This is a genomic window from Tateyamaria sp. (assembly GCF_039945315.1).
Taxonomy (GTDB): Bacteria; Pseudomonadota; Alphaproteobacteria; order Rhodobacterales; family Rhodobacteraceae; genus Tateyamaria.
Genome location: NZ_JBDUXB010000003.1, coordinates 1 through 55,891 on the forward strand (window position 1 = coordinate 1; position 55,891 = coordinate 55,891).

At 59.8% G+C, this 55,891-nt stretch carries 54 protein-coding genes, 2 pseudogenes and 1 riboswitch (1 of these 57 cut by a window edge); of the genes and pseudogenes, 23 read left to right on the forward strand and 33 right to left on the reverse strand.

The window, feature by feature from the left end; genetic code table 11:
* The 3 genes and pseudogenes from ABJD00_RS00535 to ABJD00_RS00545 form a co-directional block, all read right to left on the reverse strand.
* Window positions 1–155, reverse strand: a pseudogene (locus ABJD00_RS00535) (IS6 family transposase); the annotation flags it as partial.
* Entirely contained in the window at window positions 151–525 is a 375-nt protein-coding gene (locus ABJD00_RS00540; RefSeq protein WP_413830050.1) for a luciferase family protein, read from the reverse strand. The pseudogene ABJD00_RS00535 and the gene ABJD00_RS00540, both read right to left, overlap by 5 nt.
* Window positions 526–904: 379 nt before the next feature.
* A complete protein-coding gene (locus ABJD00_RS00545) occupies window positions 905–1,372 on the reverse strand; it encodes a c-type cytochrome (protein ID WP_413830052.1) in 468 nt (155 codons plus the stop codon).
* Between the two features lie 86 nt (window positions 1,373–1,458).
* On the opposite strand from ABJD00_RS00545, the gene ABJD00_RS00550 reads away from it, so the two are divergent.
* Window positions 1,459–2,307 carry a LysR family transcriptional regulator gene (locus tag ABJD00_RS00550; protein WP_413830054.1) on the forward strand — a complete coding sequence of 283 codons (849 nt, stop codon included), beginning with the start codon at window positions 1,459–1,461 and terminating at the stop codon, window positions 2,305–2,307.
* Between the two features lie 174 nt (window positions 2,308–2,481).
* On the opposite strand, the gene ABJD00_RS00555 is transcribed toward ABJD00_RS00550, so the two are convergent.
* The 9 genes from ABJD00_RS00555 to ruvC form a co-directional block, all read right to left on the reverse strand.
* Complete coding sequence (locus ABJD00_RS00555; RefSeq protein WP_413830056.1) at window positions 2,482–2,790, reverse strand: hypothetical protein; 309 nt, start codon at window positions 2,788–2,790, stop codon at window positions 2,482–2,484.
* Window positions 2,791–2,830: 40 nt separating this feature from the next.
* Entirely contained in the window at window positions 2,831–3,268 is a 438-nt protein-coding gene (locus ABJD00_RS00560) for a tyrosine-type recombinase/integrase (RefSeq protein ID WP_413830058.1), read from the reverse strand.
* A 60-nt stretch (window positions 3,269–3,328) separates the two neighbouring features.
* On the reverse strand, window positions 3,329–3,976 hold the full coding sequence (locus tag ABJD00_RS00565; protein ID WP_413830060.1) for an integrase arm-type DNA-binding domain-containing protein: 648 nt from the start codon (window positions 3,974–3,976) through the stop codon (window positions 3,329–3,331).
* A 391-nt stretch (window positions 3,977–4,367) separates the two neighbouring features.
* Window positions 4,368–4,805 carry a c-type cytochrome gene (locus tag ABJD00_RS00570; RefSeq protein WP_413830062.1) on the reverse strand — a complete coding sequence of 146 codons (438 nt, stop codon included), beginning with the start codon at window positions 4,803–4,805 and terminating at the stop codon, window positions 4,368–4,370.
* 33 nt (window positions 4,806–4,838) lie between these two features.
* Window positions 4,839–5,258, reverse strand: coding sequence for a c-type cytochrome (locus tag ABJD00_RS00575; protein WP_413830064.1), 420 nt, complete (start codon window positions 5,256–5,258; stop codon window positions 4,839–4,841).
* Between the two features lie 92 nt (window positions 5,259–5,350).
* A complete protein-coding gene (locus ABJD00_RS00580) occupies window positions 5,351–5,974 on the reverse strand; it encodes a hypothetical protein (protein WP_413830066.1) in 624 nt (207 codons plus the stop codon).
* A gap of 12 nt (window positions 5,975–5,986) precedes the next feature.
* Window positions 5,987–7,021: a Holliday junction branch migration DNA helicase RuvB gene (gene ruvB / locus ABJD00_RS00585; protein ID WP_413830068.1), complete on the reverse strand. Its 1,035-nt coding sequence runs from the start codon at window positions 7,019–7,021 to the stop codon at window positions 5,987–5,989.
* Window positions 7,022–7,024: 3 nt separating this feature from the next.
* On the reverse strand, window positions 7,025–7,687 hold the full coding sequence (ruvA, locus tag ABJD00_RS00590; protein WP_413830070.1) for a Holliday junction branch migration protein RuvA: 663 nt from the start codon (window positions 7,685–7,687) through the stop codon (window positions 7,025–7,027).
* Entirely contained in the window at window positions 7,684–8,196 is a 513-nt protein-coding gene (ruvC, locus tag ABJD00_RS00595) for a crossover junction endodeoxyribonuclease RuvC (protein ID WP_413830072.1), read from the reverse strand. The genes ruvA and ruvC overlap by 4 nt, the downstream gene beginning before the upstream one ends.
* Before the next feature lie 344 nt (window positions 8,197–8,540).
* Between ruvC and ABJD00_RS00600 the strand changes: the two genes are divergently transcribed.
* The gene (locus ABJD00_RS00600; RefSeq protein WP_413830074.1) at window positions 8,541–8,750 is read left to right on the forward strand and encodes a DUF1127 domain-containing protein; all 210 of its coding nucleotides are present in this window, start codon (window positions 8,541–8,543) and stop codon (window positions 8,748–8,750) included.
* Between the two features lie 110 nt (window positions 8,751–8,860).
* Here the strand turns inward: ABJD00_RS00600 and ABJD00_RS00605 are convergent, their stop codons facing one another.
* From ABJD00_RS00605 to ABJD00_RS00620, 4 genes are all read right to left on the reverse strand, one after another.
* Entirely contained in the window at window positions 8,861–9,208 is a 348-nt protein-coding gene (locus tag ABJD00_RS00605; RefSeq protein WP_413830076.1) for a hypothetical protein, read from the reverse strand.
* Between the two features lie 112 nt (window positions 9,209–9,320).
* Window positions 9,321–10,187, reverse strand: coding sequence for a 50S ribosomal protein L11 methyltransferase (locus tag ABJD00_RS00610; RefSeq protein WP_413830078.1), 867 nt, complete (start codon window positions 10,185–10,187; stop codon window positions 9,321–9,323).
* The gene (locus tag ABJD00_RS00615; protein WP_413830080.1) at window positions 10,187–11,572 is read right to left on the reverse strand and encodes an MATE family efflux transporter; all 1,386 of its coding nucleotides are present in this window, start codon (window positions 11,570–11,572) and stop codon (window positions 10,187–10,189) included. The genes ABJD00_RS00610 and ABJD00_RS00615 overlap by 1 nt, the downstream gene beginning before the upstream one ends.
* A 1-nt stretch (window position 11,573) precedes the next feature.
* Window positions 11,574–12,806 (reverse strand): MFS transporter, encoded by a 1,233-nt coding sequence (locus tag ABJD00_RS00620; RefSeq protein ID WP_413830082.1) that lies wholly within the window; start codon window positions 12,804–12,806, stop codon window positions 11,574–11,576.
* Between the two features lie 132 nt (window positions 12,807–12,938).
* Between ABJD00_RS00620 and ABJD00_RS00625 the strand changes: the two genes are divergently transcribed.
* Window positions 12,939–13,394, forward strand: a complete 456-nt coding sequence (locus ABJD00_RS00625; RefSeq protein WP_413830084.1) for a methylated-DNA--[protein]-cysteine S-methyltransferase — start codon at window positions 12,939–12,941, stop codon at window positions 13,392–13,394.
* A gap of 8 nt (window positions 13,395–13,402) precedes the next feature.
* Here the strand turns inward: ABJD00_RS00625 and ABJD00_RS00630 are convergent, their stop codons facing one another.
* From ABJD00_RS00630 to fsa, 4 genes are all read right to left on the reverse strand, one after another.
* Window positions 13,403–14,092, reverse strand: a complete 690-nt coding sequence (locus ABJD00_RS00630) for a CDP-alcohol phosphatidyltransferase family protein (RefSeq protein ID WP_413830086.1) — start codon at window positions 14,090–14,092, stop codon at window positions 13,403–13,405.
* Window positions 14,093–14,188: 96 nt separating this feature from the next.
* Window positions 14,189–15,109 (reverse strand): tyrosine recombinase XerC, encoded by a 921-nt coding sequence (locus ABJD00_RS00635; RefSeq protein WP_413830088.1) that lies wholly within the window; start codon window positions 15,107–15,109, stop codon window positions 14,189–14,191.
* Window positions 15,106–15,813: a DUF484 family protein gene (locus ABJD00_RS00640; RefSeq protein ID WP_413830090.1), complete on the reverse strand. Its 708-nt coding sequence runs from the start codon at window positions 15,811–15,813 to the stop codon at window positions 15,106–15,108. Before ABJD00_RS00640 ends, ABJD00_RS00635 begins: the two co-directional genes overlap by 4 nt.
* 277 nt (window positions 15,814–16,090) lie before the next feature.
* The gene (gene fsa / locus ABJD00_RS00645) at window positions 16,091–16,744 is read right to left on the reverse strand and encodes a fructose-6-phosphate aldolase (RefSeq protein WP_413830092.1); all 654 of its coding nucleotides are present in this window, start codon (window positions 16,742–16,744) and stop codon (window positions 16,091–16,093) included.
* Between the two features lie 90 nt (window positions 16,745–16,834).
* Here fsa and ABJD00_RS00650 point away from each other — a divergent pair, with 90 nt between their 5' ends.
* Window positions 16,835–19,030: a primosomal protein N' gene (locus ABJD00_RS00650; protein WP_413830094.1), complete on the forward strand. Its 2,196-nt coding sequence runs from the start codon at window positions 16,835–16,837 to the stop codon at window positions 19,028–19,030.
* A 481-nt stretch (window positions 19,031–19,511) separates the two neighbouring features.
* Here the strand turns inward: ABJD00_RS00650 and ileS are convergent, their stop codons facing one another.
* The 6 genes and pseudogenes from ileS to ABJD00_RS00680 all read right to left on the reverse strand — a co-directional run bounded on the left by ileS (window position 19,512) and on the right by ABJD00_RS00680 (window position 29,933).
* A complete protein-coding gene (ileS, locus tag ABJD00_RS00655; protein WP_413830096.1) occupies window positions 19,512–22,418 on the reverse strand; it encodes an isoleucine--tRNA ligase in 2,907 nt (968 codons plus the stop codon).
* Window positions 22,419–22,630: 212 nt separating this feature from the next.
* Complete coding sequence (locus ABJD00_RS00660) at window positions 22,631–25,327, reverse strand: DUF2339 domain-containing protein (protein ID WP_413830098.1); 2,697 nt, start codon at window positions 25,325–25,327, stop codon at window positions 22,631–22,633.
* 111 nt (window positions 25,328–25,438) lie between these two features.
* Window positions 25,439–27,055: pseudogene (locus ABJD00_RS00665) on the reverse strand (FAD-dependent oxidoreductase).
* 6 nt (window positions 27,056–27,061) lie between these two features.
* Window positions 27,062–28,075 (reverse strand): YcjF family protein, encoded by a 1,014-nt coding sequence (locus tag ABJD00_RS00670; protein WP_413830100.1) that lies wholly within the window; start codon window positions 28,073–28,075, stop codon window positions 27,062–27,064.
* Window positions 28,075–28,515 carry an N-acetyltransferase family protein gene (locus tag ABJD00_RS00675; protein ID WP_413830371.1) on the reverse strand — a complete coding sequence of 147 codons (441 nt, stop codon included), beginning with the start codon at window positions 28,513–28,515 and terminating at the stop codon, window positions 28,075–28,077. The genes ABJD00_RS00670 and ABJD00_RS00675 overlap by 1 nt, the downstream gene beginning before the upstream one ends.
* Window positions 28,516–28,520: 5 nt before the next feature.
* Window positions 28,521–29,933 (reverse strand): YcjX family protein, encoded by a 1,413-nt coding sequence (locus ABJD00_RS00680; RefSeq protein WP_413830102.1) that lies wholly within the window; start codon window positions 29,931–29,933, stop codon window positions 28,521–28,523.
* 198 nt (window positions 29,934–30,131) lie between these two features.
* Between ABJD00_RS00680 and truA the strand changes: the two genes are divergently transcribed.
* Window positions 30,132–30,911: a tRNA pseudouridine(38-40) synthase TruA gene (gene truA / locus ABJD00_RS00685; protein WP_413830104.1), complete on the forward strand. Its 780-nt coding sequence runs from the start codon at window positions 30,132–30,134 to the stop codon at window positions 30,909–30,911.
* Here the strand turns inward: truA and ABJD00_RS00690 are convergent.
* The 3 genes from ABJD00_RS00690 to ABJD00_RS00700 all read right to left on the reverse strand — a co-directional run bounded on the left by ABJD00_RS00690 (window position 30,908) and on the right by ABJD00_RS00700 (window position 34,450).
* Window positions 30,908–31,411, reverse strand: a complete 504-nt coding sequence (locus tag ABJD00_RS00690) for a hypothetical protein (protein WP_413830106.1) — start codon at window positions 31,409–31,411, stop codon at window positions 30,908–30,910. The genes truA and ABJD00_RS00690 overlap by 4 nt on opposite strands.
* Window positions 31,408–33,048, reverse strand: coding sequence for a hypothetical protein (locus ABJD00_RS00695; RefSeq protein ID WP_413830108.1), 1,641 nt, complete (start codon window positions 33,046–33,048; stop codon window positions 31,408–31,410). Before ABJD00_RS00695 ends, ABJD00_RS00690 begins: the two co-directional genes overlap by 4 nt.
* 166 nt (window positions 33,049–33,214) lie before the next feature.
* Entirely contained in the window at window positions 33,215–34,450 is a 1,236-nt protein-coding gene (locus ABJD00_RS00700) for an acyl-CoA dehydrogenase family protein (protein ID WP_413830110.1), read from the reverse strand.
* Between the two features lie 251 nt (window positions 34,451–34,701).
* Here ABJD00_RS00700 and ABJD00_RS00705 point away from each other — a divergent pair, with 251 nt between their 5' ends.
* The 4 genes from ABJD00_RS00705 (at window position 34,702) to ABJD00_RS00720 (ending at window position 38,683) form a co-directional block, all read left to right on the forward strand.
* Window positions 34,702–36,129, forward strand: coding sequence for a circularly permuted type 2 ATP-grasp protein (locus tag ABJD00_RS00705; protein ID WP_413830112.1), 1,428 nt, complete (start codon window positions 34,702–34,704; stop codon window positions 36,127–36,129).
* A 3-nt stretch (window positions 36,130–36,132) separates the two neighbouring features.
* Complete coding sequence (locus ABJD00_RS00710; RefSeq protein WP_413830114.1) at window positions 36,133–37,074, forward strand: alpha-E domain-containing protein; 942 nt, start codon at window positions 36,133–36,135, stop codon at window positions 37,072–37,074.
* Between the two features lie 4 nt (window positions 37,075–37,078).
* Window positions 37,079–37,879 carry a transglutaminase family protein gene (locus ABJD00_RS00715; protein ID WP_413830116.1) on the forward strand — a complete coding sequence of 267 codons (801 nt, stop codon included), beginning with the start codon at window positions 37,079–37,081 and terminating at the stop codon, window positions 37,877–37,879.
* A gap of 66 nt (window positions 37,880–37,945) precedes the next feature.
* The gene (locus tag ABJD00_RS00720) at window positions 37,946–38,683 is read left to right on the forward strand and encodes a peptidase (RefSeq protein ID WP_413830118.1); all 738 of its coding nucleotides are present in this window, start codon (window positions 37,946–37,948) and stop codon (window positions 38,681–38,683) included.
* Between the two features lie 25 nt (window positions 38,684–38,708).
* Here the strand turns inward: ABJD00_RS00720 and ABJD00_RS00725 are convergent, their stop codons facing one another.
* Together ABJD00_RS00725 and ABJD00_RS00730 are read right to left on the reverse strand one after the other, a co-directional pair.
* Window positions 38,709–39,101 carry a 5-carboxymethyl-2-hydroxymuconate isomerase gene (locus ABJD00_RS00725; RefSeq protein ID WP_413830120.1) on the reverse strand — a complete coding sequence of 131 codons (393 nt, stop codon included), beginning with the start codon at window positions 39,099–39,101 and terminating at the stop codon, window positions 38,709–38,711.
* Between the two features lie 23 nt (window positions 39,102–39,124).
* Window positions 39,125–40,570 carry a cobyric acid synthase gene (locus ABJD00_RS00730; protein ID WP_413830122.1) on the reverse strand — a complete coding sequence of 482 codons (1,446 nt, stop codon included), beginning with the start codon at window positions 40,568–40,570 and terminating at the stop codon, window positions 39,125–39,127.
* A gap of 86 nt (window positions 40,571–40,656) precedes the next feature.
* Here ABJD00_RS00730 and ABJD00_RS00735 point away from each other — a divergent pair, with 86 nt between their 5' ends.
* Together ABJD00_RS00735 and ABJD00_RS00740 are read left to right on the forward strand one after the other, a co-directional pair.
* Window positions 40,657–40,809 carry a hypothetical protein gene (locus tag ABJD00_RS00735; RefSeq protein WP_159089078.1) on the forward strand — a complete coding sequence of 51 codons (153 nt, stop codon included), beginning with the start codon at window positions 40,657–40,659 and terminating at the stop codon, window positions 40,807–40,809.
* A 275-nt stretch (window positions 40,810–41,084) separates the two neighbouring features.
* On the forward strand, window positions 41,085–41,813 hold the full coding sequence (locus tag ABJD00_RS00740; protein WP_413830124.1) for a VPLPA-CTERM sorting domain-containing protein: 729 nt from the start codon (window positions 41,085–41,087) through the stop codon (window positions 41,811–41,813).
* 116 nt (window positions 41,814–41,929) lie between these two features.
* On the opposite strand, the gene cobO is transcribed toward ABJD00_RS00740, so the two are convergent.
* Window positions 41,930–42,541, reverse strand: a complete 612-nt coding sequence (cobO, locus tag ABJD00_RS00745) for a cob(I)yrinic acid a,c-diamide adenosyltransferase (RefSeq protein WP_413830126.1) — start codon at window positions 42,539–42,541, stop codon at window positions 41,930–41,932.
* A 127-nt stretch (window positions 42,542–42,668) separates the two neighbouring features.
* A riboswitch (cobalamin riboswitch) is annotated at window positions 42,669–42,874 on the forward strand.
* Between the two features lie 85 nt (window positions 42,875–42,959).
* On the opposite strand from cobO, the gene ABJD00_RS00750 reads away from it, so the two are divergent.
* From ABJD00_RS00750 to cobJ, 7 genes are read left to right on the forward strand one after another with little or no spacing between them, the layout of a single operon-like run.
* Window positions 42,960–43,334, forward strand: a complete 375-nt coding sequence (locus ABJD00_RS00750; RefSeq protein WP_413830128.1) for a DUF1636 family protein — start codon at window positions 42,960–42,962, stop codon at window positions 43,332–43,334.
* A 2-nt stretch (window positions 43,335–43,336) separates the two neighbouring features.
* A complete protein-coding gene (cobW, locus tag ABJD00_RS00755; RefSeq protein WP_413830130.1) occupies window positions 43,337–44,392 on the forward strand; it encodes a cobalamin biosynthesis protein CobW in 1,056 nt (351 codons plus the stop codon).
* Window positions 44,393–44,404: 12 nt separating this feature from the next.
* Window positions 44,405–47,686, forward strand: a complete 3,282-nt coding sequence (cobN, locus tag ABJD00_RS00760; RefSeq protein ID WP_413830132.1) for a cobaltochelatase subunit CobN — start codon at window positions 44,405–44,407, stop codon at window positions 47,684–47,686.
* Window positions 47,683–48,828, forward strand: a complete 1,146-nt coding sequence (locus tag ABJD00_RS00765) for a cobalamin biosynthesis protein CobG (protein WP_413830134.1) — start codon at window positions 47,683–47,685, stop codon at window positions 48,826–48,828. The genes cobN and ABJD00_RS00765 overlap by 4 nt, the downstream gene beginning before the upstream one ends.
* A gap of 4 nt (window positions 48,829–48,832) precedes the next feature.
* Window positions 48,833–49,462 carry a precorrin-8X methylmutase gene (locus ABJD00_RS00770; protein WP_413830136.1) on the forward strand — a complete coding sequence of 210 codons (630 nt, stop codon included), beginning with the start codon at window positions 48,833–48,835 and terminating at the stop codon, window positions 49,460–49,462.
* Entirely contained in the window at window positions 49,459–50,187 is a 729-nt protein-coding gene (locus ABJD00_RS00775) for a precorrin-2 C(20)-methyltransferase (RefSeq protein WP_413830138.1), read from the forward strand. The genes ABJD00_RS00770 and ABJD00_RS00775 overlap by 4 nt, the downstream gene beginning before the upstream one ends.
* Window positions 50,184–50,933: a precorrin-3B C(17)-methyltransferase gene (gene cobJ / locus ABJD00_RS00780; RefSeq protein WP_413830140.1), complete on the forward strand. Its 750-nt coding sequence runs from the start codon at window positions 50,184–50,186 to the stop codon at window positions 50,931–50,933. Before ABJD00_RS00775 ends, cobJ begins: the two co-directional genes overlap by 4 nt.
* Here the strand turns inward: cobJ and ABJD00_RS00785 are convergent.
* A complete protein-coding gene (locus ABJD00_RS00785) occupies window positions 50,909–51,661 on the reverse strand; it encodes a cobalt-precorrin-6A reductase (RefSeq protein WP_413830142.1) in 753 nt (250 codons plus the stop codon). The two genes, cobJ and ABJD00_RS00785, sit on opposite strands and share 25 nt — an antisense overlap.
* Between ABJD00_RS00785 and cbiE the strand changes: the two genes are divergently transcribed.
* The 5 genes in view from cbiE to cobA are tightly spaced (each overlapping or abutting the next) and all read left to right on the forward strand, a layout consistent with a single transcriptional unit that may run on beyond the window.
* On the forward strand, window positions 51,660–52,850 hold the full coding sequence (gene cbiE / locus ABJD00_RS00790) for a precorrin-6y C5,15-methyltransferase (decarboxylating) subunit CbiE (RefSeq protein WP_413830144.1): 1,191 nt from the start codon (window positions 51,660–51,662) through the stop codon (window positions 52,848–52,850). The two genes, ABJD00_RS00785 and cbiE, sit on opposite strands and share 2 nt — an antisense overlap.
* Window positions 52,805–53,215 carry a cobalamin biosynthesis protein gene (locus ABJD00_RS00795; protein WP_413830146.1) on the forward strand — a complete coding sequence of 137 codons (411 nt, stop codon included), beginning with the start codon at window positions 52,805–52,807 and terminating at the stop codon, window positions 53,213–53,215. Before cbiE ends, ABJD00_RS00795 begins: the two co-directional genes overlap by 46 nt.
* Window positions 53,212–54,006, forward strand: a complete 795-nt coding sequence (cobM, locus tag ABJD00_RS00800; RefSeq protein WP_413830148.1) for a precorrin-4 C(11)-methyltransferase — start codon at window positions 53,212–53,214, stop codon at window positions 54,004–54,006. The genes ABJD00_RS00795 and cobM overlap by 4 nt, the downstream gene beginning before the upstream one ends.
* The gene (locus ABJD00_RS00805) at window positions 53,999–55,312 is read left to right on the forward strand and encodes a cobyrinate a,c-diamide synthase (protein ID WP_413830150.1); all 1,314 of its coding nucleotides are present in this window, start codon (window positions 53,999–54,001) and stop codon (window positions 55,310–55,312) included. Before cobM ends, ABJD00_RS00805 begins: the two co-directional genes overlap by 8 nt.
* Window positions 55,309–55,891: the 5' portion of a uroporphyrinogen-III C-methyltransferase gene (gene cobA, locus ABJD00_RS00810; RefSeq protein ID WP_413830152.1), read on the forward strand. It continues 137 nt past the right edge of the window; only the first 583 of its 720 coding nucleotides appear in the window; its start codon is at window positions 55,309–55,311; its stop codon lies beyond the right edge, outside the window. Before ABJD00_RS00805 ends, cobA begins: the two co-directional genes overlap by 4 nt.

Genomic DNA, 55,891 nt, shown 5'->3' on the forward strand with positions numbered 1-55,891 from the left:
TTGATCTTCACGAATACCTCGTCCAGATGCCAGCGCCACTTGCTGGATTTCATGCCCGCAATCCGCCGTTTTCTGATCTCGGACGCGAACATCGGACCGAACCGATGCCACCAAAATCTCACAGCTTCATGGCTCACATCGATGCCGCGCTCATGGGATCTGATTGCCGGTCACAAACGTGTATGAGGCTTTGACGAGGTCATAGACGACTTCGAGTTCCTGTTCGGAGTGCGGCGTGTAGATCATCACAAATCCCTCCCAACCTACGCGCTGGGTTGCCCAAGGGTGAGAGACTGCCCAGCCGGCCGTTATCGCCGCCTCTGCGGTCTCTGGGGCAAGGGAAGCATGCAGGCTGCCGTCTGGATGAAGATGCGCAAATTCGCGACCTCCGACGATGACTTCGGGGTGTTCCAAAGTGACATTATCGCCCAGTCGGAAACCCACAGCGCCCGGCAGCGAAACACGCGTGGCGCCAAGAATGACACCGGGGAACGCATCTACGCGGCGAAGCAGTTCTTCGGACAATTCTGGCGTGGCACGACACCTATTTGAGTATGCGGCACGCCGTTGGTTGTCTCAGGGCGTGGCCCTTGGCGTTCGGGCAAAGTTATGTCTTGTGCCATGGCTGCCATGCCGATGCTTGCGACGATCAATGCTGAAGTAAGGATGGGAGAACGGGGCATCCTTTGGTCCTTTTGCTAGCTTTACGTCAACCTTCCACTGCAGACTTACACGACTAGGTGTACCCGTCCGCATCGAAACAGCCTCTCTCCTCTAGAGAGATCCTGTTCGATGCCGGCCAGTGGGACATCGACCAAAGTACTTGGTTCAGAAATTTACCAATTGGCGTTCACAAGCACAGCGGTCAAACGCAGCTCTCAGCAGGCGTTCGACCTTGAAGGCATTAATTGTTCGGTGCGCGGTAGGCTTTGTGGCATTCGGAGCAAGCACCGCCAATCCCGCCCATCGCAGCTCTCAGCGACTCTAGGTCCTGACCAGCTGCGCCTTGCATTACGACCACGGCCTCCGACAATTCTGCTCCCTTGGCCATCACATCCGGGAAGTTTTGCCAGATTGCCGGCAAGGCACGGCTTGATGCGTCTGCGGAACTATCAGACCCTGCAGGCCACATCCTCGATTGATCGATTTGAGTAAGTGTAACAAGGTTGTTTGCAGCACTTGTTGCAGCCTTTGCATCGTATTCGACGTCACCTTTGGCCATTGCGCCAAGACTGCCCAAGTTGAAAGCATAAAGCTGCATAATCGATTTGCGCGCTTTCACAGCAGGGTTACTCGCTTCTTGAGCAATGGCAGTGCCAATCGCACCGACAATGACCAACCCGGCGATGGCCAGCGTGATCTTAGACTTCATCTTTCATCTCCCTGTTGATTCACTACTAGCCTAACTTGAGAGTTTATCGTTGTAATTGTCTGTTTATTTCTCCTTATTGTGAATTTATGAACAATACGAACTGGGATAACATTCGTTATATTCTGGCAGTTGCAGAACACGGGTCATTGAATGCAGCGGCCGCGCAACTGGGCGTCACACATGCAACCGTCATGCGCCGGGTCGCAGCTTTTGAAGAACGCTACCAAAGGCCCGTCTTTGAAAGATCTCAATCGGGCTATAGCGTATTGCCAGAGGCTATTCCGATTGTGCGCGCGTTGTCCGATGTCAGAGACGCCGTCCTCGCCACAGAACGGACGATTGCCGGAGCAGATCAGTCGCCCTCCGGCTCCGTCAGCATCGCGTCCACCGACAGCCTTTGCCAAAGGGTCTTGCCGTCAATCGTCGAACGTATTTCTCGCAGTTACCCGAGTATTGAATTGACATTATTAAGTGCGAACGTGCACCACGATCTCAGCCGCCTATCTGCCGATATCGTAGTTCGACCGACCAAAACGTTGGCAGAAGATCTCATGGGCACGTGCGCAGGCGACCTGGCATTTGGTGTTTACAGCGATGGAAGCCCAAATCGAAAATGGTTGAAGCTGGAAGGGGCTTTGAGCGGGTCCGTGGCTGCAAGATGGATGTCAGACAACATCCCTCCTAGTCAGACAGCTGGTGGCGCTGACAGCTTTCTGGTGCTGCAGCATCTCGTGGCCTTGGGCAATGGAAAGGCACTCCTTCCGAGAATTGTTGGCGATGCCGACGACCGTCTCTGTCGTTTAGAATGTCGTGTCCCCGACATGGCGGTCCCTGTATGGGTTGCCTGCCTCAAGGAGTTTTCTCGAACGCCAAGAGTTGCATTGATCATGCCCCTGCTGGCTGGACAACTGCGCGACCGGCTCGAGCAAAGTTAAAATGAAGCATTGCCGTTGGAAAACCGGGAATTGCGAAGCGATTTGAAATAACTGATTTGCACTTGGAGCAGCCTTTCGCCGCGTTTATAATAACGGCCGCTTTGGGCTCAGAGCAGTCATTCGCTGCGCTCTGCCTGAACGACCGCAGTGCAGACCATAGCCGCGATAGTCCCGTCAGCCGCCAGCCGCCTCCGGCAACACGAAGGCCAAGCAATTATCGCGCGCTTCATCCGTACTGACAAATTCCTGCAGTGCCAACGACGTGGTCACGGCGAAGTCGCGTGCTGGACCAAAGACGCCTTTGCCCTCAAATCCGCAGCCGGCGCAGCGGAACTTCACGCCCACAGTCGTGCCATTGTGCTGCACACCGCCCTTCGCCACCCACCAGACGGGCACGCGCTCACACCCCGGCAGGGGCACGTCCTGATGCGTTTGGGCATTGTGAATAAGTTTCAGGTTGGGAGAGATTGGAGCGTCGGACACAGGGATACCTTTCTGAACAGGGACACCCCTATGCCATCGGTCAGGGGTGAGGTTCAAGTCGGCAGCATTGCTCTGCAGCCCGAAAGGCTCGGGGAAAAGTGACGCGTTCGTCTTTTGTACTGACGTTCTCGTCTTCCTGATTTTCAACCTGACCCGACAACCACTCCCCCCACGCTTTGAGCGCCGCGCGGCGTTCGTCCTGATACAACGCCCCGTGCATGTAGTGCTGGTCAGCCATCGACCCGATGGCATGCGCGAGGCAGGCCGACACGACATGCGGCGGCGTGCCCATTTGCGCCATGCGTGACGCAGCGGTGCGTCGCAGGTCGTGCAGCGTCCACCCCGCCCGCACCCGCTGGCTCAGATAGCTTTCAACGGTCTTTGGCCGCACGTTGAACTGCAGGTCGTCATTTGACGGCGTGATTTGCGCCTTGGCGAAGTCCGACAGCCAGACCTCCCAGCCCAGTCCCGCCTTCATCGCTTCGGGCGGGAAATGCAGCCATCCCCATCAACCCAAGAGCGCCGCGCCTGTGCCACCTCACCACGACGGCAGAGGGTGCAGACAGGACAGAGCAAAGCGCCCGTGTGCCCCCGCTGCCCCGCCCTGCTCGGCCATTTCCTTCAAGGCGTCAATTTCACCGTCGGTCAAAACGCGGGTTCGCTTCTTGGGCTTCCCAGCGGTCACGGACATGGGCACGCCGTAGAGCGGAGACACGTCAATCAGGCCGAGACCCACGGCGTAGTTCAGGACTGACCGAAGCTGGGACGTGGCGCGGATGGCGCGGGACGGGGCACGGGCGCGCAGGGCGCGCAGGGCGCGCAGGAGGGCCACCAGTTCCGCCCGCTTGAGGCTGTCCACCCGCCGCCGTTCCAGAGAGGCCCAGAGGGGCCGCAGGTTGGTCGCGTTTTCGGGCCGCTTGTGAACCGGGGCGATCTGATCGGCAAACCACTGGTCCCAGAGTGCGCCGAACTGGTGTGGGGCGGAGGTCGCCGCGTCCGCAAGGCTGCGGGCTTCAGCAAGGCTGATTTCAGGGTAGATGCCGAGCCCACGGGTGCGGCCCGCCTTACGCGCGATCCAGTTTTTGCGGCCCGAGGGTTCGATGCGGATGGAGAGGCCATCGCCCACGGCCACCACGCGGCGCGCGTCGGTCGGTTTCAGGCGTTTGATTTGCAGGTCTGTGAGCATTGCGGTGTTTCCTTTCTGACGGTCTTGGTAGCAGAAAGGGCGTGCTACCAAGGCAGGTCAAGGGCGGCTGGGGGTGAACAGCCATGAACACGCCCCAGAAAGAAACGCAACAATGTCAGGCGGTTACTGCACAACCATGAACAACCGTGAACAAATTAGATGTCTTCGTAATAGACAGTCAGCGTAAAGCGGTGCGGGGTCATTTCGGTCCTTCTTGGTGGTTGGCATTGTGCCCTACGATAGTGTTGCACCGCCAAGGCTATCAATAAATTGCATCAGTCTGGTTCGAAAGCCATTGTCCGCGGCCTTCTTTTTCGCCGCGCCCCTGGGATTTACAGCTTTGCCATTGTGTCGACGGTCAAGGCGAATGGACCTGACGGGGCGATTGGCATCACTCTCGATACAAACTGTGGCACGCTTTGCATGACTGGCCAAGAGGGCGCATACCGGCACGCACATCCTCCAAAGTCGTGATCTTTTCCGACCATTCGTTCGCGAACGCCTCTATATCCTGTGCCTTAGCCGTGAAATCGTCGAAGTTTTCCCAGATGGCGGGCAAAGCCTCTGACTTCGGATCGGTCTCTTGCGCCGCAAACAGATCGACCGACTCAGCTGAGTGCCGGGCGATCGCACGTGCTGCCGTCTTTGCCGATGCCGCATCAAAGGCAACCTGCCCTTTAGCCATCGTGCCCAGCACTTCTACATTGTCGGAAATAGCGCTCATCCCGTTCATGCGGGCCATTACGGCAGGGTTCTTTACGCCAGTGTGGGCCAGTGCCGCCGTGGCACCGAGAGCCAAGGTGGCTGCTATCAAATATCTGAATTCCAATTTTCTCTCCTTTTCGCGAAGTCCGTCCTGCAATCAGTTGATCCCGTTGGCGCGCTGAACCTCGCGGATATAGGCAACAAGCATGTCTACATCGGCCCGTGTCAATCCTGTGACCGGGGGCATATCGCCAAAGGGCCAATGGTGCGCACGCACGCCCATGGATACGGCACGCTGAAACGCCTCATCTCCATGATGCGAGGGCTCATAGATTTTGTGGATAAGAGGTGGCGCAACTCCGGCCTGACCGACTGCATTGTTGCCATGACAAACAGTACATTTGGCCTCGAATGCGGATTTGCCCATCTTTGCTCGATCCGACAGCTCATCCGGCAAAACAACGGTTGCAAGGGCTGTATTTTCCGAAGGCGAAGACATGTCCACCTCTGCGGGCCACATGAGATATCCGGCTATCAAAACCGCAATCACCGAAACCCCGATTGCCCAAACCTTCATCACAGCCTCCTGATTTCAGGCCGTGATACGGGTTCCGCCAACTGGAAGGTCAAGACGAATATCGTCTGTGTCGTAACGGGTTGAACGATTTGTCACGACAGCGTCCCAATCCGCGCGGCCAATCGCAATGCATGACTTGGATCATCTGCAGCACCCGGCAACACCGGATCATAAGCCGCCCGGATCAGCGCCGCGATATCCGGGCGCAACACTGTCGTTTCGCCCGCGACAGCCAGAGGAGAGCGGTCGCGAAAGGCAAGGTCAGACCACAAAAGCATGGATTGGACGACCTGGCTGAGCGCGAGCGTTTCAGCAGGCACAGCGCTCAGATGCGCATCCATCCGAAGAAAGACAAAACAGGCCTTGATCGCGCCCAACTCGTCAAAACGGAATGTGCGGTATTGGTTTGCATCGGCCTCCTTGAGCCGGGAAACAAGCGGGCCAAGATCAGGCAACAGCCGATCCATGCCGGGAACTTCCGGCAGTTCATCCCACTCTTTGAAAAAGAACCAGATAAAGTTTGACCCCAACTCAGGATCAGTTTCGCTGATGGATGTACCGGCGAGCTGGTTCACCGCCTCGATCGCGCCTTTGATGATTCCCAACGTCTCGTCCTCGACCCCGAACACAACGGGTGCCAGCGGCCTGCCCCAACGGGCAAAGGCATAGTCCTCACTCTCGCGCACAAACAGCGCTTCGATCTCTTCAGCGGTCATGTGATGCAGGCCTCAGTCAAACAATTCTCGGTTCGTTTTGGGCGCGTCCAGACCCAAATGCCGCCATGCCCGCGCCGCAAGCATCCGGCCCCGCGGTGTGCGTTGGATCAAGCCCTGTTGCAAAAGGTAGGGCTCGATCACCTCTTCAAGGGCATCGCGGCTCTCGCTCAGGGCGGCACTAAGGGTTTCAACACCGACGGGACCGCCGCCATAGTGTTCGGCCATCAGCGTCAGATACCGACGGTCAGCACCGTCAAGGCCTAGATGATCGACGCCAAGGCGAGTCAATGCGGCATCGGCAAGCTCTTGGGTCACGCGCCCGTCCCCGTCCACGACGGCAAAGTCCACAACCCGCCGCAACAATCGCCCCGCTACACGGGGCGTCCCGCGGGCGCGCCGCGCGATTTCGCGTGCACCGCCCTCGTCTGCAGGTGCCCCCAACTTGCGCGCGTTGCGCTCAACAATCGTGAACAGCTCATCTTCGGTGTAGAACTGCAGCCGTGTCGGGATGCCAAACCGGTCGCGCAGCGGTGTGGTCAGCAGCCCCATCCGCGTCGTCGCACCCACAAGCGTAAAGGGTTGCAATTCAATGCGCACAGTGCGCGCCGCCGGCCCCTCACCTATCACAAGGTCCAGCTCAAAGTCTTCAAGTGCAGGATACAGCACCTCTTCGACCACGGGGTTGAGACGGTGGATTTCGTCGATAAACAGGACATCGCGCGCCTCTAGGTTCGTGAGGATCGCGGCCAGGTCGCCTGCGCGGGCCAACACAGGGCCAGACGTCATGCGAAAGTTCACTCCCAACTCACGCGCCATGATCTGGGCAAGCGTAGTTTTACCCAAACCGGGAGGTCCGTGAAACAGCGTATGATCCATCGCCTCGCCGCGCTGGCGAGCGGACTGGATAAAGACGCGCAAGTTGGCCCGTGCTTCTGCCTGTCCGACAAAATCGTCGAGCATTTGCGGGCGCAGCGCTCGATCAAATGCTGTAGCGTCGTCTTCGGGCAAAGGAGAAGCGCGCAAGGTAGGATCAGATCCTTCGGTCATCCGCTACCCCTTCGGTGCCAGCAGCTTGAGCGCTGCGCGGATTAGCGACGGCATATCCGCCTCCGGTGCTTCGCCTGCGGCTTGTGCGACTGCGGCGGCGGCGTCCGAGGGGCTGTAACCGAGATTGCCAAGAGCGGACAACGCGTCGGCTTGGGCAGAAGACGGTGGCGCAGAGACAGCCATGGGTTCAATCACGTCCGCTTCTGACGCTCTTGCAGGTGCCTCTCCGCTCGCTTGGGCCACAGTGCCCCCCATCGCCATGACACCGGGAGCCTTGTCCTTGAGGTCCAGCACGATGCGCTGCGCGATTTTTGGGCCAATGCCCTTGGCAGCCTTGACCGCGTTCCAATCACCAAGCGCAATTGCCCGGCTGACCCCATCCGGGCCAAGCGTTCCGAGGATCGCAAGCGATGCCTTGGCCCCGACGCCCTGCACCGACATCAAAAGGCGATGCCATTCCTTTTCCACCAAAGTGGGAAAGCCGAACAGCTGCATGAGGTCTTCGCGCACCACCAGGTCGGTGAAGAGCGCGCAGGACTGCCCGGCACCGGGCAGCGTCGCCAATGTGCGGTCCGAACAGTACACGAGGTAGCCTACCCCGCCGACGTCCAGCAGGATGTGATCACCCGCCCGATAGTCAATCCGCCCTGTAAGTTTACCAATCATGCGCGTGCCCTTGCGACAGCCGCAGCCAGCCCGCTGGTTGCGTTGGCCGTGCCGTGATGCGCATGGCAGATCGCTATCGCCAAAGCGTCGGCTGCATCAGGCCCTGCAATCTGAACGCCCGGCAGCTGTACGCAGACCATATGGGCCACCTGCCGTTTGTCTGCGTGACCCACCCCGACGACAGTCTTTTTAACCGAGTTGGGGGCATATTCTCCAACGCTGAGTCCAGCACGGGCTGGAGCAAGCATCGCGATCCCACGCGCCTGACCCAGTTTCAGGGTCCCCGCGCCGTCTTTGTTCACGAACGTCTGCTCGACTGCAGCAGCTTCTGGGACATGCATGGCGATTACGGCGGTGAGCTGGTCAAACAGGGAAAGCAGGCGCAGCGACAGATCATCCCCGCTCGAGTTACAAATACCGTTCGCCACATGCCGCAATCTGGGGCCTTCAGCGTCAATGATTCCCCAGCCCATATGTCGCAAGCCCGGATCAATCCCCAAAATTCGCATGATGTACCGCCCGTTTCTGCACGCCTTACGGCTTTTTTCAGAGTTAGCACGAAAGGCGAACATGCGCCAAGGGTTAACAGCCGACATCTGATTGCGACATCCCACTGTTCTGGTCGCGACAGATCTCAAAAAAGTGGGTCAAATACGCCATCAAACAGTCGGAAATCGACACTCAGTCTATCTTAATTTCTCCTTATAATACGGTGTGTTAACGCTGATTTCCGGCTATGCATTTTTTGCATGGCACATATGACTTTATCGTCCTTGTCGAACGTTCTCACTCTGCCTAAATGCGCAGCACAACGCCGAATGGTTCGGCTCTGACAAACATAAAGGACTGCAAAATGGCATCTTTCGACACCACCCGCCCCGTTTATGGCACTGCCCCAGTTGCAGGCCACGTCAAAGGGTTTGTTTTCAATCTGGTCGCACAAGTGATCGCATGGAATGACGCACGCGTAACACGCAAAGCGCTGAACACTTTGACGGACCGTGAACTGGAAGATATCGGCCTCGTTCGTGGCGATATCGACGATGTGGCAAACGGCCACTAAACCTAGCGCAAAATGCGATGCATGCTCTGAAAAGGGCAAAAGCCGCGAGACCCGAACAGGGCTCGCGGCTTTCTTATTTGAGGTGTCGTCGCTTCACTTAGTAAAAAGTACTATTCAATAAAAGGTTCGATAAATCCCGCAAGGTACGACGTGACAGGATCGATCTGCATCAACCACGCCCCGCCCTGTTCGAACGCACCGCCCTGATTAAGTTTGGCCACGCGCTCGTTGTAGGTAATCTCACTCAAAGATGAGACCATAATTGCCTTGAACACAAAAAACCCGAGCACAAGAGCGAGCAGCCCTTTGATCGGAAATCCACGGCGCAACGCACGGTTTGGTCTGACAACAATCAGCCCGTCCGGGCGCATAACAGTGGTGAACCCTCGGGACATGGCCTGATGTTTGCGGCCTAGCACCGAGAGGCGCTTGTTAAAATCAGCTTGCGAATCTCGCATGACAACCTCGTTAACACACACAACGGCCCCCACCGTTGAGGTGTCTAAAATGCATCTGAATTGTGGCAAAATCTGGGCAAACGTCGCAAATACCCTGAAAACACAGGGCGAATTACGGCTTTTTTTGCAACGTCAAAGTTGTCCAATCACCAATAACGTCACGATGAACAACACTGTTTCCGCACTGCGTGTAAACTTCAACCACAGCGTTTGCCTGCTCATTTAGGATCCCCGACAGAATAGCGTAACCACCTGATTCGAGACGTGCAGATAAGTCTGGCGCCAACGCGATCAGCGGTCCTTTCAGGATATTGGCGAAAATCAGATCAAAAGGCCCGGCAAGGCCCGTGTGATCGAACCCAGCCGCCTCAAGAACGCTTACACGGTCGGACATAGTGTTCGCTGCCAAATTTGCCTCGGCCACTTCCACCGCCTGTGCATCAATGTCGCTGGCCAGAACGGATGCCGGCCATATCGCGGCGGCCCCCATTGCCAAAACTGCAGTGCCGCAGCCGATGTCGACAGCGCGCTGCGCGACAAAGCCGCCATCAGCCAGACGATCCAAGGCGCGCAAACAGCCGAGCGTCGTGCCGTGATGCCCGGTGCCAAAGGCCATCGCCGCCTCGATCAGCAGGGGGTATTTGTCGTCGGGCACTTTGTCGGCATCATGACTGCCGTAGACGAAAAATCGTCCTGCCTCGACAGGGGCCAATTCGCGGCGCACATGGGCGACCCAGTCAGTTTCGGGCAGCTGAGACACCTGAAAAGGTTTGGCGCCGAAGGCGTTGGCCAACAGCATCAACGCAGTGTCGTCCGGAGCCTCCATGAAATATGCGCCTACCTCCCAAAGACCTGATCCATCCTCGACCTCAAACACGCCAACGCCTGTGGGTTCTTCTTCCAGTTCTTCGAGCGCTGCTCCCAACCGTTCGGCGTCGGTCTTGCCCATGAGTGTTGTGAGGGCGGTCCAAGTGGGCATCAGCGTCTCCGATATCTGTCAGCGTTGGGCCACGGGCGTGGCAGTGGAGGAGAGACGTCCGTCTCTGGCCCGAGGCTCGCCACATACCGCCAGCCCCACAACGCCGCAAGTGCACCCATGATTGCCCCGGCCGCCGCCTGCCCGTAAATAACGCCGGTGGCCCCGAAACTCGCGGCCAACAGGGCTGCAAGCGGCCAGCTGAGCACGCCGTCCTTGACCCACCCCAGCAGGGTCGAGCGTCCGGGCTTGCCCAGATTGTTGAAGGCCGCGTTCGACACGAACAGACCGCCAAGGAGAATGAACCCGCCCGCCCCCACAAAGGTGAATGCCTGCAAGACCTCTGCCCCCTGCCCGCTGAGCCCGAAGGCGTCAATCACAAGGGGCGTGACACGCAGCAACACACCCCATGTGACCAGCGTGTAGAGGGCACAAAAGATCAGCGCGTCCCGGTAGGTGCTGCGCAAGCGTCCGTAATTTCCGGCCCCCAGATTTTGTCCAAAGATGCCTCCGATCGCGCCGGACAGCGCGAATATGCCGCCAAAGGCCAGAACGGTCAGCCGCCCCACCACCGCCCACGCCGCCACTGCGTCATCGCCGAACGGGGCCATCACGATGGTCAGGAAATAGTTGCCCGCGGGGGTCGCCATCTGCGTGGCGATTGCGGGCAACGCCACGGCCATATAGGGGCGGAATGTCTCGGCCACCCCGGCCCAGTCGGGCCGCGCGATCAGGTCGTGCTGATAGGCCGCAAAGAACAGCGCCAGCCCCATCAGCGAGAACCGGAACAGCACCAGACCCAATGCTGCTCCGTCCAGCCCCATCCCCCAATAAAGGATAAAGATCGGGTCGAGCACCATCAACACAGTGCCCGAGAACAGGGTCACATACATCGCCTTGGCCCCAAGCCCTTCGGCCCGCAAGGCGCCAGAGGCGACCATTGCGACGGCCATGGGAACGAGCGACGGAACTGTCATCAGCAGATAACGCGCCGACAAGGCGGCCGTTTCGCCGCTCGCCCCGGCCAACGCCACAAGGTCGTGGCGCAATAGGACAACGATCAGGGCCACGAAACCTTGAATTGTGCATGAAATAGCAATGGCCGCACCAGCTTGGCGGCGGGCGGCGGCGCGATCCCCCTCCCCGATCCGGCGCGACACAAGCGCCGTCGCTGCAATCAACAGCCCAACGCCAGAAGAAACGGAAAAGAACTGGATCGCGTAGGCAAAGCCGATGGCGGCCACCAGTTGCGGTTGGCCCAATTGCGAAATCCAAAGCAGGTTCGCCGCATCCACTAGAAAGACAAAGGTAATTCCGAACGCACCCGTGGCCGTCATCCGCACCACATGCCCCATTGTAGAACCAGTCAGAAAACGCCCCTCGGACATTCTATTCGGCCGGAGATGGCAGAGGTGTGGCCAAACGGGTTTCGTATCCCGGCTCAGGGTGACGTGGGATCAGAAGGGCAAGGCAGAGTGACGTGGCCGCCATGCCTGCGGCCAGAAAAAACACCGCTCCAGGAGAAACGAGCCAAAGTAAACCCAGAGGCAGCGGCAGGCTCACTGCAGCGATGTGGTTGATCGTGAAGGCCACCGCCGCGGTAGGAGCGATATCCTGAGGGTCTGCGATCTTTTGAAAATAGGTTTTCAGCGCCAACGCCAGCCCAAAGAAGATGTGGTCCACCACATAGAGCGAGGCAGCCACAAACAGCCCCCAACCCAGAAAATACACTCCGCCATAGGCGAGAAAAACGAGGACGAGCCCGGTGTATTCAAAGATGAGGGCTTTGTGCTCTCCGTACCGGGCCACAATGCGGCCCAAGAGGGGAGCGACCAGAATATTGACCACAAGGTTGATTAGATAGAGTGCAGTGAGTTCGTGCACCTCAAACCCAAATTTCTCGACCATCATGAAACCTGCAAAGACCATGAAAATCTGCCGCCGCGCACCTGACATGAACTGCAACGCATAATAGAGCCAGTAGCGACGGCGCAGCACAAATGTCTTGAGTTGCGGATGCGGTGCTTCGAACTGGGGATAAGCGATCATTGCAAAGATGGCGATGGCCGCCGTAACGCCACCGCCCACCATGTAGACAGTGTTGTAGGTCAGACCCAAAGGCTCCCACAGGATCATAATAACGAAGTAAACGAGGAACGTAGCGACCGACCCTGCGGCCAGCAGCCACCCGAGCATCTGCGGGGCTTCGGCCTTGGTCAGCCATTGCAGTTGCAACGACTGGTTCACAGTCTCGTAGTAGTGAAAACCCACAGAACTGATGAAGGTCAGGATCAGGATACCGGTCAGTTCCGGGAACTGGGCTGTTACAGCAGTGGCAAGGCCTAGCATTACAAGGGAAATCAACCCCAGCACCTGTTCGCGCATAAACATGATCACGACGATTACACCGACGGCCAGAAACCCGGGGATCTCGCGGATCGCATGCAACAGTCCGATGTCGCGCCCGTCAAAATTTGCCGCTTCAACCACGAAGTTGTTCAACAAAGCCACCCACACCGAAAACGCGATCGGCATGGCAAAGGCCATTAAGAACAACAGCGCCTTGGGGCGACGCCATTTTGGCAAATCACCGGCCTCAGCAAGGGGAACGTAGCGGGTCATAGGTTTGCTTTACGCCCTTTGTTGCGTTCTGGCGAGTGACCAAAACGCACATTAAGCGCGCCCCTCCTGCTCAGGTCGATGGCGCAGCTTTCGGGTTGCGCGACCGGTTCGGTCTGCGCCATGACAATTCCCATGAGAATGAAAGATATCACAACCCAATTTGGTGCGCTGACAGTCAGCGAAGATGGCGGCGCGATAGTACGACTGACCTGGGGTGTTTCGGGACGAGCCGACAGCTCGGCTGTTTTAGACGCAGCAGTTGCTCAGTTGGCCGAATATGATGCCGGGACGCGCGAGGTGTTTGATCTGCCTTTGCATGTGAATGGCTCTCAGGTGCAGCAGGATGTTTGCACCGCAATGTCGCAGATTTCCTTCGGAGATACCTGCACCTATGGCGATATCGCAAAACAGCTGGGCATACCCGCACAAGTCGTGGGGCAGGCTTGCGGAGGCAATCCGATCCCGATCATAATCCCCTGCCACCGGGTGATGGGTGCCAAGGGTCTGACAGGGTTTTCCGGCGCTGGAGGTGTCGAGACAAAGGTGGCGTTGCTGCGCCATGAAGGCGCGGGCGGGTTCCTGATCTGAGGTCCGCTTTAGCTCTGCGGGATCAGTTGCTGAGCGATACCGGCACACACCAAGTAAAGTGACGTGACCACCAAGCCCCAGTGTGCCCAACTTTCAGGGTGAAATCCGACCCAAGCCGCCCAGCCCGCAAAGAAGGTCCAGGCCAGCGCGGTCGGTAATGTCAGCCACCTCCAACGTTCTGTGCGCACGGGGTGCACAAATTTCAAAGGCAGGAACATACCCACAGCCAACACGCTTACAAGCGCAAGCGACACCCAGAAATTCGGCTCAAGAGCAAAGATCACCAGCACAACCATATTCCAACATCCCGGAAATCCAGAAAAGGAATTATCTTTTGTTTTCATGCGCGTATCCGCGAAATAGAGGGCGGACGCAAAGGTGATCAATATGATCGCTACCCAGCCGGTCCAACCATCCATCAGTCCGGACTTGAACAGGGCAAACGCGGGGATGAAGACATAGGTCAGGTAGTCAATGATCAGATCGAGCAAAACGCCGTCGAATTCAGGTGCTTGGGTTTTGACGTGATATTTGCGTGCAAGCGGGCCGTCGATCCCGTCCACCACGAAAGCGACGACAAGCCACAAGAACATCAGGTCCCATTTGGCATCGACCGCGGCAAGCATGGCGAGCATAGCAAACACGGCGCCAGTGGCGGTGAAAAGGTGGACGCAAAGGGCGCGAAATCGTCTGGTCATCGAACTGTCATGATCCATCGCCGCGCGGGTTGCAAATGCAAACCCGGCATTATCGGCTAATATCTCCGGCTGTTTGAGTTAGGGCGATAGAACACATCATGCCTTTGGGTGGGCGCGGGCGTAAACGTCCATCAACCGGACGGTATCAACTGCTGTATAGGCTTGGGTTGTGGACAGAGAGGCATGCCCAAGCAATTCCTGTATCGCGCGCAGATCACCGCCCGCATTCAGAAGGTGAGTTGCAAAGCTATGTCGCATCGCGTGAGGCGTGGCTGATGCAGGCAGGCCCAGTTGCATACGTCCCTGCGCCATCACCTTTTGGATTGCCCGCGGGGCCAACGCACCCCCACGGATGGCACGAAACAGTGGTCCTTCGGTATCCAGATCATATGGACAGGCGGCGACATACGCATCGACCGCACGCCGTGCAGCATCGATCACCGGAACAATCCGCTCCTTGCCGCCCTTGCCGGTGATGCGCATCACGTCAGGCAGCGGAGCGTCTCGCCCACTCAGCCCCAGCGCCTCGGAAATCCGCAAACCACAGCCCCACAGAAGTGTCAGCACTGCGGTGTCGCGCAGGCCCACCCAAGGTTTGTCCGACTGCAGAGACGCGATGTCGAGCAGGTCGCGCGCGGCCTCTTCGGAGACTGGACGGGGCAGTTTCTTTGTAAATTTCGGAGCGCGTGTGGACAGGACCGCCGTCGGTTCAAACCCTTCGCGGATACTAAGCCATTTATAGAACGCCTTGACCGCCGACAGTTTGCGCGCCAGCGAGCGAGGGCCAACGCCACCGCTGCGGGTCCGCGCCATCCAGGCGCGCATGTCTTGCGTGTTGATCCGCGCCAATGCACCCAGACCTTGGGTCTGCCCCGAGTGTTCGGTCATGAAGGCAAGAAATTCGGTGACATCGCGTCCGTAGGCGACCGTCGTATTCTGCGCCGCCCCCTTGATCGCCTGCTGATGCGCAAGAAACTGTTCCAGTGCATCGCGTGCCGCAGGGGAGATCATGCTCATCCCAGCCAGCGTCGCATCGCGCGTTCAAATACACCCGTAAAGAAGGCCAGCAGATCGGTGCCTTGCTGTGGCCCGAACATATGCGGGTCCTCTGCTCCGAGAACCAACAATCCGGGCAGGCGCGCGTCACCAAAATCAAGTTTCAAACACGCCTCCGAGCGGATCCAGTCGCCAGTCTCGCCGTAAATCGCGGGATCGGCAATTTGCACCTGCCGCAACGTGACCTGCCGGACAGCCCCGCCACGCCCTTGAGACAGGTAGCTATCGATGAAACCGGGTTCGGCCACGCTCAGTACGTCGCCCATTCGTTTGATTGCCGGGTCATTGTCATTTTGAACCGACTCGAGAACCAATCTAATCTCATCCACGCGAAGAATTTCGGCCACTTCACCACCCAAATCGCGCAGGAAGGGTTCAAATTCCAATGGATCGAGCATGCGCAGGATAGCGCGGTGCACTTGGTTGGTACCTGCAAGGTTTTCGTAGGCCGCCGCGATCACCGAACGGTGTGTATCCTCAAGCCGATCAAGGCGTGCTTCCAAACGTTCCATCGCAAGGCCGCGCAGATCGACAATGTTGCCGCCCATCGACTTCTCGTTGGCTGCAATCAGCGCGTGCATCAAATCATTATCGTCCAGAATCACATCGGGACGGGAAATAATCGCCTCTCGCAAGGCGTCATCAATATCGGGTTGGCTGCTCATACCATGCTCATTTTTATTTTGCGCGTGTCTAACACGAACGCAGGACAAAATCTGCCCTTTGATAAGAAAAACTTTGTGCTTTGAACGTGCTGTTGCTCATCGGTGTCAAAGACGGGCAAGGCAGTCCAACTTCTCCCCGTGCTTTAAGACAACCGAAGGTAGATATGACGTTTACTACCGCAACAGTGCTCCAGACCACTCACGGACACGGGTCGCCGGGGCTTGACAATTCCCCGTGCCCGCAATGCGCTGTCTGGATGGGTCGGAAAACCCTGTTTTACAGGATTTTCTGGCCCGTTTTTGCCCAGTCTTTCATAAACTGCTCAAGACCAGCATTGGTCAGCGGGTGGCTTGCCAGCTTCTTGATAACGTCCGGGGGAGCCGTGATCACGTCCGCGCCGATCCGCGCGCAATCCTGCACGTGATTTACAGACCGGATAGAGGCAGCGAGGATTTCTGTTTCATACCCGTAGTTGTCGTAGATGGTGCGAATATCTTCGATCAGCTCCATCCCATCAATGTGAATGTCGTCCAACCGGCCAATAAAGGGAGAGATGAAAGTCGCGCCTGCTTTGGCCGCCAGCAGCGCCTGATTGGCGGAAAAGCACAATGTCACGTTGACCATCTTGCCTTCACCCGACAGCACCTTGCACGCCTTGAGCCCGTCCCATGTCAGCGGCAATTTCACGGTGATGTTGTCAGCAATCTTGGCCAACTCACGCCCTTCGGCGATCATCGCGTCTGACTCCAGCGCAACCACTTCTGCGCTGACTGGACCATCGACCAGATCACAAATCTCTTTCGTGACTTCCATAATGTCACGACCAGATTTCAGGATCAGGGATGGATTGGTGGTCACACCGTCGACCATGCCCAGGTCGTTCAACTCGGCGATGGCGTCAATCTCGGCGGTATCTACAAAGAATTTCATCTCAGGCCCCTCTTGATGGCTTGGCGTTTGCTCAGGATGCCTTTACCTCATGGCGGGTGATGCTGAAACCCCTCATATGTTGGCGCTAACATGATTAACCCGTCGTTTTTTGACGAAGGGGCGTTGGTGGCCGTGCTGACGACACAGCCGCTGGATCGTGCTTTGGATTACAAAGCGCCTGAAGGCGGGTGCCATCTGGGCGCTTTCGTCGAGGTGCCGCTAGGACCACGTAAAGTCCTGGGGGTGGTCTGGGGCGCAGGCAAGGGCGACTACGACTACGCCAAGGTGCGATCTGTGTTGCGGGTGCTCGACGTAGCCCCGATGCGCACAGAAATGCGGAGCTTTCTCGAAAAGGCTGCCGCCTACACCCTGACCCCGATGCCCGCCATGCTGCGCCTTGCCACACGAGCGCCGGGATTGGGTGATCCCCCGTCAATGCGCAAGGTGTATCGCCGCGGCCCGGATGAACCAGACCGGATGACGGATGCGCGCAGGCGTGTTTTGGAATTTTTGGCCGAATACGGTGATCTGTCTTTTACTCTGAAAGAGTTGGCCGAGCTATCGGGTGTGACGTCGTCGGTTATCAAGGGGTTGGTGAAACAAGGTGCTGTAGCCGAAGAGGACAGCCCACGAGACCTGCCCTTTGCGCCGCTTGACCCAAACCTGCCCAGCAAGGAGCTCACCAAGGATCAGGACCGTGCCGCGACGCATGTGGCCGAAGCGGTGCGTGCGGGCAGATACGGCACGACACTGTTGCGTGGGGTAACGGGGTCTGGGAAGACCGAAGTCTACCTGGAAGCTGTCGCTGCCTGTTTGTCCGCTGGGCGACAAGCCCTTGTTCTGCTGCCAGAAATCGCATTGACGGCTGAGTTTTTAAAGCGGGTCGAGGTTCGGTTTGGCGCGCGCCCTGCCGAGTGGCATTCGGGCGCGACCATGACAGAGCGTCGCCGCATCTGGCGCATGATAGGACAAGGGCAGGCACAGCTGGTGATTGGGGCACGTTCGGCCCTGTTTCTACCCTATCAGAACCTCGGCCTGATCGTCGTCGATGAAGAACACGACACCTCTTACAAGCAAGAGGACGGGGTGTTGTATAATGCCCGGGATATGGCGGTTCTGCGTGCTTCTTTGTTGGGCGCGCAGGTGGTCTTGTCGTCGGCAACGCCCAGTTTGGAAAGCTGGGCCAATGCCGAAAGCGGCAAATACACGCGCCTTGATCTGGAAGCCCGGTTTGGCCCAGCAGTCTTGCCCACTATGAAGACCATCGACATGCGCGCAGAGACATTGCCATCAGACCGGTGGGTGTCGGACACGCTGAAAAGGGCGGTAGATCAACGGCTTGAATCTGGCGAGCAGGCGATGCTGTTCCTTAACCGGCGTGGCTATGCCCCGCTCACCTTGTGCCGCGCCTGCGGGCATCAGGTGGGGTGTGATCAGTGCGATGCGCGCATGGTCGAACACCGGTTCCTGAAGCGGTTGATGTGCCACCAGTGCGGCGAGACCAAACCGATGCCGACGGTGTGTCCGTCCTGTGGCGCAGAAGACCGCATGGCTCCTGTAGGCCCTGGCGTGGAACGTCTGGGGGAAGAGGCGGTCAAACTGTTTCCCGACGCTCGCGTCGCTGTCCTGAGTTCGGATATGTATGGCTCTGCCCGCGCCCTGAAAGCAGAGATCGAAGAGATCGCAGCGGGCGGTGCGGACGTCGTGATTGGCACGCAGTTGGTGGCAAAAGGGCATAACTTTCCCAACCTTACACTAGTTGGGGTGATTGATGCGGACCTTGGCTTGCAAGGCTCTGACCTACGCGCCGCAGAGCGCACATTTCAATTGATGCGTCAGGTCGCGGGTCGGGCCGGGAGGGCTGAAAAGCCCGGCACGGCGATGTTGCAAACCTTTCAACCCGAGCACCCGGTCATTCGCGCCATTCTGGCCGGAGATGAGGAAGGGTTTTGGCGTGCAGAGGCCGCCGAACGCGAGGCGGCAGGTGTGCCGCCCTATGGACGTATGGCGGGCATTATCCTAAGCGGGCCGGACGCCGCGCAAGTGTTTGATGCGGCCAATGCACTGGCACGCAATGTTGCACCGCTGGCCCGAGTTGGGGCTCAAGTCTTTGGCCCCGCCCCTGCCCCAATCGCCCGGATCAGGGGACGGCATCGGGTGCGTCTGCTGGTCAAGGCGGGCAAGGGCGTGACCTTGCAGGGCGCCATTGCGCAGTGGGTGTCCCAACTGCGACTGAAGGGCGACATTCGGCTTGCCGTAGATATCGATCCGCAGAGTTTTTACTGAGAGGTTCCGCATTTGTCGGTTTGGTCGGCTCGCACGCACCGTTGACCATATATTCATGGAGATTGACGCGAAAACAATCGATGCACCATGTGTGCACAACCTGTGCACCGCGTGTACACCGAAACAGTGCATACATGCCCAGATAAACGCAGCGTACGGTGATCCAAAGGCCGCTTTCGCCACGACATGTTTTAGGGGCTCCGCCCCGTCGCTTGCGCGGCTCCCCGTGGTACTTTCAATCAGAAGAGACTGGAAGACCGAAGCGGATTGGGCCTTTGGCCTCAAGCGCGTTCACTGGTGTTTTTCATTGGCATCGATATGTCCCGCATCTGCGAGGCCTTGTTCAAACCACCGCACATCTGCCATCGGCGCGCGCCATTTGGCGGCCAAAACGCAGGACACTTAGGAGAGGCAAATCGCCTTGCCCGCTCCGCGTGTCGTCATCCATAGCGATGGTATGTAAGGCGGAGGTGCCCTCCGCCTAGCCCAGAGCCGTGTTGCAGCGCCCACAGACACCGAGATGCGCATGCCGTCCGACATCCGGCAACACTTTCCAACAGCGCGCGCATTTTGATCCTTCGGCCTTTTCAAACAGCACAGCAACGCCAGGCACATCTGTCAGGCGAAACGCCTCTGCCGGGGCCGGATCGGACGTGATGGTGATCTGAGAGGTGATGCACAGATCCTCAAAAGGAACCGATTGTAGCTTGGCTGCGAGGTCAGCGTCTTCCACGAACACAATCGGGGCGGCCTCAAGTGATGCACCGATCACCTTTTCCGTGCGCTGCACCTCGAGCGCGGCTGTCACGACACGCCGTGCGCCGCGCAGTCCGCTCCATTTTTGAACGATCTCGTCATTGCGCCAGCTGTTCGGCGTTTCTGGCATGTCCACTAGATGGACCGAACTGTCGTCGCCGGGGAACCGTTCAAGCCAGACCTCTTCCATCGTGAACACGAGGATCGGGGCGAGCCATGTGGTCAGCCTGTGGAACAGAATATCAAGCACAGTGCGTGCCGCGCGGCGCCGCGCTGTGTCGCCATCGCAATAAAGCGCGTCTTTGCGCACATCGAAGTAGAACGCGGACAAATCCACTGTTGCAAAGTTAAAGACTGCCGAGAGGACCTTTTGGAAGTCAAAGGCGGCGTAGCCTTCGCGCACCGACACATCCAGTTCAGCCAGCCGGTGCAGCACCCACTGCTCCAGTTCCGGCATATCGGCCGGGTCGGTCCGGTCGGCTTCGGTGAAGTCCGCCAGCGAACCCAACATGTAGCGCATCGTGTTGCGCAAACGGCGGTAGCTGTCGGCCACGCCTTTGAGGATCTCTGGCCCGATCCGCTGGTCAGCGGTGTAGTCCGTTTGAGCCACCCAAAGCCGTAGGATATCGGCGCCGTACTGGTCCACCACCTTTTGCGGCACAATCGTGTTGCCGATGGATTTGGACATTTTCATGCCCTTTTCATCCAGCGTGAACCCGTGCGTCACAACATTGCGGTAAGGCGCGCGGCCCATAGTGCCAACGGCCTGCAAGAGCGAGGAATGGAACCAACCGCGGTGTTGGTCGGTGCCTTCCATATATACATCCGCGATGCCGTCTTCGGTCCCATCTTCGCGGTCGCGCAAGGTGAACGCGTGGGTCGAGCCGGAGTCGAACCAAACGTCAAGAATGTCCGTGACCTGATCGTAATCATCTGGGTTCACGATCCCTTCAAGGAAGCGTTGTTTGGCCCCTTCGTCGTACCACGCATCCGCCCCTTCGGCCTCAAAAGTCGATGTGATACGCCGGTTGACCTGCGGGTTGCGCAGCAGGAAATCGTCATCCGTGGGCAGCGCGCCCTTTTTGGTGAAGCAGGTGAGCGGAACGCCCCATGCGCGTTGGCGCGAGAGCACCCAGTCAGGGCGCGCCTCCATCATCGAGTGCAGGCGGTTGCGCCCCGATTTAGGTGTCCAGTTGACGTTGTCGATCTCGGTCAGGGCGCGTTCGCGGATGGTGGTGCCGTAGGTGTCTTGCCCGTCGCCCACCGGTTTGTCGATGGCGGCAAACCATTGCGGTGTGTTGCGGTAGATCACCGGTGCCTTGGAGCGCCACGAATGGGGATAGCTGTGCTTGATCTTGCCACGCGCCAGCAGCCCGCCGACTTCGGCCAGCTTGTCGATCACGGCGGCGTTGGCGTTCCCTTCTTTCCCGTTGGGCTTCAGGATCGCCTTGCCGCCAAAGAACGGCAGGTCATCGCGGAATCGCCCGTCCGGGTTCACATTGTACGTGATCACCTGCTCGAGCATGCCGAGGTCACGGTAGAGTTCGTACTCTTCCAGCCCGTGCGATGGTGCGCAGTGCACGAAGCCCGTCCCTTCGGTGTCAGTCACAAAGTCGGCGGCGCGGAAGTCGCGGATGTCGTCCCATTGGCCTTCGGCCCCCTCAGCTCCGTTCAAGGGGTGCGTGAGGGTGATCTTGGCCAGATCATCTTGCGTAACGTCGCAAAGACGACGGTACATCGTGTCATCAAGCCGCGCGCGTCCCAACACGTCCGACGCCAGATTGTCGGCGAGGATGTAGCGGTCACCGATATTGGCCCAACATTCCTCGGGCCGTCCGGTCACTTCGTACAGGCCGTAGGAAATGTCGGCGCCGTAGACGACCGCTTTGTTCGACGGCATGGTCCACGGTGTCGTGGTCCAGATCACCACTTGCGCACTGTCGAGCGTTGCATCCCCTGCACCGACGACCTTGAACTTCACCCAGATCGTAAAGCTGTCCTTGTCGTGATATTCGACCTCGGCTTCGGCCAGTGCAGTTTGCTCAACGGGCGACCACATCACAGGCTTTGATCCCTGATAGAGAGTTCCGTTCATCAGGAACTTCATGAACTCTTCGGCGATCACCCGTTCGGCATGGAAATCCATGGTCAGGTAAGGGTTTGCCCAGTTGCCCGTGATCCCAAGCCGCTTGAATTCCTCGCGCTGGATGTCGACCCAGCCTTCGGCAAAGCTGCGACATTCACCCCGAAACTCATTGATCGGAACGTCGTCCTTGTTGCGACCTTTTTTGCGGTACTGCTCCTCGATCTTCCACTCGATGGGCAGACCGTGGCAGTCCCACCCGGGGATGTAGCGCGCATCGAAGCCCATCATCTGGTGAGATCGGACAATCATGTCCTTGATCGTCTTGTTCAGTGCGTGCCCGATATGCAGGTTGCCGTTGGCGTAAGGAGGGCCGTCGTGCAGAGTAAAGGGCTTTCGGCCTTCTTTCTCACGCAGCCGGTCATAGACCCCAATCCGCGCCCAGCGCTCCAGCCATTCCGGCTCGCGTTTGGGCAGGCCCGCACGCATGGGAAAGTCGGTGCGTGGCAGGTTCAGGGTCTGTTTGTATTCAGGTGTATCGGCGCACATCGGGGGCGTCCTTCATAGATCATCTTGGGCGAGGAATGGCATGGGCGGTGCGATAAGCTCAAGCACCTTTGTCCGGCGGCTCGAAGGTTAGATCAGAGCGCCGGGGATATAATTCGCAGAATGATGGTCGCGTGCATCATGGGCGAGCTTTTAGACGGGGGTGCACCGCTTCACAAGTCCCTGCTTTCTCTGGATCGAAAATCCCATGGCGCTCAGTCCGAAGACACACGCGCCTGTGCCCAACGGTTGGACCAGGCAAGTGCCGCCAGGGACAGGCCCAACACCACGAGCGACAGCACGCGGGTCAGCCCCTCAAGTCCGGAAATGTCGATCAGGAACACTTTGGCCACCGCCAGTCCGATCACTACAAGCCCGGCCCTGCGCAGCATGGTCGAGCCGCGTGCGAGAGATTGATAGAACAGCGCTGCGCCCACAACGAGCAGCGCGACTGTGTAGCTGTAAAGCTCGGACTGCAAAAACCCATTGCTCAATTCCATCCCTTGCGCGCCCTTCCAGACATGGCGCAGCGCCGCAAAGGCCCAGACCGCTGACAGCCCGATAGCAAAGCTGAACAAACCAAGCCGCAGGATCCGGTAGCGCAGCTGCCAAGCGGCCAGCCCCAGCACAATGGCCGGAAACAGATAGGCTACAAGAAGCGTGTTAAAGACTGCAGGACCCGCAACGTCACTCCCCCAATTTGTCAAAAGCGGAGAAAAGATCGTAAGGCCGAGGGCCAGGGCGCCAAACCCGATACATCCGAACACAGCCGCAAGTCCCACCCGCACGATACCCAGAAGGCCGCCAAGATCCTGCAGGCGCAGCAATTGCGCCGTCATCAACCCCAGCCATATCGTGGCATAAAGGCCCATGGCCCAGTGGGAGTTACTGTTGTCGACGCCCGCCATCCTCTCGAGCAAGCGGAACAACAACAGCGACATCAGTGTCCCGCCCGTGGACCATGCGGCGGTATCAAGCATAACAGTCGCACTGACCCGCGCCTTTCCGCGGATCGCCCACAAAGCGGCCACGAAGGCCGCAAGCGCGCCGCCATAGGCCAGCAGGATCTCCCAAACGGGCGCGTCAAGCGCCCATGGCAATCCCGGATTAGCAATCAAACGAGCACCCACGGCAATCACACCGACGCTCACGGCCAACTGCATCAGTGGCAGGTCAAACCGGCGGTCCAGAAGTGCTGCCACCAGCACAGTGATCGCCAACGCCACCGTGAGTGCAGCAGATGACAGGATCAGAACGAGGCCGAAACTGATTGCTGCCATCGCCGATAGAACAAACAAAGATGCCCGCGTTTTGTCCTCTCCGTCCACCCGAGCGAACCGCAGCGCGAGGGCAACCATGACCGCGGCCATCACCATTGCATGGAGCGCCCAAGGATAGGCTCCTACGACCTGTGCGGGCTGCCATGTAACCTCAAGCGCGATCGCCATCGCGGGCGCGAGCACGGCCGCCCCCATGGCCCACGCGACCCCAAAACCGGGTCGCAGAGCGCGCCCTGCCGCTAGAGCGCTCAGACCAAGACCAAGGCCCCAGAGCAGCGTCACGGCAATGGGATAGTCCGCCTCGGCACTCTCGGCATAGGCTGCCTCGAATGCGCGCACCACGGGTCCGCCCATCTGCCCTTCCAAGGCCACGACGCAGATCAGCCCAAGGGCGGGCACCAGGGCCATATCCTGCAAGGCAGGTGCTGACAGCGACCACAGGGCCAGCGCGATGGCAAGAACGACCAACCCGGTGATCCCGGGCCAACACCCATCCGCGCCGATGCCGCTGGTCCAGATCAAACCAAAACTGGCCGCTGCGACCGCTGCAAGGGCCAAGGCTGTCGGAAATCCCGGGCGCGGACCCGAGGGGTGCATCACCCATCCAGTGACAAGCTGGCCGTCATGATCCGGCCAAATGCTCCGCGCCGGGATGAGAATGGACAGGCCAGCCAACGCAAGCACAAACACCTGAAAACCAACAGTCAAACTTGTCCCACCACCCTGCAGAGTCAGCCAGCCCATACCAAAGCCCAAAGCGACACTCAGTGCGGACACCCAAGCCCAACGGCGTAGCGTATCTACCCCAAGACCCACCGCCGTGATGATCCCGAAGTACAGGTAAAGCCAGTTGTTCGCTGGCACCGTGCTGCCGACCAGCAGTGGCGCTAAAAACGCACCAACCACGCCAACAGTTGTCAGCAAAGGGCCGTGCAACCAACCAAGGGCCACACCCAACAGGCCTACGCTTGCCATGCCGGCAAACGCAACCTCAACCCCGATCAGATCGTAAAGAAGCCGCGCGGCGGCGACTGCGCCAAACAGCGACACCAGGCCTGCTCCCGAAAAGACGGACGGAATGTATGCCGTCGTGCTGTCCGGGCCGTCGCCATAGCGGCGGCGGATTACCTCGCCCCCTCCGATCAAAACAGCCCCAAAAGTCAGTGCAGCAAGCACGCGGGCTGTGGGAGGGAACAGGTCGTTCTCCACCCCGTATTGCACGAGAAATAAGCCGGCCAGTGCAAGAGAAAGGGCCGAGACCATGTAAAACCAGTTGTTCACGGCCCACGACAGGGCGATCTGCCCACGGCTTGTGCCGCTTGGAGTGGCGGGCTGTTCAACAGCTTTTCTGGCCGCGATCACACGGGCTGCCGCAGGTTCTGGTGGTTGCGCAGTCGCTTTATCTTTGTTTTCGGCAGGTTTTTGAGATGTTGCGGGCGTTTTGGATTTATCGCGTTCTAGCGATAGTTCGCCGGGCTTTGTTGCAGGAGACGCTGCCATCAGACGTGCGATATCTGCCTCCAGCGTTGCGATCCGGCCTCGCAAACCCGACTGCGCCACGAGCAGGTAAATCACGCCAACGGGTATGGCCAAAACCACCAGACCCAACAAAACCACCAACGCTTCCATCATTTACCCTCTTGAGATCACTCTCAAAATAGGGGCGGACAGGCGTGATCAAAAGGCACGGAACTCCCGACCTCTGTGCGCAGGCGGAAACTGGCACGTTGTGCACGGCCTCGATTAGTCGTTGATATGCCCCCAAACGGCAGACATAACGACCGACCCTTCCCCAACGGCGCTGGCCACGCGTTTCACTGACCCTGCGCGCACATCGCCGACAGCAAATACACCGGGGCGCGATGTTTCGAACGGGGATTGCGCGCCAACCTCTGAGCCAGTGCGCACAAAGCCACGTTCGTCCAGATCCACGAGTCCCGAGAGCCACCCGGTATTGGGCGCCGCTCCCACCATGACAAACAGCGCCTTGGTTGGAATGCGCCAGTCTGCACCCTCATTGCGATTGCGCACGGTGACCGCTTCGAGCGTGTCGTCCCCGTGTAAGGCGGTCACGCTGGTGCAAAGATGGATGGTGATGCGGGGATGGCTTTCAAGGCGTTGCAGCAGGTAGTCCGACATCGAGGATGACAGGCTTTCTCAGCGCACAAGCACATGTACATGCCGCGCCGTGCGCGCCAAAAACATGGCCGCCTGCCCGGCCGAATTGCCCCCACCAATGATCGCCACTTCGGTGTTCTTGCAATAGCGGGCCTCGACGTCCGTAGCGGCGTAATAGACCCCACTCCCCTCAAGTGTTTCAAGGTTTTCCAGATCCATGCGCCTGTATTGCACGCCAGTTGCCACGATCAGCGCGCGGGCGGACACCCATTCGTCACGGTCGAGACGGATGTGAAACAGCCGCTTTTCGCACTGCTCAAGATGGCGCGCCCGCACGGGCATCGCAAAACGGGTGCCAAATTTCATCGCCTGCACTTCGCCGCGCCCGACAAGGTCGCCGCCTGAAATGCCGGTTGGAAAGCCCATGTAATTTTCAATCCGCGATGATGTGCCCGCCTGACCGCCAATCGCGAGGTCTTCGAGCACAACAGCGCACAACCCTTCGGCCCCAGTATAGACGCCCGCTGCCACACCTGCCGGACCCCCGCCCACGATGGCCACGTCAAACACGTCCTCCTTGCGCAGGGACAGATCGAGCCCAAGGGCTATCGCCACGCCGCGTGGGGTCGGCGGATCAATCACCTGATGTTTGGCAAAGACTACTGCGGGGTGCGCGCGGTCGATCCGGCATTGATTGGCGAGGTCTGAGCCTTCGTCGCTGTCAATCTCGACTTCGACGAAAGGAATACGGTTGCGCGCGGCAAAGCTTGCGATCCGACAGACGTCTCGGTCGACCTCCCCACCAATGAGTGTCAGCCCGCCTTCGGATCTCTCCAGCATGCGGCGCCGGCGCGCGGCGAAGACTGTGATGATGATGTCGGACATTTCCGGAATGTCGGACATCAGCCGCAGCATCTCATCCCGTGGCACGCAGAGCAATTTTGTATCAACCACAGCCCGCCCGCCCATCAGCGTGCGCCCTCCGTTCAAAAATGCCAATTCCCCGAAGAACTGCCCCGGCCCCAAGGTGGCATTGCCATAGCGTTCGCCGGTGGCGGCGTTGATCGCTTCGGTTTCGCCCTCGACGAGATAGTGAAACGTCTCGATCCGCTCGCCTGCCTTCTGGAACCATTCACCCGGTTGAACATTGATGATTGTCCCGACCTTGCGCATGGCAGCCACGTGATCCTCACTAAGAGGCGTGCGCACCATGGTATTGAGATCAGCGGCAAAGGTTTCCATGTGATGTCAGTCCTTTGTGTCAGAGGCCTTTGACGGGAAAAGCCCGCTGAGGGCCTGTTTGACCAATTGGCGCGCTTTGGGACGTTTTCCAGCCTGAAAGGCGAGTGGGCGGCACACTTCTATGGCCGCGACCCCGACACGCGCCGTGAGCGCGCCGTTCACCAAACCCTCGCCAAAACGGCGCGACAGTTTGCCAAGGATCGAGCCTCCAAGTAGTGGCTCGAGCATGTCGTCGCCCACTGCCACGGCTCCTGTGGCGACCAGATGGGTCATCACCGCGCGTGTCAGCCGCCAACTGCCCAAGAACCCGCCGCGTCCGCCGTAGACTTCTGCGATCCGACGGATCATGCGCAGGTTGGCCGTGAGCGCTGCCACAACATCAGCGAGCGCGATCGGCACCAGAGCGGTTACTGTGGCGACCTGTCGTGTGGCTGAGGCAACTTCCCGCTCTGCCGCCGCGTCCAGCGGGGACAGCAGTGTGTCTTCTGCCAGTGCAATCAGGCCCAGCGCGTCCATCTGATCGCCACGCAATTCGGCCAGCCGGGACCGCCCCCATTCGGTGTCCGGGCGCGCTTTGTAGAGATACACAAGCCGGTCCGTTACAACACGTGCCGCCGAAAGATCCTGGTTTTCAAGGGCCTCAGATGCGGCATGACGCAGACCATCTATGCGCGTCAGCCGGTTGAGTGCTGCAAGCTCGCGCACTGCGATGCCCAGCAGGATCAGCAAAAAGGCCCCTGTAAGGCTGGCAAAGGTCCAGCCCACAACAGGTGAGCGTTCGATCCAGCCAGTGACAAAATCCCATGCTGCCGCGCTGACCACGGCGGTCAGCAACGCCCCCGCCACGGCCCAGAACGCCCGCGCCAGACGCGAGGGCTTGCGCGCCATTGTGCGCGCAGCCATCTGCATGGCCGCCCCCGAAGGTACTGGTAAATCCGTGTCAGGCACGGGTGGCGCGTCACTGACAGCCGGTGCCACATCGCCCTCAAGGTCGATCAGGACTGGTCCTTTTTGCGCCATTACTGTGCCCCTCGCTTCCATTCCATACGCATGTCCGGCAACCCTTCATCATTGCCCGCGCCATCAGTTTCTTCGACCACTTCAAAGCTGTGGTTTAGGTAGAACGCCTGAGCATCAGTGTTGGCCTGAAAGGTCCACAGGCTTAGTCGGGTCGCCTTCTCTTTCAGCGACGTGATCAGAGCAGACCCGACGCCAGTTCGGCGGGCGTTTGCAGCAACGTAGAGCGATTGGATGTCTTCGTTTTCCAGTGCTGCGAAACCGCTGATATGACCTTCGTTTTCGGCGACGGTTACCCAGCCTCTTTCGATCATATGCCCTGCAAATCCAATATCTTCTGCGCGCGTATGGATGCGGGGCATCCATACTGTGGTATCGATGAACTCAGACAGGATTCCACCCACCTTGCCGGCATCTGTGCTGCGCGCCGGGCGCAAATGCATCGCGCTCACAACTTGTCTCCGATCAGAAACTGGGCCGCGCGGTCCATGCGCATATGCGGTGGCCCGTCGCCGGGGCGCAGGTTGAGTGGTGCCGGGGCAAAGCGCATAATCTGGTAGTCCTCATCCAGCCACGCAGCCGCCCCGTCCTTGGCGGGCGAAAGAATATGGGAGGGATCCTCCGGCAACGCGCCGGGGTAAAAGGCCGCCTGTTTGCCAGTTTCGAGTAAAGTGCCCCGCACCACATCCAATGGCGCCCCATCGTGGGTCATCGTTTCCTCTGTCGTGGCGCGCAAAGCGGCCAGTGACAACGCTTGCGTCTCTGCACCGGCAAAACGGGCGCGGTCGCTCGCGTCACGTGTCAGCGCCTCCATAATTGCTGTCAGACGTGCGTGCTGAGAGTGGTGCAAGTGGTCGGCCTTGGTCGCGGCAAAAAGGATCCTTTCGACGCGCTTGCCCCGGAACAGTCGCGTCAGGAACGCGTTGCGCCCCGGTTTGAAGGCCCCAAGGATGTCAGCCATCGCCGCGCGCATGTCCTCGACTGCTGCAGGCCCCGAGTGGATTGCGCCGAGTGCATCAACCAGCACCACCTGCCGGTCGATCCGGGAGAAGTGATCGCGAAAGAATGGGCGCACGACCTGAGATTTATAGGCCTCGTAGCGCCGTGCCATTTCTCGCCGCAGCGAACGGCGCGGAGCATCGCCCGGCGACAGGGGTACAAATGTCAGTACGGGCGAGCCGTCTAAGTCACCCGGCAACAAGAACCGCCCCGGCGTGCAATCGTAGAACCCTGCTGCGCGAGCGGCGTGTAGGTATTCTGTGAAAGTGGCAGCCAGTGATTTGGCCTGCACTTCGTCCAGTTTGGCGGCACCATCGGTTGTAGCCTCCGCCTTGCAGTACTCTGCCCCGGCGTCGCGGGTTGCAAGCCGTGCGAGTGTTGCCGCCGACCAGTCGTCATAGCTTTGATCCATGAGTGCTAGGTCCAGCAGCCATTCGCCGGGGTAGTCGATGATGTCGAGGTGCACGGTGCGCGGGCCCTGCAACCCCGCCAATAACCCGTTCGGTTTGACACGCAATGACACCCGCAGCTCGCTGACAGCGCGCGTGCTGTCGGGCCAGCGTGGCGGTTGCCCGGTGAGCGCGCCCATATGCGCCTCATAGTCAAAGCGGGGCACGGTGTCGTCCGGTTGAGGTTGGAGATAGGCAGCAGCAATGCGCCCCTCACTTGCCGCCAGCAGGTGCGGCATCCGCCCCCGGTCCAGCAGGTTGGCAACGAGCGACGTGATGAAAACCGTCTTGCCCGAACGCGCAAGCCCGGTGACCCCCAGCCGGATCGTTGGCGTCCCCACAAGGTCGGCCCCGGTGTCGTAGATGCCCTGGGCCACATCGAGCACCCCGTCGGCGATTGTCGTTAGAACCACGTGGCACTTCTCCTTTGGCCTTGGGGATGTACATAAGGTGCAGGACGTCGCATCGCCAGAGACGTGTGGCGTGCCCTGATGCGGCGGCAGTCTCCGGAACGCGCCTATCTGGCGAGACAAAGAGGGTTTTTGGGCTTTGGAGGCTTCGTGCTGGTTCTGCGTTGCCAGCTCCGGGCTTTGGCGTTAGGTGCTCGGGCCATGCCACGCTATGCCATGAAAATTGAGTACCACGGGGGCCCGTTTGTGGGCTGGCAGCGCCAGACGGACCTGTCTTCGGTGCAGGGCGCGGTCGAGGCGGCGCTGAGTGAGTTGGAGCCCGGCGTGCACAACATCGCGGCCGCCGGGCGTACCGACGCAGGCGTGCACGCCCTTGCACAAGTTGCCCATTGCGATCTGACTCAGGATTGGTCGCCCTTCCGTCTTTCGGAGGCGCTGAACTATCATTTGCGCCGAGTGCCCGTTGCGATTGTCGACTGCGCCGCAGTCGCCCCGGACTGGCACGCCCGATTTTCGGCGCGCGAGCGGCGGTATCATTACCGCATCCTCACCCGTCGGGCGCCTGCCACCCATCTCAAGGGTTTGGTCTGGCACATCAAACAGCAACTCGACGTGGACGCCATGCAGGCCGGGGCGGCACATCTGATCGGCAAGCACGACTTTACCACTTTCCGCTCGACTATCTGTCAGGCGGACAGTCCCGTTAAAACGTTGGATCGTCTGGATGTGCGGTCTGTCGAGGGGGACCATGGTACTGAAATCCATTTCGACGTGTGCGCCCGGTCGTTCCTGCACAATCAGGTGCGCAGCTTCGTCGGCACGTTGGAGCGTGTCGGCGCAGGGTCATGGCACCCGGATCAAGTATTGGAGGCGCTTAACGCGCGGGATCGGGGAGCGTGTGGGCCGGTCTGTCCGCCCACGGGGTTGTATCTGGCAGGCGTCGGCTATCCGGACGATCCGTTCGCGCCTGAAGCGTCCTAGTCGAGATCCATCAGCCCGGCCCCGGCCCCGCTGGAGCGGGACGCCTCGCTGTCAGGCACATAGGTGCGCGCGGCAAGGTCTTGCATCTGATCAAGCAGAGCTGCCCCAATGTGCACCCGCGCCGGGCGGGTGCGTGCGCTGGGGTCGGTCAGAGACAGGCGGACCCGTATTTCTGCAGACGTGGCGTTGGTCTCTGCCTGACAGGGCAGGCTTGCGAGCCAGCTTATGAGGAGCGCGCGGCGCCCGGAATCCTGTTCTGCAACGCGCACAGGTTGTTCCGAAATCGATGCCGTTTCGATCACTACTTCAATCTGATGGGCGAGGTCCACAATCGTGCCTGAATGGCTCAAAGCGTCGGACAGCGGCGCCTCGGGCCCGCCATCGGCCAGATGGCGGGTTGCCATAGCGCCAAAGGCCAGTGCCTGCGCGGGCGGAACCGCCGCCCCCGTCGCCGCTTTGACCGCAAGGGCCTGAATTTCAGTCCACGATTTTTCTGTCATCCCAGCACCGGCAGCCACCAATCATCCGCTTCTGGCGACAGTTCATCCCCCAAAGGCGCGCCTTGGGCCAGAGTGATCCGGGTCCACAGGTCAGACTTGGGGTCGAACTTTGTCGCACCAAAGAAACTGAGCTTGCAGCGCAGCATATCAATAGGACGACAGGTCGCAGCGATCAGATTATCGCGAATTTCGGCGTAAGGGTAGCGCGCCAAAACAGCGATACGGGCGCAGGCATGGGCGTGTTCGGGATGGTCCGTCAGGAAGCTTGAAACGCTCTGATCCTGTGCGGGCAGGTTTGCGTGCAGGGCGGCCACTCGGCGGGCGATGTCCAGAGGGGTTTCCAGCTCGGCTCCGTCATCGGCAAAGCGATCACCAAGACGCGGTTCAAGCTTTGCCTCGCTCACGTACCAAAACCGACGGCACATTGCGGGGTCTTCGTAATCCTGGGCCAGCGCCCATGACCAATCTGCCTCGATCGCAGCGCGCAGCGCGTCCGTACCCGCAAACGGCGTCGTCAATGGCCCAAATGGATCCCCCATGCACTCGGTCAGGCCGTCCACTTCGTCTGGGAAAGCCTCGATCAGCAGCGCGACCAACAGTTCCTGCAATGGTATGCTTTGGCTTTGGGCGGCTTGCCACAGCGTCTCGATCGGGGACTGGCCGTTCAATGTTTCGAGGTGCGGGAGAAAGCCCGCCCATTCGGTTTCGAGGTCGCGCAAAATGGTATCGTGATCTGCCGCGGGAACGTGCCATTCTGTCAGATGCCGTGTGGCACGTGCACCCAATGCAGCAATCAAGGCGCGCTGCTTTGCACTCAGTCCATCAAGTGCGCGCACCCGAGCAATGGCGGTTTCCCTTGCCAGCATCCAGTTGTTGAGCAGGACGGGGTGGGTCACGAGGAACGGTGCCATACCAAGGCCCGTGGCATTACCGACCCCGAAATGGCGCGCAAGCACCGGGTCAAGCGGCGCGCGCCCGACATGCGCCACAAGGTCGAGCGTGAAATGGCGGATCAGGTACACGGCCAGCATCTCTGCAGCAAACGGGCCGCCTAGCCCATCGCGTGTTTCGATAAGATGACGGTCGGCTATGCCGAACTTGCCGTTGCCATAAACAGCGGTCGTGCGCATCAGGTAGCCGATGTCGCGGATCATGGCCGCATCTGGTTGCCCGCCTGAACGCAGTGCCGCGACGGTTGCGTCCCACATCCGCACGGACTTGTTTGCGCGGCTCAGCACCAGATCTTTCGGGCTGAAACGCCCCGCCTCTTGAAGCGGCGCCTGAGCCGCGATGCGGTCAATGTCAGCGATACCCGGGGTGCCATCATAAAGCACAAAGGCCGCATCCCAAGCCGTTGCGATTACCCGGTCACTGCGTTGATCGGCGGGCAGGTCGTTCGAAATGGCCACAAGCGAATAGGTGTGCCCGCCCAGTTCCACGCTGTAGACAGCGCGCCCATGCCCGTCAGGCGACATGTCCCAATGGGTGCGCTTTATCGCAGCCCGTTCGGTGCAAAGACGGCGGATCAGCGCTCTGAGAAAGCTCAGACGCGTGGGCATCATGGCCCCCATACGCTCAAGCCGCATCACCTCGCCCGGGGGGCGCAGAGGCAGGGTTTGAGGCGCGTGGTCCTTCATGCCGTAAGTACCAAGTCTGTCATAGTGACGATTAGGAGCGCGTGACGGGATTTATGCAAGCGTTTTTCGGCACCGAAAACGTTCGGAAAGCGACGCCCCCTCCAATTCTGCGCAAGAACTTCTGCGCTAAAATCCAACCATGAACCGTGCCTGTTTGCGCACCACCCTACAATTTTTGTTGGGTGTATTTCTTCAACTCGGCCCGTGCCACTTGCCGACGGTGCACGGCGTCCGGTCCATCCGCAAGGCGCAGGGTGCGCTGATGTGTCCATGCATGGGCAAGCGGGGTGTCCTGACTGATCCCCTGCCCGCCATGCATCTGCACTGCTTCGTCAATCACCTTGAGCGACACACGCGGCGCGACGACTTTGATCTGGCTGATCCAAGGAGCTGCCGCGCGCGCATCGCCCTGATCCATCATCCATGCGGCCTTGAGGCACAGCAGACGCGCCATTTCGATCTCCATCCGCGCCTCGGCGATGATGTCGTAGTTTGCGCCAAGTTGGGCGAGCGGCTTGCCAAATGCCTCTTTGGACAGAGAACGTTTGCACATCAGCTCCAAAGCCGCCTCGGCCTGTCCGATGGCGCGCATGCAGTGGTGAATGCGCCCGGGACCAAGCCGCCCTTGTGAGATTTCGAACCCCCGCCCTTCACCCAGCAGCAGGTTTTCGGCAGGGACGCGCACGTTCGTGAAACGGATGTGCATATGCCCATGCGGCGCATCGTCGTGACCATAGACCAGCATGGGGCGCAGCACTTCGATGCCCGGGCTTCCAGCTGGCACCACGATCATTGACTGCCGCTTGTGTTTTGCGGCCTCTTCGCCTTGGGTTTTGACCATGACGATATACACCTTGCAGCGCGGGTCCCCTGCCCCGCTGGCCCAGTATTTTTCGCCGTTCAGGACGTAGTGATCCCCGTCGCGCACGCAGGACATCGAGATATTGGTGGCGTCACTAGAAGCCACGTCGGGTTCGGTCATAAGGTAGGCTGAGCGGATCTTGCCCTCCAACAGCGGGGCTAGCCAGTCGCGCTTCATCGCTTCGGTGCCGTAGCGCTCGAACACTTCCATATTTCCGGTATCTGGCGCGGAGCAGTTAAAGACTTCGGCCCCGAGCGGCGTTTTGCCCATCTCTTCTGCAAAATGCGCGTATTCAACCGTCGACAGGCCGAACCCCTTGTCGCTGTCTGTCAGCCAGAAGTTCCACAAACCGGCCGCCTTGGCCTTGGCTTTCAACCCTTCGAGGATCTCGGTCTGGCGGTCCGTGTACTGCCAGCGGTCGCCCTTGCCGACTTCGGCGGCGTATTCCTCTTCCATCGGCATGATCTCGTCCCGGATCATGGTCGAAACACGCTCCAGCAAATCGCGGTTTTCGGGTCGCAGCGTGAATGACATGTCCATGGTTTTGATCCTCCCTGTGGCCGCATCAGCGTGGCGGATTGGCGGGGCAGTGTCCAGCATCTGCGTACCGATGAGCAGGGCAATTTTGCGACGTGAAAAATTGGCCAAGTTCCTTTCACAAGAAATCGTGCGCGGCCGCGTTTCCAGAGCAGGTGCAGAGAGTGCCTGCGAATTAGGCGCACCATCGAAGACATCTGATGCCGGAAAGACAAGCCGGTTGCAGGTCCTCACGATTTGTGCAGGCTGAACATATGCCGAATACGCCAAAGTACTTTGACGAGATGAATGGGACCGGCAGCGGTCCGCGCCTGCCCTATGAAGCGTATTGCAAGTGGTTTGCTGGCGAAAACAATGCACGACTGCTGAAAAAGTCCGAAGAGGCAGAAGCCCTGTTTCGCCTGATTGGTGTTACCTTCAATGTCTACGGCAATCCGGACGCCACCGAACGGCTGATCCCCTTTGATCTGGTCCCACGGATCATCGCCGCACGGGAGTGGGCGCTCTTGTCCAAGGGTATCGAACAGCGGGTGCGCGCCCTCAACGCGTTTCTCCACGATATCTACCATCGTCAGGAAATTGTCCGCGCAGGCCGCATGCCGGCTGAAATGATTGCCCGCAACGAGGCCTTCCTGCCGCAGATGATTGGCGTATCGCCCCCCGGTGACGTCTACACCCACATTGTCGGAACCGATCTTGTGCGCACAGGCGATGACGAGTTCTTTGTGCTCGAAGACAATGCGCGCACCCCGTCCGGCGTCAGCTACATGCTCGAAAATCGCGAAACCATGCTGCACATGTTTCCCGAGTTGTTTTCCAACGTAAAGGTTCGCTCGGTCGGTCAGTACCCTCGTTCTTTGCGCCGTTCGCTGTTGGCTTGCGCCCCAGATGCCTGTGAAGGGCGGCCAAGACTAGCTGTACTGACCCCTGGCATCCACAACTCGGCCTATTACGAACACGCCTTCCTCGCCGATCAGATGAGCGCCGAACTGGTTGAAGGCCACGATCTACGTGTCGTGGATGGGCGCGTGGCCATGCGCACGACCCAAGGATACAAAGCCATCGACGTGCTATATCGGCGCGTGGATGATGAATACCTCGATCCGATGAACTTTAATCCCGACAGCATGTTGGGCGTTCCGGGCATCATGGATGTCTACCGCGCGGGCGGTATCACGATCGCCAATGCGCCCGGCACAGGCATCGCCGACGACAAGGCAATCTACAGTTACATGCCTGATATCGTTGAGTTCTACACGGGCGAAAAGGCGATCCTGAAAAACGTACCCACGCACCGCTGCTCTGATCCGCAAGCGTTGAAATACGTGCTCGACAACCTGTCCGAATTGGTGGTCAAGGAAGTGCACGGATCTGGTGGTTATGGGATGTTGGTCGGCCCTGCGGCTTCGAAAAAGGAGATCGAGGCCTTCCGGGCAAAACTGACGGCCAAGCCTGACAACTACATTGCCCAGCCGACGCTGGCGCTTTCTACCGTGCCAATCCTGACCGAAGCAGGGCTCGCCCCGCGCCACGTCGATTTGCGCCCCTTTGCACTGATGTCACCGGAACGCGTCGATATCACGCCAGGTGGTCTGACCCGCGTTGCGTTGACCGAAGGGTCCCTGATCGTCAATTCGTCTCAGGGTGGAGGCACCAAGGACACTTGGGTGCTGGAGGACTAGGCGATGTTAGGCAAAACCGCAGGCGGCCTATTCTGGATGTTCCGCTATCTTGAGCGGGCAGAGAATACCGCCCGGATGATCGATGCTGGATTGCGCATTTCGCTCACCCGGTCGAGTGCTGCGGAAAGCGAGTGGACGGCAATTCTGTCGTCGACCGGTTTGAGCGAGACATATGCCTCGCTGCACGGTGAGCCCTATGGGGCGAAGATCATCGATTTCCTGCTGCGTGATCCGAACAACCCGGCAAGCATCATGGCCCAGATCGAGGGCGCGCGGATGAACGCCCGCGTCGTGCGCACTGCCCTCACCCGCGAAGTGTGGGAAGCCGTGAACGAGTGCTACATGGTGCTGAAACGTCTGCTGTCACAGCCTGTTGAGGACCGAGACCTGCCGCGCGTACTGCAGATCATCCGCCAGCGCAGTGCCTTTGTGCGCGGAGCCAAGCATGGGTCCATGGTGCGCAATGACATGTATAACTTTGGCCGCATCGGCACGTTCTTTGAACGGGCCGACAACACGGCCCGCATTCTGGACCAAAAATACTACATCCTGCTGCCGTCCGTGCGCCTTGTTGGCTCCGCCTCGGACAATGTTCAGTGGGACACGATCCTGCGCGCCACCTCGACCACGCGCGCCTATCAAACCCTGCACGAGGGCGAGACGGACCCGATGGCCATTGCCCGGTTCCTGATCCTTGACGGGCGATTGCCGCGCAGTTTGGCCTTTTGTTACCGCAAGATCGGCGAAAACCTGGGTTTCCTGGCCGAAGAATACAATGCGCGGCATGAGTGCCATGCTTTGGCAGACAACCTGTGCCGGCGGTTCAAGACGAAGGATATGAGCGCGATTTTCGATTACGGCCTGCATGAGTTCATCTCTGACTTCTTGCGCGACAGCGCCAGTCTGGGTCGGCAGATCGAGATCGACTATAGGTTCAGCGAGTGATGATATGCGCCTGAGAGTCGAACACAAAACCCACTACACCTACAACGAGCCGGTGCCTTACGCCTTGCAGCAAGTCCGCCTGCGTCCCAAATCGCGCCCCGGCCAGACCATCGTGGACTGGGACATCGAAGTTCGAGGCGGCCAAGTCGAGGTGGCGTTCGAGGACGAACATGCGAACTCTGTAGATCTGGTGAGCTTCACCCCCGGCGAGACGGAAATCGAGATCATCTGTCGTGGCACTGTGGATGTAGATGACCACAATGGTGTTGTTGGTCCACAAGGTGGCTATGTGCCCCTTTGGCTGTTTCAGCGCAGCACCGATCTGACCAAATTGGGCCCTCAACTTGAGGCACTGATCGCTTCGGCCAAACAGGACGGTTCTCCGCTGGAAATACTGCATGGTCTGTCGGCGCATATCCTCACGGCAGTGCCCTACTCCACTGATCAATCTGCTGCTGATCTGACGGCCGAAGATGTTCTGAGTGCTGGTCACGGAGTCTGTCAGGATCACGCCCATGTCTTTATCACTTGTGCGCGCGCACTTGGGTTTCCGGCACGCTATGTATCGGGTTACCTGATGATGGATGACCGGATCGATCAGGATGCCACCCACGCTTGGGCTGAGGCGCATGTGCCGGAACTTGGGTGGGTCGGCTTTGATATCTCGAATGGTATCTCGCCAGATGCGCGCTATATCCGCGTGGCGACGGGGCTGGATTACCGTGGGGCGGCGCCTATTTCCGGGCTACGATTTGGGAAAGCGGGCGAGGCGATGTCTGTGGCATTGCAAGTCCAACAACAGTAACGCAAAGCTAAGTCAGTTACGGGTACAACACCCGGCGACTCGTTTGCGCAGAAGGCACATGGTACTATGACATATTGCGTGGGGATGCGGCTGAACGCCGGTTTGATCTTCATGTCCGATACCCGGACCAATGCGGGCGTCGACAACATTTCCACTGTCAAGAAGATGCACACATGGGAAGTTCCCGGTGAGCGTATGATCGTGATCATGACAGCCGGCAATCTGGCGACCACACAATCTGTGATCAGCCTGCTCGACGAACGCGCCAAGGCCCCCGAAGACCGCAACCCGTCGCTGTTGCAGGCTCCATCGATGTTCCAGATTGCCCGCGAAGTGGGCCGCACCTTGCGAGAGGTGATCGGAGACAATGCCACGACGGGACAAGAGGCCGATGGCGCGTTCGGGGCAACCCTGATCGTGGGCGGACAGATAGCGGGCGCCCCGCCCCGCCTGTTCCTGATCTATCCTGAGGGCAACTTTATCGAAGCCTCTGACGACACACCATTTTTCCAGATCGGCGAAGCCAAGTATGGCAAGCCGATACTTGTGCGCGCGCACGATCCCAAGATGTCGTTTGAGGATGCGGTAAAGCTGCTCATGGTCAGCTTTGATTCCACGATCAAGTCGAACCTGTCTGTCGGGCTGCCACTGGACTACGTGACCTACAACTCGGACAGCCTGCAAATCGAGCATGCAGCGCGCGTGGAACCCGATGATCCCTACTATCAAACGGTTTCAAACGGCTGGGGCGAGGCGTTGAAGCTGGCCTTTCAGCAATTGCCGCCTTTCCAGTTTGAGGACTAGCAACCGTGCAGGACGCCTGCGCGCCTCAGTGCATTTCCGGTGGGAGATAGTCCCGGATTGAGCTGGCTTTGCGACTGTATTCCGGATCGATTTCACGCAACTCGAGCGAAAGCATAAACGGGGTGGAAGCCATCACCTCGGACGTAAAATCGCTCGCTGCATCAAAGACCGCATCAGTGGCGCGGGTCTTGGCCGCTGCATCCCGCCCTGCCCCGAGGCGTACTGTGATGTCGATAAAGCCGTGCCTTGGATCCCCATCTGCGATCACCACGTGATTGGCCATATGGGCGCGCACCCGAATACCAGCGGGCGGGAAAACACCGGTTGAGGCGGCGGCATCCTTGAGAGCATGGCACAGAGCGCCCATGTCGAGCCTGTTTTCCAGATTTTCGGAGTATTCGAGAACAATATGGGGCATCGCTGCAACCTTTGACCCGACGCCTAGCGCGCGCAAGCCAAAAGTGCGGACACGTCCAGATGTGTTTCCAGATGATCGGCCAACAGATCCAGCGTCGCCTCAACTGTCTGGTCATAGGCCATGGCCGTTGCGGACCCCCCAAATCCTGCCAGCCAAGCCTCGCGAAACCCGTCATCGCGAAACATTCCATGCAAGTAGCTGCCGGCAATGCGTCCATCGGGGCTGATTGCGCCCTCGTCTTGCCCGTCCACGCGCGCAAAGGGACGCGCGCGGTCCGGGCCTTCGCTCCGGCCAATGTGAATTTCATAACCGTCAAAGCGCTGCTGCGTCGCCGCATGCACGGCCTCGATGGTGGTCAATCGCTTGTCCCCAGTCATGGTCGTTTCGACATCCAGCAAGCCGATACCTTCGGCCTGCCCGGGCGGGCCTTCGATACCCTCCGGGTCAGCGACAATGCACCCGAGCATTTGGAACCCGCCGCAGATGCCAAGTACGTGCCCCCCACGACGACAGTGAGCGCGGATATCTTCGTCCCAGCCTTGCGCCTTGAGAAAACCAAGATCGCCCATGGTCGACTTTGATCCCGGAATGATCACGACATCCGTATCGCCGGGCAAAGGCTGGCCTGCATGCAGCATGGTGAGCTTCACACCCGGTTCCTGCGCCAGCGGGTCCAGATCGTCGAAATTCGCGATGCGGGACAGTTTGAGGCAGACGATATGCAGTCCCGTGTCCCGTTCCGGTGTAGAGATGTCCAGCGCATCCTCGGCGGGCAGTTTCCATGCATCCTGAAACCACGGCACAACCCCAAAGCCGCACCAGCCCGTGTGATCTGTGATCATCGCGTAGCCGTCATCAAACAGACTGGGGTCACCACGAAACCGGTTGATCAGAAAACCTGCGATCATCGCCGCATCTTCGGGATCGATCACAGCCTTGGTTCCAACGATCTGAGCGATCACGCCGCCCCGGTCAATGTCGCCCGCCAAAATTACCGGGCAGTCGGCGGCCCGCGCAAAACCCATGTTTGCGATGTCGCCGGAGCGCAGATTGATCTCAGCCGGGCTGCCCGCCCCTTCGACGAGCACAATTTCATGCTGCGATTTCAGGCGCTCAAAGCTGTCGAGAACAGGTGCCATCAGCTTCGGCTTGAGATCCGAATATTCCCGCGCTTTCACGGTGGCCAAGCGCTTGCCCTGTACAACAACCTGAGAGCCAACATCGGTTTCAGGTTTCAGCAAGACGGGGTTCATATCGGTGTGCGGCGACACACCACAAGCCATCGCCTGCAAAGCCTGTGCGCGCCCAATCTCGCCACCATCTTGGGTCACAGCCGCATTGTTGGACATGTTCTGCGGCTTGAAGGGCGCAACCGACAAGCCTCGGCGCAAAGCCGCCCGACAAAGCCCCGCGACAAGCATGGATTTGCCAACGTTGGAACCGGTGCCTTGGATCATCAGGGCGGTCACAATAAGGTCTCTTTCACTGCTCAGCTTTGCCCTGATTGAACGCTACGTTCTGCTTCATCGCATCATAAGGAAAGAACGGAAAGCCCATGCTGGATTTCACGAACACTCCCGAGCGTCGCCGCAAAGCCAAAAAAGCGCGCGAACGGAAAACGATGTTGCTCCTGGGTCTCGCGATCCTGATACCGGCGGCTGCAAGCGCCATTGACCTGCAAAGCCTTGGCCTGCTGACCGGTAGCTAAGACCGCGACCTTTAATTCGTAACCTTTTTTGCTAACCGTGAAGCCGAAGTCGGCTTTGCGGTTTTGCGATTCTCAACTTACGAGAGCGCCCCCAACGCACCACGATGAGTCGAACTTCTACTTATTGTGGTGACAGGCACTAGAAATCTCCCTCGCCGGTAGAATGTGGCTAGAATGCGGCCGCAAATCCTTGACCCGTCCGTACGCAACTGGAACGCATCGCGCATGTTCGGTGCCGCAATAGGTGCGCACTTGTATCCAGTTCGAGGGAAAAAATGCATTCATTTAGGCTAAAAACTGTACTTGCAGCGGCTGCAATTGCGGTGGTCAGCACGTCATCGGCATTTGCTGCAACAGTTTACCACGCGACCAGCAATGTCAAAGAAGGTGCGGGAAATCACTCGCTTTGGTTTTCCGGAGATAACCCTCCTGGGGCGATTGGCGGTAACACGGCTGGCAATCAAAAGAACCACTTCAAGTTTGAGAATAGATCGCCGGGCTTCGGCAAGTTCACAGTGGACGGGTCGTCGGCCGCCTTGACCGGGGAAGTTGCGAACGGCAACGGTCAGGCTTTTCGACTGGACATGTACTTCACGGAATTCACCGGCACCAACGTTGGTTACAAAACGATAGATGGTGGTCCGGATGGGAGTGCTTGGACCCTCTATGAACTTGATTCAAGTCGCACAAGCACTCTCAGTTATATTCCCCTCACGGGTGATGCTCCGTTGTCGAATTTTGTTCTCTCGTCTCTACGTGGAAGCAACTCGGATGGACCATTCAAGGTTCAGGTGGGCGTGGGCGCGAATGACAAGGACATAGCTTTGTTTGGTTTGTCGACTTGGTTTACGCTGGCAGAAGCAGGTTGCAGTTCTAATTGCACTCCCTACCACGGCGACATCAACATTGTTCTGGAGCCGGTACCCTTGCCTGCCGCGGGCTTTATGCTGATCGCTGGAGTTGGTGGTTTGTTTGCAATGCGTCGGCGCAAGAAAGCAACCTAGAACATTTCGATCTTGAAATTGAATTCGAGCGCCTTATCGCGCTCATTTCATTTGTAGTTATGATGTCGGATGCGACTGCAGTTGGCCTCAACCAGAACAACGCCAGATTGGCAGACCTAAAATTCAACGCCCTTCTGCGCCTTCACCCCCAGATCTTTGAATGGGTGTTTGATCAGCGTCATCTCGGTCACCAGATCCGCAGCCTCGATCAGCTCTGGCTTGGCATTGCGGCCCGTCAGAACCACGTGGGTCATGGGTGGTTTTTTCTCCAACAGAAAATCAACCACTTCGTCAATGTCCAGATAATCATAGCGCAGGGCGATGTTGATCTCGTCCAGCAGAACAAAGTCGACCTCGTCGTCCAGTATCTGCTCCTTGGCGATTTCCCAGCCCTTCTTGGCCGCAAGGATGTCGCGCTCTCGATCCTGCGTTTCCCAGGTAAAGCCTTCGCCAGACACAAAGAACCGGCACTCGTCAGGGAAACGGTCACGCAAGAAGGTCTTTTCCCCGGTGTCCCAGTTGCCCTTGATGAATTGGACCACTGCACAAGGGATGCCGTGCGAAATGCAGCGCATGATCATCCCGAACCCGGATGACGACTTTCCTTTGCCCGGTCCGGTGTGGACAATGATCAGACCTTTTTCTTCGGTCTTGGTTTCCATCATCTTATCGCGGGCCGCCTTGATCTTTTTCATCTTGGCATTGTGGCGTTCGGTGATGTCGTCCATGGGCAGGGCTCCGGCGATTTGAAGGTCTGCACTTTGTTTGGCACGGCTGCGGGGCAATCGCCAGAGTACAAAGCGCCGCGCGGCGTGCAGGCTTTGCACAACCCCGCTTGACTCGCGCCCGAACCGCGCGCACTACGGATACGCTGGTGCTCGAGGTACCTCGGGTGAAAAGGGAATGCAGACGGTGCCGAGCACTGAAACGCAGCCGCCCCCGCGACCGTGACCGGAGAAGGTCGCCCATTGCCACTGGCCCAAGGTCGGGAAGGCAGGGTGGCCACTAGGGAAACCTGACATCCGCAAGCCGGGAGACCTGCCAGCATGACGTTGACGAAACCGGACGGGGTGTTCCGGGTGTCGGGAGTTTTTGGCCTTCGCGCCACCCGCCATCCCTGCCCACGCCCAAAACATGGGATAAGAGATGAGCGACCTGCCCCCCGTCGAATTGTTGGTCTGCGTCAAATGCCGTCGCGAGACTGAGGTGCCCGAAGGCGGCACCCGACCCGGTGAAGTATTGCACGCTGAACTGGCGGCCCGCACGATGCCCGAAGGGGTGACCCTTAAAGCGGTGGAATGCCTGTCCAACTGCTCCTCCGGCTGTTCGGTGGCAGTGCGCGGCGGGGCCCAGCGCTGGACCTATGTCTACGGCAACCTCATGGAAGACCGCGACGCCGACATGGTCGTCGACGGCATTGCCAAATACGCCGCCACCGAGGACGGTCTTGTCCCGTGGCGCACCCGCCCCGAACATTTTCGCAAAAATTGCATCGCCCGCATCCCTCCGCAGGAGTTTTGAATATGGCAAACCTCAACAAAATCCCCGTCACTGTCATCACCGGCTTTCTTGGATCGGGCAAGACAACCCTTGTCCGCCACCTGATGCAGAACCCGCAAGGCAAGCGGCTGGCCGTTATCGTCAACGAGTTCGGTGATGTGGGTGTGGACGGCGAAATCCTGAAATTGTGCGCCATTCCCGAGTGCCCGGCGGAAAACATCATGGAACTGGCCAATGGCTGCATCTGCTGCACGGTTGCAGATGATTTCATCCCCACAATCGAGGCCCTGATGGCCATCGACCCGCAGCCTGAGCACATCCTGATTGAAACCAGCGGTCTTGCGCTGCCTAAACCGCTGCTCAAAGCGTTCGACTGGCCCGATATCCGGAGCAAGATCACTGTGGATGGCGTCATCGCATTGGCCGATGCCGAAGCCGTGTCTGCGGGTCGCTTTGCCCCTGATGTCGCCGCGGTTGATGCACAACGTCTGGCCGATGACTCACTGGATCACGAAACGCCTTTGTCCGAGGTGTTCGAGGACCAGATCGCCTGCGCAGATATCATCCTGCTGACCAAGCCCGACCTCGCAGGGCCAGAGGGCATTGCGCGCGCCAAAGAAGTGATTGCCGCCGAAACACCGCGCCCCCTGCCCGTGGTCGAAGTGGCTGAAGGTGCCGTGGACCCTCGCGTGATCCTTGGTCTTGAGGCCGCCGCCGAAGACGACATCGATGCTCGTCCCTCCCATCACGACGGGCACGACGATCATGAGCATGACGATTTTGAGTCCGTGATCATCGACATCCCCGAAGTGAGCGACCCAGCCGAGCTGGCTGCTCGGATCGAAGAAATGGCGAAATCACAGAACATTCTGCGCGTCAAAGGCTATGCTGCCGTGACCGGCAAACCAATGCGGTTGCTCGTGCAGGCGGTTGGCGCGCGGGTGCGCCACCAGTTTGACCGCCCGTGGGGCCAGAATGAGCCGCGGCAGGGCCGTTTGGTCGTGATTGCCGAACATGACGACGTGAGCGCTGCAGCCATCAGCGCCGCATTGGTTAAGACTCCGGCAGCCGCTGAATAGCAAAGGTGCCACATGCACGTCGTCTTTCGCGAAAGCCATGGGCTAGAAGAGACCGAGACACCCACCGATCTGGGGCAAACGCCTGCGGATCTGGTGGTGTTGTCGTTCTCGGACAGTGATCTTGGCGCGTTTGGCGCAGGCTGGCATCGTGGTGGCGGTGCGGATGGCATGCCGACTCTGCGGCTCGCCAATCTTGTCGGGCTAAAACACCCGCTTTCGGTCGACACCTATGTTGAGCAAACGCTTGCGGGCGCCAAGGGCATCCTGATCCGCCTGATCGGTGGCGTGCCTTACTGGTCCTATGGGCTGCAACAGGTGCGCGCACTGGCTGAAGCCAAAGGCATTGCACTCGCCGTGCTGCCGGCCGACGGGCGTGTGGATACGCGGTTGGACGAGATGTCGACCTTGCCTGTGTCGACCCTGCGCCGACTTGCACATCTTTGCGACACGGGTGGTGCTGTGGCCGCGCAAGCCGCGTTGGCGCAAATGGCGCTGGCCTCGGGCCTTTATGCAGGACCGGTGCGAGGTGCCAAGTCTTTGCCAATGGTCGGTGCTTGGACGCCAGAACACGGGCTGTCCTGCCCGTTGATCCACGCCGAAGACGATAGGCCCCTTGTGATCGTAACCTTCTACCGGGCTTATCTCGCGGCGGCCGATCTTTCGCCCATTGAAGCGCTGTTTGAGGCTCTGCGGCAGCGCGGGTTCCGGGTGTTGGGGCTGTTTTCACCTTCGCTCAAGGCCCCTGATGCCGCGCGCTGGATGTCCCGCCAGATTGCAAGCCTCGCCCCTTGCGCTATCGTCAACGCCACCGCGTTTTCCGGCAAAGGCAAGGACGGCACATCCCCTCTGGACGCAGGCGACGTGCCGGTGTTTCAGGTGGCTCTTGCCACGTCGACCCGCGACATGTGGGCAGAGGCGGAACGCGGCCTTTCGCCGGCCGACCTTGCGATGCATGTTGTCTTGCCAGAGGTCGACGGACGTTTGTTCGCAGGCGTTTCCTCGTTCAAAGAGCCACAGGCCCGCGATTCAGACCTGCAATTTTCACGCTACGCACACAAAGCGGACATAGCGCAGACGCAAGCCGTGGCCGATAAGGTCAAGGCATGGACTGAGCTTGCCCAAACAGCGCCGAAAGACCGCCATTTGGCGCTGGTTCTCAGTACTTATCCTGGCAAAGACTGGAACATGGCCCATGCCGTGGGGCTCGACGCATTGGCGTCAGCAGAGGCGATCCTCGAAGACCTGGGAGATGCTGGCCACAGCACAAGGCGTGAGGGCACGCCTCTCGATCACGCCTTGGGTCATGAGACACTCACATGGCCGCTTGAAGCTTACAAATCCGCGTTCGCCGACCTGCCTCAATCGCTTCAGGACGATCTAACGGCTGCGTGGGGAGACCCCGCAGACGAAGCGCTGGACGGAAAATTCCAATTTCCGGCTCTGCGGCGGGGCAACGTCACCATCGCCTTGCAACCCGAGCGCGGCACGCCGGAAGCGCGAGACGACGACTACCACGACCTCGCCCGCACACCGCGCCATGCTTATGTCGCCTTTTACCTTTGGTTGCGCACGCAGGCTCAGGCCTTCATCCACATTGGCGCACATGGCACACTGGAATGGCTACCGGGCAAATCCGTCGCACTGTCCGACGCCTGCTGGCCAGAGGTGCTCGTTGGGGACACACCGGTCCTCTACCCCTTTATCGTCAATGATCCAGGCGAAGCGGCGCAGGCCAAAAGGCGTATCGGGGCAATGACCCTTGGTCATCTGCCGCCACCCATGAAGGACAGCGCAACACCAGATCGGTTGCTGCGTCTTGAATCGCTGCTCGATGAATTCTCCAATGCCGACGGTCTTGACCCCAAACGCCGCGACCGCCTCCAAGAGGACATCCGCGCTGAGGCGCAGGCGCTGGGGGTCGAAGATGACCTTGGCCTTGCCCGCGCAACGTCTACAGCCGAAGCGATCACCCGCATCGACCGCTTTGTCTGCGACATCAAGGAAAGCCAGTTTGGCGACGGGTTGCACATCTGGGGCCGGGGCACACCGACCGGTGCGCCTGACGGGCAGGCCGCGTCGGTGAATGCCGAAACCACCAACCTCATTGCCGCTCTGAACGGGCGACGCATTCCCGGAGGCCCGTCCGGCTCTCCTTATCGCGGGCGCACAGATGTTTTGCCTACCGGGCGCAACCTGTTCACCACAGATCCACGGTCTGTGCCGACCCGGGCGGCCTATGCCCAAGGCGTCAAACTGGCCGAGGAACTGGTACGCCGCCACTTGCAGGACAACGGTGATTGGCCGCGTGGGCTGATCGTCGATCTTTGGGGATCGGCCACCATGCGCACGGCAGGCGAAGAATTCGCGATGGCGCTACACCTTTTGGGGGTCAAGCCGATCTGGGATGCCGGATCAGAACGCGTCTCCGGCATTGAAGTCCTTCCCATTACGGACCTCGATCGTCCCCGTCTGGACGTGACCTTGCGCGTCTCGGGGCTATTCCGTGACGTGTTCCCGACGCTGTCTGCTCTGTTCAACCAAGCGGTCCGCACACTTGCCGCGCGCGACGAAGCCCCCGACTGGAACCCTTATGCAGGGCGGCAGGCGTCCGCGCGCGTCTATGGCCCTGCACCGGGCAGCTTTGGCCTAGGTATGGGTGCCGACCTTGAAACATTCACCGAAGAGAGCCGCGTGGCGGCAGGGCGCGCGTGGCTTGCCGCAAGTGCATACGCGTTGGATGGCAGTGACGCTATCAAGGACGCGCACGGCATACGTCAACGTGTGGCGCTGGCCGACAGCTTTGTGCACCTGCAAGACCTGCCTGAAACCGATGTTCTGCTGGCCTCTGACTACGCCGCACATGAGGCCGGGTTTGCCGCCGCACAAGCTGTCACGGGTGGCAGTGCAGCCCTGTACCACCTCGACAGCACCAACCCGGACCACCCCCGTGCCCGCGCTCTGCCCGAAGAAATCGCCCGCGTTGTACAGGCCCGCGCGGTGCAGCCTGCATGGCTGGCAGGCATGATGCGCCACGGCTTTCGTGGTGCTGCCGAGATTGCGGCAACGTTGGATCATTTGGCCGCCTTTGCGCACCTCGCAGGCGTGGTTCAACCGCACCTTTTTGATCTCTATCATGAGGCAACACTGGGCGATGCGCAGGTCGCAACATTCCTGCGCGACGCCAATCCCGGCGCGTATCAGGCCATGGTTGATCAGTTCGCGGCCCTCGACGCAGCTGGGTTGTGGCAAACGCGGCGCAACTCGATCCGCGCAGCCCTTGAGGCCGCGCAATGACGGTCAAAGGCTGGTGCCCGGGGGCTCACCGCCCGATGATGTCCGGCGACGGGCTTATCATCCGGGTGCGCCCACGGCTTGGACGGATGACAGCGGATCAGGTGCTTGGTCTGTGCGCCGTTGCGCAGGAGTTCGGGAACGGCACCATCGACCTGACGAGCCGAGCCAATCTGCAACTGCGCGGTGTGTCTGAAGACGCCCATCAGCAGGTATTGGAGGCGTTGCTGCCCCTTGGCCTGCTTGACGAAACGCCCGCACAGGAGAGCCGGCGCAATCTCACGATCACGCCGCATTGGCAGGTCGGGGATATCAACCAGCACCTCCATGACAGCCTTTGTGAACAAATCGGCGACATGCCTGATCTGCCTGCGAAGATGGGTGTGGCAATCGATGCAGGACCCCGCCCCGTCCTTCAGGGCACACCCGCCGATTTCAGGTTTGAGGCAGGCGTCGGTACCGATCTTATTCTGCGTCTGGATGGCCTGACGCTTGGGCGGGCCATTGCGCCGGAAACCGCAGTTTCAGCACTCATCGAGGCTGCGCAGTGGTTTGTCAGTTCAGATGGCTTCGCATCAAAGCGAATGGCGCAACACGTCAAACACTGCCCACCGCCTGATCAGTGGTGTGTTCATGCCCCTGCAGCGCCTGATATTGCCCTGTTACCCGGCCCCATGGCCCAAGGGATTGCCTATGGCGCCGCGTTTGGAAGCTTGGACGCTTTTGCCCTCTCCGACCTCGTGGCGGACAGTCAAGCAACTGCGATGCGTGTCACTCCCTGGCGCGTGTTTGTGCTGGAAGACGCGCAGCCCGCTGTGGCCCAAGGTTTTGTGACCGAGGCGCGCGACCCGATTTTGTCGGCCCATGCCTGCCCCGGTGCGCCGGCGTGCGAGGCGGCAACTGTGGACACACGCATGTTGGCGCGTGCTCTCGCACCATTGCACCCAAACGGTCTGCACGTGTCTGGCTGCGCCAAGGGGTGTGCACATCCCAAATCCTGCGCCACCACGCTTGTCGGCCAAAACGGCGCCTTCGACCTTGTGGAGCACGGCCATCCATGGGATCAGCCCCGCCAGCGTGGACTAAGTGCCACCGAGATACTGCGCGCTCCAACACCCGACCAACTGATGATGCTCAAGGCCTGACCATATGCCCTACGAATACCAGACCGATGGCGCGGCCATTTACCTCCAATCCTTTGCCACTATCCGGTCCGAGGCTGACCTTTCGCGCTTTGATGCGGACGAAGAACAAGTCGCCGTGCGGATGATCCACGCCGCTGGCATGGTGGGGCTGGAACAGTATTGCCATTTCTCGTCGGGTTTTGTGCCTGCTGCGCGGGCTGCCCTCGAAAACGGCGCACCGATCTTGTGCGATGCACGCATGGTGTCCGAAGGGATCACGCGGCCACGTCTTCCTGCCGAAAATGCGGTGATCTGTACGCTGCATGACGAGGCGGTCCGCCCCTTGGCCGCGGAAATGGGCAACACCCGGTCTGCAGCTGCGTTGGAGTTGTGGCGGCCCCACCTTGCCGGGGCCGTAGTGGCCATTGGCAACGCGCCCACGGCTCTGTTTCACCTGCTCAACATGCTTGAAGACCCCGACTGCCCTCGCCCCGCGGCCATTATCGGTTGTCCAGTCGGCTTTGTCGGCGCAGTTGAATCAAAAGACGCGCTTTGGGCCGACCAGCCTGTACCTTGCTGCATCGTGCAAGGACGCTTGGGTGGCAGTGCCATAACTGTCGCGGCCGTCAACGCCATCGCGAGCCGCAAGGAATGACTGTCGGCACCGTCTACGGCGTAGGCCTTGGCCCCGGCGATCCGGATTTGCTGAGTGTGCGTGCAGACCGGCTGGTCCGAGGCGCGCGCCACATCGCCTTTTTCCGCAAGGCAGGTCGACCCGGACAGGCACGCACGCTGGCCAATGACTTGCTGCCAGACGATGCCACTGAACACCCGATGGAATACCCGGTCACAACTGAAATTCCGCTCAGTGACCCAGCCTACAACGAAGTTCTCAGTGAGTTCTATTCCGAGTGCACCAGACGCCTACGTATGCTCACCGATGTGGGCGAAGATGTGGTCGTGCTGTGTGAAGGTGATCCGTTTTTCTACGGCTCGTTCATGCATCTTTACACCCGGCTGAAAGACGATGTGCCTACCCATGTCGTGCCCGCCATCACTGGCATGTCGGGCGCATGGACAGCGACTGGCGCGCCAATCACGTGGGGTGATGACATCCTGACCGTGCTGATGGGTACACTGGATGAAGAGACGCTGACCCATAACATGGGCAATGCCGATGCGCTAGTGGTGATGAAGATCGGGCGCAACATCGACAAGGTGCGCCGCGCGTTGCGCAACGCGGGCCGATATGACGATGCATGGTTGATCGAATACGCCACGATGCCGAACCAGACGGTGCAAAAACTGGCAGAGGCCGAGGGCAAAGTGACCCCATATTTCTCGATCATCGTGGTGCACGGACAAGGGCGCAGACCATGACCGGGACGCTGGTGATCGCAGGGCTTGGGCCGGGGAACGACGCCCTTGTCACGCCCGAGGTAAGCGCCGCCCTTGCTCGCGCCACAGACATTGTTGGCTATATCCCATACGTGGCCCGCATCGCCGAGCGGCCCGGCCTTACCCTGCACCCATCGGACAACCGGGTCGAACTCGACAGATCCCGCCACGCGCTGGAGATGGCAGCGAGTGGGCACGATGTAGTGGTCGTGTCCTCTGGTGATCCCGGTGTGTTTGCTATGGCCGCCGCCGTGTTTGAGGCGTTGGAGGCAGGGCCCGCAGAGTGGCGCACGCTCGACATCTCAGTCCTGCCCGGCATCACTGCGATGCTGGCAGCGTCCGCCCGTGCGGGCGCCCCGTTGGGTCATGATTTTTGCGCCATCAACCTCAGCGACAACCTCAAACCTTGGAGTGTCATTGAAAATCGTCTGCGGCTGGCAGCTCAAGCCGATTTCGCCATGGCCTTCTACAACCCGCGTTCCAAGTCGCGGCCCGAAGGTTTCGTGCGTACGCTCGAGGTGCTCAAAGAAGCGTGCGGCGACAATCGTCCAGTGATCTTTGCGCGCAACGTCTCTCAGGGCGATGAACAGATCAGGGTGGTTCCTTTGCAGGACACAACGCCTGACATGGCAGACATGCGCACCATGGTCATCGTCGGCTCCAGCCAGACCCGCATCATCGAAACGGGTCAGGCACCCATCGTTTACACACCAAGGTCAGCACCGTGACCCAGCCACTCCATAACTTCGCCCACGCTGTAGGCCTCGCTCCGATCCGGGATCGCAGGGCGGTCGATCATGATCACCGGCAGACCAAGTTCGCGCGCCGCCTTGATCTTGGCATAGGCTCCGGTACCACCTGCGTTCTTGGAGACGATCAGGTCAATGCCGTACGCTTCCATCAAGGCGCGGTCGTCGGCAGCCGAAAACGGCCCGCGCGATACAAGGACATGGTGGTCCGGAAAGGGTGGCGGGTTTTGCGGCGGGTCAACCAGCCGCAACAGGTAGAAGTGCTGGGGATTGGGGGCAAAGTCGTTCAGATGCATGCGCCCCACGGCCAGCATGATACGCGCAGCGGGGCGATCCAGCGCGGCCACAGCGCCTGCAATATCAGGAACATGTGTCCAGCTATCGCCGGTTTGTGCACCCCACGGCGTACGGGTCAAGGCAATCAGAGGAACGCCTGCCTCGGCACAGGCCGTTTTGGCATTGCGGCTCATCTGTGCGGCAAAAGGGTGCGTGGCGTCCACTACATGGGTGATTTGGTGAGAGACGAGGTAATCTCGCAAGCCCTCAACACCACCAAAGCCACCGATCCTCTGGGGCAGCGGTTGGCGCTTTGGCCGTTCAACACGACCGGCGAAACTGACGATGCCGCGCATTCCGGCCTTGGCCACTGCGCCCCCAAGGGACGTCGCTTCGGTCGTGCCCCCAAGGATCAGGAGGTTGCGCGTCATGTCTGATACCCCCTGGCTCACAATCATCGGAATGGGCGAGGACGGAGTTGCCGGGCTGAGCGTGCGAAGTCAAGCCGCGCTGGCACAGGCCGAAGTCGTGATGGCCCCGCCCCGACATCTTGAACTGTTAGGTAATACCACGGCTCAGACCATCCCGTGGCCCGTGCCATTCAGTGACGGCATTGACCACCTTGAAACCTTGCGTGGCCAGCGGGTCGTCGTGCTCGCCTCGGGCGATCCGTTCTGGTTCGGGGCCGGATCGGTGATCGCGCAGCAATTTGGCGCGGAAGAGTGGGCGGCACATCCCGGCACTTCCTGCTTTGCTCTTGCCGCAAGCAATCTGGGATGGGCATTGGAACGGACGACATGCCTTGGCCTGCACGCAGCGCCTATGTCCCGTTTGCGTCGGCATCTGGCTCAAGGCACGCATGCTATCGTGACGCTCCGTGATGGCGATGCGGTGGGTACTCTGGCAAAATATCTTTGCGATCAGGGCTTTGGCGACAGCACAGTCACTGTGTTCGAACATTTGGGCGGGCCACAAGAACGGGTCACAAGCCATGCGGCAACCACCCTTAATGGCACATTCAGCCATCCGGTCTGCGCCGCCATTGCGGTTGCGGGATTGGGTAATTCTCTAACCCACGCCTCAGGACAGTGCGACGACATCTTCCAAAATGACGGGCAGATGACCAAACGCCCCATCCGTGCGATCACCCTTTCGAGCCTCGCCCCCAAGCCACACGAACACCTTTGGGACATCGGCGGCGGATCGGGATCTATCGCGCTCGAATGGTTGCTCGCGCATCCAAGCACCCGTGCCACCTGCGTAGAACCCCGCGAGGATCGCGCCGTCAACATCGCCGTCAATGCGGATGCGCTTGGGGTGTCACACCGTTTGACTCTGGTGACCGGAGCGGCCCCCGAAGCCTTACACGGGCTGGAAATGCCCGATGCGGTCTTTGTCGGAGGCGGTCTGACAGCGGCGCTGCTGGATGACGTCATCGCCCTGCCCGCCCGGCTTGTCATCAATGCCGTCACACTGGAGGGCGAAGCGTGGCTGAGTGCCGCGCAGACCGAACATGGCGGCGATCTGATGCGCATCGAAATCGCAAATGCCAAACCCCTAGGACGCAAACGAGGATGGGCGACCTCTTATCCCGTGGTGCAATGGAGCCTGACCCGATGATCGTCGCGGGATTTGGGTTCACGACGAGTGCTACGTCGGACAGTTTACACAGCGCACTGCATGCAACGGGGTTCACCGGTGCGCTGACGAAAATCGCCAGCGCGTCGGATAAGGTGCAAACTGCCGCCTTTACCGATCTGGCGACAAACCTTGACGTTCCGGTCGCAGCAATCTCTGCCGAACAGATCGCGAGTGCGCAGACGACCACCCAATCCACAACGAGCAAGGGCGCGCGCGATACAGGATCTGTCGCCGAAGCCGCGGCGCTTGCCGCCGCAGGCCCGGGCGCGCACCTGTTGGTCACCCGCCACATATCCGCTGATCGCATGGCCACCTGCGCCATCGCCAAAGGAGCCGACACATGACCGTACATTTCATAGGCGCAGGCCCCGGTGCGCCTGATCTTTTGACGTTGCGGGGGCGCGACCTGATCGCCGCAGCGCCTGTCTGCCTCTATGCAGGGTCGCTTGTCCCCGAAGCAATCCTTGGCCATTGCCCACCTCACGCACGGGTGGTGAACACCGCCGCCATGGACCTTGATCAGATCATGGAAGAGATCAGTGCCGCCCATTCCAAGGGCCACGACATCGCCCGGCTTCATTCTGGCGATCTGTCAGTCTGGTCAGCAATGGGCGAACAGTTGCGCCGCCTGAAGGCTGCGGACATCCCCTTTACCGTGACCCCCGGTGTGCCGTCCTTTGCCGCCGCCGCCGCCACCCTTGGGGCCGAACTGACCTTGCCCGGTGTGGCCCAATCGGTGGTTCTGACGCGCACGCCGGGACGCGCATCTAGCATGCCTGCGGGCGAAAGCCTCACCAACTTCGCCGCCACAGGCGCGACACTTGCCATTCACCTGTCCATTGGCAATCTCACCCAAGTGATCACCGACCTTACCCCCGCCTATGGCGCAGATTGCCCTGTCGCTGTGGTCTACCGCGCAAGCTGGCCAGACCAGCAGGTGATTCACGCAACGCTCGCGACCCTGCAGGACGCCATGGATGCAGGCATCTCGCGCACTGCGCTTATCCTTGTCGGCCGCGCCATCGGGGCCGAGCAGTTCGACGAAAGTTGCCTTTACGCCCCGGATTACGACCGCCGGTATCGCCCTCAAACCGCGGACAGCCCTTGGGCAAGCTGGAGCCACGGAGATGACTAACCCCCCCGGACTGATGATCTCGGCCCCGGCCTCGGGCACGGGCAAAACCACGGTAATGTTGGGATTGTTGCGCGCGCTGCGCGACGACGGGCTCGTGGTGCAGCCCTACAAATCGGGGCCCGACTATATCGATCCGGCCTTTCATCTGGCTGCCGCCGGGCGGCCGTCGTTCAACTTTGACACGTGGGCGATGGACGCGGACCTATTGGGTGGGATCAGCGGGCAGCAGGATGGCGCAGACATCTGCGTGGCCGAAGGATCCATGGGTCTGTTTGATGGGGTCGCAACGCGCGGCCAGTCCGGGTTCGGGTCCAGTGCAGAGACGGCGCTGGCCATGGGCTGGCCTGTTGTCCTTGTGATCGACGTCGGCGGGCAAGCGCAATCGGCTGCGGCCACAGCGCTTGGGTTCAGGATGTACAATCCCGATCTGCCCTTTGCGGGCGTGATCCTGAACCGGGTTGCCAGCCCCCGGCACGAGCGGTTGACGCGTGTTGGAATGGAACAGGCAGGGATCACCGTTTTGGGTGCGTTGCCGCGTCGGGGCGATCTGAAACTGCCCGAACGGCATCTGGGTCTGATTCAGGCTGTAGAACACCCTGATCTTGAGGCGGCGATTGCGGGATACGCCGAATTCTTGCGGGAAAATGTTGATCTTGAGGCGATACGCGCCGCCGCCAAGGCTGGGCGAGCAGCGCCAGTGCACCCTTTGCCATTGCCGCCCGCACAACGGATCGCGCTGGCCCGAGATGCCGCATTCTCCTTCACCTATCCCCACTTACTTACGGGATGGCGTGCCGCCGGGGCGGAAATCCTGCCCTTCTCTCCGCTGGCCAATCAGGCACCGGACCCAACGGCCGATCTGGTCTGGCTGCCCGGCGGATATCCGGAACTGCACGCGGGCACGCTGGCAGGGGCGACGACGTTCAAAGCCGGACTGCGCAAACACGCCGAAACCAAGCCCGTGCACGGAGAATGCGGTGGGTACATGGCCCTCGGCGAGGTCCTGATCGACAAAGAGGGAGCACGCCACGAAATGGCTGGGTTGCTGGGGTTGGTGACGTCGTACGAAAAGCGGAAGTTCAACCTTGGCTACCGCCGCGCCGTGTTGGAGCGCTCGATGCCGGGCTTTGACACTGGAACCGCCTTGCGCGGGCACGAGTTCCACTATTCCTCGATCATCGAACAGCCTGACGCAGCACTTGCGGCGGTCTTTGATGCAGATGGCAATCCTGTGACACAAACCGGATCGCACAAAGGCAATGTGACGGGCACCTTCTTTCACCTCATCACGAGCGAGGCATCATGAGCGGCTTTGTCAGTTTTGTGGGCTCAGGCCCCGGCGATCCCGAGCTGCTGACGCTCAAGGCCGTAGATCGGTTAAAGCGTGCCGATGCGGTGCTGTTTGACGATCTTAGTGCCGGGCCGATCCTGACCCATGCCCGCGGTGGAGCGGACCTCGTGGGCGTCGGTAAACGGGCTGGTCGCCCGTCACCCAAGCAGAACCACGTGAGCCAACTCTTGGTGGACTACGCTGAAACCGGGCAACGGATTGTACGGCTGAAGTCAGGAGATGGCGGAACGTTTGGACGGCTGGAAGAGGAAATTGACGCGCTGAAGGCCGCAGGAATCGCGTATGAAATCATCCCCGGTGTCCCCTCGGCCTGCGCAGCAGCTGCAGCGGCGGGCATTCCGCTGACCCGGCGGCTGACCGCACGGCGGGTACAGTTCGTCACAGGCCACGATGTGCGTGGGGCCTTGCCAGACGATCTGAATCTCGCCGCTCTCGCCGATGCGCAGGCGACAACCGTGGTCTTCATGGGCCAACGTACGTTCCCTGCCTTTGCTCAAATGTTGATGGATGCGGGCCTGCCTGCTGATACCCCTG

Bases quoted from the DNA above. Each gene is read 5' to 3' on its own strand.
- ABJD00_RS00545 (WP_413830052.1), bottom strand. From the start codon at position 1,372: ATGAAGTCTAAGATCACGCTGGCCATCGCCGGGTTGGTCATTGTCGGT.
- ABJD00_RS00550 (WP_413830054.1), top strand. From the start codon at position 1,459: ATGAACAATACGAACTGGGATAACATTCGTTATATTCTGGCAGTTGCA.
- ABJD00_RS00560 (WP_413830058.1), bottom strand. From the start codon at position 3,268: ATGAAGGCGGGACTGGGCTGGGAGGTCTGGCTGTCGGACTTCGCCAAG.
- ABJD00_RS00565 (WP_413830060.1), bottom strand. From the start codon at position 3,976: ATGCTCACAGACCTGCAAATCAAACGCCTGAAACCGACCGACGCGCGC.
- ABJD00_RS00575 (WP_413830064.1), bottom strand. From the start codon at position 5,258: ATGAAGGTTTGGGCAATCGGGGTTTCGGTGATTGCGGTTTTGATAGCC.
- ABJD00_RS00580 (WP_413830066.1), bottom strand. From the start codon at position 5,974: ATGACCGCTGAAGAGATCGAAGCGCTGTTTGTGCGCGAGAGTGAGGAC.
- ruvB (WP_413830068.1), bottom strand. From the start codon at position 7,021: ATGACCGAAGGATCTGATCCTACCTTGCGCGCTTCTCCTTTGCCCGAA.
- ruvA (WP_413830070.1), bottom strand. From the start codon at position 7,687: ATGATTGGTAAACTTACAGGGCGGATTGACTATCGGGCGGGTGATCAC.
- ruvC (WP_413830072.1), bottom strand. From the start codon at position 8,196: ATGCGAATTTTGGGGATTGATCCGGGCTTGCGACATATGGGCTGGGGA.
- ABJD00_RS00600 (WP_413830074.1), top strand. From the start codon at position 8,541: ATGGCATCTTTCGACACCACCCGCCCCGTTTATGGCACTGCCCCAGTT.
- ABJD00_RS00605 (WP_413830076.1), bottom strand. From the start codon at position 9,208: ATGCGAGATTCGCAAGCTGATTTTAACAAGCGCCTCTCGGTGCTAGGC.
- ABJD00_RS00610 (WP_413830078.1), bottom strand. From the start codon at position 10,187: ATGCCCACTTGGACCGCCCTCACAACACTCATGGGCAAGACCGACGCC.
- ABJD00_RS00615 (WP_413830080.1), bottom strand. From the start codon at position 11,572: ATGTCCGAGGGGCGTTTTCTGACTGGTTCTACAATGGGGCATGTGGTG.
- ABJD00_RS00620 (WP_413830082.1), bottom strand. From the start codon at position 12,806: ATGACCCGCTACGTTCCCCTTGCTGAGGCCGGTGATTTGCCAAAATGG.
- ABJD00_RS00625 (WP_413830084.1), top strand. From the start codon at position 12,939: ATGAGAATGAAAGATATCACAACCCAATTTGGTGCGCTGACAGTCAGC.
- ABJD00_RS00630 (WP_413830086.1), bottom strand. From the start codon at position 14,092: ATGACCAGACGATTTCGCGCCCTTTGCGTCCACCTTTTCACCGCCACT.
- ABJD00_RS00635 (WP_413830088.1), bottom strand. From the start codon at position 15,109: ATGAGCATGATCTCCCCTGCGGCACGCGATGCACTGGAACAGTTTCTT.
- ABJD00_RS00640 (WP_413830090.1), bottom strand. From the start codon at position 15,813: ATGAGCAGCCAACCCGATATTGATGACGCCTTGCGAGAGGCGATTATT.
- fsa (WP_413830092.1), bottom strand. From the start codon at position 16,744: ATGAAATTCTTTGTAGATACCGCCGAGATTGACGCCATCGCCGAGTTG.
- ABJD00_RS00650 (WP_413830094.1), top strand. From the start codon at position 16,835: ATGATTAACCCGTCGTTTTTTGACGAAGGGGCGTTGGTGGCCGTGCTG.
- ileS (WP_413830096.1), bottom strand. From the start codon at position 22,418: ATGTGCGCCGATACACCTGAATACAAACAGACCCTGAACCTGCCACGC.
- ABJD00_RS00660 (WP_413830098.1), bottom strand. From the start codon at position 25,327: ATGATGGAAGCGTTGGTGGTTTTGTTGGGTCTGGTGGTTTTGGCCATA.
- ABJD00_RS00670 (WP_413830100.1), bottom strand. From the start codon at position 28,075: ATGGCGCAAAAAGGACCAGTCCTGATCGACCTTGAGGGCGATGTGGCA.
- ABJD00_RS00675 (WP_413830371.1), bottom strand. From the start codon at position 28,515: ATGCATTTGCGCCCGGCGCGCAGCACAGATGCCGGCAAGGTGGGTGGA.
- truA (WP_413830104.1), top strand. From the start codon at position 30,132: ATGCCACGCTATGCCATGAAAATTGAGTACCACGGGGGCCCGTTTGTG.
- ABJD00_RS00690 (WP_413830106.1), bottom strand. From the start codon at position 31,411: ATGACAGAAAAATCGTGGACTGAAATTCAGGCCCTTGCGGTCAAAGCG.
- ABJD00_RS00695 (WP_413830108.1), bottom strand. From the start codon at position 33,048: ATGAAGGACCACGCGCCTCAAACCCTGCCTCTGCGCCCCCCGGGCGAG.
- ABJD00_RS00700 (WP_413830110.1), bottom strand. From the start codon at position 34,450: ATGGACATGTCATTCACGCTGCGACCCGAAAACCGCGATTTGCTGGAG.
- ABJD00_RS00705 (WP_413830112.1), top strand. From the start codon at position 34,702: ATGCCGAATACGCCAAAGTACTTTGACGAGATGAATGGGACCGGCAGC.
- ABJD00_RS00710 (WP_413830114.1), top strand. From the start codon at position 36,133: ATGTTAGGCAAAACCGCAGGCGGCCTATTCTGGATGTTCCGCTATCTT.
- ABJD00_RS00715 (WP_413830116.1), top strand. From the start codon at position 37,079: ATGCGCCTGAGAGTCGAACACAAAACCCACTACACCTACAACGAGCCG.
- ABJD00_RS00720 (WP_413830118.1), top strand. From the start codon at position 37,946: ATGACATATTGCGTGGGGATGCGGCTGAACGCCGGTTTGATCTTCATG.
- ABJD00_RS00725 (WP_413830120.1), bottom strand. From the start codon at position 39,101: ATGCCCCATATTGTTCTCGAATACTCCGAAAATCTGGAAAACAGGCTC.
- ABJD00_RS00735 (WP_159089078.1), top strand. From the start codon at position 40,657: ATGCTGGATTTCACGAACACTCCCGAGCGTCGCCGCAAAGCCAAAAAA.
- ABJD00_RS00740 (WP_413830124.1), top strand. From the start codon at position 41,085: ATGCATTCATTTAGGCTAAAAACTGTACTTGCAGCGGCTGCAATTGCG.
- cobO (WP_413830126.1), bottom strand. From the start codon at position 42,541: ATGGACGACATCACCGAACGCCACAATGCCAAGATGAAAAAGATCAAG.
- ABJD00_RS00750 (WP_413830128.1), top strand. From the start codon at position 42,960: ATGAGCGACCTGCCCCCCGTCGAATTGTTGGTCTGCGTCAAATGCCGT.
- cobW (WP_413830130.1), top strand. From the start codon at position 43,337: ATGGCAAACCTCAACAAAATCCCCGTCACTGTCATCACCGGCTTTCTT.
- cobN (WP_413830132.1), top strand. From the start codon at position 44,405: ATGCACGTCGTCTTTCGCGAAAGCCATGGGCTAGAAGAGACCGAGACA.
- ABJD00_RS00765 (WP_413830134.1), top strand. From the start codon at position 47,683: ATGACGGTCAAAGGCTGGTGCCCGGGGGCTCACCGCCCGATGATGTCC.
- ABJD00_RS00770 (WP_413830136.1), top strand. From the start codon at position 48,833: ATGCCCTACGAATACCAGACCGATGGCGCGGCCATTTACCTCCAATCC.
- ABJD00_RS00775 (WP_413830138.1), top strand. From the start codon at position 49,459: ATGACTGTCGGCACCGTCTACGGCGTAGGCCTTGGCCCCGGCGATCCG.
- cobJ (WP_413830140.1), top strand. From the start codon at position 50,184: ATGACCGGGACGCTGGTGATCGCAGGGCTTGGGCCGGGGAACGACGCC.
- cbiE (WP_413830144.1), top strand. From the start codon at position 51,660: ATGTCTGATACCCCCTGGCTCACAATCATCGGAATGGGCGAGGACGGA.
- ABJD00_RS00785 (WP_413830142.1), bottom strand. From the start codon at position 51,661: ATGACGCGCAACCTCCTGATCCTTGGGGGCACGACCGAAGCGACGTCC.
- ABJD00_RS00795 (WP_413830146.1), top strand. From the start codon at position 52,805: ATGGGCGACCTCTTATCCCGTGGTGCAATGGAGCCTGACCCGATGATC.
- cobM (WP_413830148.1), top strand. From the start codon at position 53,212: ATGACCGTACATTTCATAGGCGCAGGCCCCGGTGCGCCTGATCTTTTG.
- ABJD00_RS00805 (WP_413830150.1), top strand. From the start codon at position 53,999: ATGACTAACCCCCCCGGACTGATGATCTCGGCCCCGGCCTCGGGCACG.